Origin of the sequence: Pseudomonas sp. DCB_BI (genome assembly GCF_026240995.1) — a bacterium.
GTDB lineage: Bacteria > Pseudomonadota > Gammaproteobacteria > Pseudomonadales > Pseudomonadaceae > Aquipseudomonas.
In genome coordinates this window covers 1-57,671 of the sequence record NZ_JAPFCG010000022.1, presented here as the reverse complement: position 1 = coordinate 57,671, position 57,671 = coordinate 1, and the positions used below count along the sequence as shown (strand labels likewise).

At 62.2% G+C, this 57,671-nt stretch carries 51 protein-coding genes and 1 other RNA gene (1 of these 52 running past the window's edge); 29 read left to right on the top strand and 23 right to left on the bottom strand.

The features are described from left to right. Both fnrA and OO258_RS22010 read left to right on the top strand, forming a co-directional pair. Window positions 1-398 carry the 3' portion of a Crp/Fnr family transcriptional regulator FnrA gene (gene fnrA / locus OO258_RS22015; RefSeq protein ID WP_110746481.1) on the top strand. The gene continues 337 nt to the left of window position 1, outside the view, so only the last 398 of its 735 coding nucleotides appear in the window; the start codon falls outside the window, past its left edge; it ends in the stop codon at window positions 396-398. Window positions 399-453: 55 nt separating this feature from the next. Then, window positions 454-1,002, top strand: a complete 549-nt coding sequence (locus OO258_RS22010; protein WP_009683910.1) for an adenine phosphoribosyltransferase — start codon at window positions 454-456, stop codon at window positions 1,000-1,002. 184 nt (window positions 1,003-1,186) lie between these two features. Here OO258_RS22010 and recR read toward each other — a convergent pair whose 3' ends face one another. The 3 genes from recR to dnaX form a co-directional block, all read right to left on the bottom strand. After that, window positions 1,187-1,789, bottom strand: coding sequence for a recombination mediator RecR (gene recR, locus OO258_RS22005; protein ID WP_003254304.1), 603 nt, complete (start codon window positions 1,787-1,789; stop codon window positions 1,187-1,189). Window positions 1,790-2,085: 296 nt separating this feature from the next. Then, window positions 2,086-2,421: a YbaB/EbfC family nucleoid-associated protein gene (locus OO258_RS22000; RefSeq protein ID WP_016488349.1), complete on the bottom strand. Its 336-nt coding sequence runs from the start codon at window positions 2,419-2,421 to the stop codon at window positions 2,086-2,088. Between the two features lie 64 nt (window positions 2,422-2,485). Further along, complete coding sequence (gene dnaX, locus OO258_RS21995; protein ID WP_266032565.1) at window positions 2,486-4,555, bottom strand: DNA polymerase III subunit gamma/tau; 2,070 nt, start codon at window positions 4,553-4,555, stop codon at window positions 2,486-2,488. Window positions 4,556-4,676: 121 nt separating this feature from the next. Here dnaX and OO258_RS21990 point away from each other — a divergent pair, with 121 nt between their 5' ends. Further along, window positions 4,677-5,444, top strand: a complete 768-nt coding sequence (locus OO258_RS21990) for a substrate-binding periplasmic protein (protein ID WP_266032561.1) — start codon at window positions 4,677-4,679, stop codon at window positions 5,442-5,444. Window positions 5,445-5,626: 182 nt separating this feature from the next. Here the strand turns inward: OO258_RS21990 and OO258_RS21985 are convergent, their stop codons facing one another. Both OO258_RS21985 and OO258_RS21980 read right to left on the bottom strand, forming a co-directional pair. After that, a complete protein-coding gene (locus tag OO258_RS21985; protein ID WP_266032558.1) occupies window positions 5,627-5,902 on the bottom strand; it encodes a hypothetical protein in 276 nt (91 codons plus the stop codon). Window positions 5,903-6,259: 357 nt separating this feature from the next. Next, window positions 6,260-6,748 (bottom strand): DUF2938 domain-containing protein, encoded by a 489-nt coding sequence (locus OO258_RS21980; RefSeq protein ID WP_266032672.1) that lies wholly within the window; start codon window positions 6,746-6,748, stop codon window positions 6,260-6,262. 83 nt (window positions 6,749-6,831) lie between these two features. Here OO258_RS21980 and OO258_RS21975 point away from each other — a divergent pair, with 83 nt between their 5' ends. Continuing rightward, entirely contained in the window at window positions 6,832-7,251 is a 420-nt protein-coding gene (locus tag OO258_RS21975) for a helix-turn-helix domain-containing protein (protein ID WP_266032555.1), read from the top strand. Window positions 7,252-7,279: 28 nt separating this feature from the next. Here the strand turns inward: OO258_RS21975 and ffs are convergent. The 5 genes from ffs to OO258_RS21950 all read right to left on the bottom strand — a co-directional run bounded on the left by ffs (window position 7,280) and on the right by OO258_RS21950 (window position 15,283). Then, window positions 7,280-7,376, bottom strand: an RNA gene (gene ffs, locus OO258_RS21970) — signal recognition particle sRNA small type. A 226-nt stretch (window positions 7,377-7,602) separates the two neighbouring features. Beyond that, the gene (ligA, locus tag OO258_RS21965; RefSeq protein WP_266032550.1) at window positions 7,603-9,933 is read right to left on the bottom strand and encodes an NAD-dependent DNA ligase LigA; all 2,331 of its coding nucleotides are present in this window, start codon (window positions 9,931-9,933) and stop codon (window positions 7,603-7,605) included. Window positions 9,934-10,032: 99 nt separating this feature from the next. Continuing rightward, window positions 10,033-10,926, bottom strand: a complete 894-nt coding sequence (gene zipA / locus OO258_RS21960) for a cell division protein ZipA (RefSeq protein ID WP_266032547.1) — start codon at window positions 10,924-10,926, stop codon at window positions 10,033-10,035. Window positions 10,927-11,131: 205 nt separating this feature from the next. After that, window positions 11,132-14,620, bottom strand: coding sequence for a chromosome segregation protein SMC (smc, locus tag OO258_RS21955; protein WP_266032544.1), 3,489 nt, complete (start codon window positions 14,618-14,620; stop codon window positions 11,132-11,134). Between the two features lie 3 nt (window positions 14,621-14,623). After that, window positions 14,624-15,283, bottom strand: coding sequence for a GntR family transcriptional regulator (locus tag OO258_RS21950; protein WP_012273425.1), 660 nt, complete (start codon window positions 15,281-15,283; stop codon window positions 14,624-14,626). 268 nt (window positions 15,284-15,551) lie between these two features. Here OO258_RS21950 and xdhA point away from each other — a divergent pair, with 268 nt between their 5' ends. The 4 genes from xdhA (at window position 15,552) to guaD (ending at window position 21,731) form a co-directional block, all read left to right on the top strand. Beyond that, window positions 15,552-17,006 carry a xanthine dehydrogenase small subunit gene (xdhA, locus tag OO258_RS21945; protein ID WP_003254319.1) on the top strand — a complete coding sequence of 485 codons (1,455 nt, stop codon included), beginning with the start codon at window positions 15,552-15,554 and terminating at the stop codon, window positions 17,004-17,006. Beyond that, entirely contained in the window at window positions 16,999-19,398 is a 2,400-nt protein-coding gene (gene xdhB / locus OO258_RS21940) for a xanthine dehydrogenase molybdopterin binding subunit (RefSeq protein ID WP_266032540.1), read from the top strand. Before xdhA ends, xdhB begins: the two co-directional genes overlap by 8 nt. Before the next feature lie 172 nt (window positions 19,399-19,570). Continuing rightward, entirely contained in the window at window positions 19,571-20,416 is an 846-nt protein-coding gene (xdhC, locus tag OO258_RS21935; RefSeq protein WP_110746439.1) for a xanthine dehydrogenase accessory protein XdhC, read from the top strand. A gap of 10 nt (window positions 20,417-20,426) precedes the next feature. Next, a complete protein-coding gene (guaD, locus tag OO258_RS21930; RefSeq protein WP_110746436.1) occupies window positions 20,427-21,731 on the top strand; it encodes a guanine deaminase in 1,305 nt (434 codons plus the stop codon). On the opposite strand, the gene aqpZ is transcribed toward guaD, so the two are convergent. Continuing rightward, the gene (gene aqpZ, locus OO258_RS21925) at window positions 21,728-22,426 is read right to left on the bottom strand and encodes an aquaporin Z (RefSeq protein ID WP_056801451.1); all 699 of its coding nucleotides are present in this window, start codon (window positions 22,424-22,426) and stop codon (window positions 21,728-21,730) included. The genes guaD and aqpZ overlap by 4 nt on opposite strands. Window positions 22,427-22,578: 152 nt before the next feature. Then, window positions 22,579-23,334: a GntR family transcriptional regulator gene (locus OO258_RS21920; RefSeq protein ID WP_110746434.1), complete on the bottom strand. Its 756-nt coding sequence runs from the start codon at window positions 23,332-23,334 to the stop codon at window positions 22,579-22,581. A 283-nt stretch (window positions 23,335-23,617) separates the two neighbouring features. Between OO258_RS21920 and OO258_RS21915 the strand changes: the two genes are divergently transcribed. Next, window positions 23,618-24,967 (top strand): NCS2 family permease, encoded by a 1,350-nt coding sequence (locus tag OO258_RS21915; RefSeq protein ID WP_110746432.1) that lies wholly within the window; start codon window positions 23,618-23,620, stop codon window positions 24,965-24,967. Between the two features lie 194 nt (window positions 24,968-25,161). Here the strand turns inward: OO258_RS21915 and uraH are convergent, their stop codons facing one another. Continuing rightward, complete coding sequence (uraH, locus tag OO258_RS21910) at window positions 25,162-25,515, bottom strand: hydroxyisourate hydrolase (RefSeq protein WP_003254328.1); 354 nt, start codon at window positions 25,513-25,515, stop codon at window positions 25,162-25,164. 399 nt (window positions 25,516-25,914) lie between these two features. Here uraH and puuE point away from each other — a divergent pair, with 399 nt between their 5' ends. From puuE to OO258_RS21875, 7 genes are all read left to right on the top strand, one after another. Continuing rightward, on the top strand, window positions 25,915-26,841 hold the full coding sequence (puuE, locus tag OO258_RS21905) for an allantoinase PuuE (protein ID WP_021783015.1): 927 nt from the start codon (window positions 25,915-25,917) through the stop codon (window positions 26,839-26,841). After that, window positions 26,841-27,356 (top strand): 2-oxo-4-hydroxy-4-carboxy-5-ureidoimidazoline decarboxylase, encoded by a 516-nt coding sequence (gene uraD, locus OO258_RS21900; protein WP_110746430.1) that lies wholly within the window; start codon window positions 26,841-26,843, stop codon window positions 27,354-27,356. The genes puuE and uraD overlap by 1 nt, the downstream gene beginning before the upstream one ends. Before the next feature lie 49 nt (window positions 27,357-27,405). Further along, window positions 27,406-27,909, top strand: a complete 504-nt coding sequence (locus OO258_RS21895; RefSeq protein WP_110746428.1) for an ureidoglycolate lyase — start codon at window positions 27,406-27,408, stop codon at window positions 27,907-27,909. Between the two features lie 45 nt (window positions 27,910-27,954). Beyond that, entirely contained in the window at window positions 27,955-29,283 is a 1,329-nt protein-coding gene (locus tag OO258_RS21890) for a urate hydroxylase PuuD (protein ID WP_266032524.1), read from the top strand. Between the two features lie 183 nt (window positions 29,284-29,466). Next, the gene (locus OO258_RS21885) at window positions 29,467-30,822 is read left to right on the top strand and encodes a nucleobase:cation symporter-2 family protein (RefSeq protein WP_266032521.1); all 1,356 of its coding nucleotides are present in this window, start codon (window positions 29,467-29,469) and stop codon (window positions 30,820-30,822) included. A 138-nt stretch (window positions 30,823-30,960) separates the two neighbouring features. Then, window positions 30,961-31,746 carry an outer membrane protein OmpK gene (locus OO258_RS21880; RefSeq protein WP_110746421.1) on the top strand — a complete coding sequence of 262 codons (786 nt, stop codon included), beginning with the start codon at window positions 30,961-30,963 and terminating at the stop codon, window positions 31,744-31,746. A gap of 353 nt (window positions 31,747-32,099) precedes the next feature. Next, window positions 32,100-32,882, top strand: coding sequence for an outer membrane protein OmpK (locus OO258_RS21875; protein WP_004576922.1), 783 nt, complete (start codon window positions 32,100-32,102; stop codon window positions 32,880-32,882). Between the two features lie 139 nt (window positions 32,883-33,021). On the opposite strand, the gene OO258_RS21870 is transcribed toward OO258_RS21875, so the two are convergent. Beyond that, window positions 33,022-33,936, bottom strand: coding sequence for a DUF808 domain-containing protein (locus OO258_RS21870; protein ID WP_266032517.1), 915 nt, complete (start codon window positions 33,934-33,936; stop codon window positions 33,022-33,024). A 132-nt stretch (window positions 33,937-34,068) separates the two neighbouring features. Here OO258_RS21870 and OO258_RS21865 point away from each other — a divergent pair, with 132 nt between their 5' ends. Further along, the gene (locus OO258_RS21865; RefSeq protein WP_266032515.1) at window positions 34,069-34,680 is read left to right on the top strand and encodes a TetR/AcrR family transcriptional regulator; all 612 of its coding nucleotides are present in this window, start codon (window positions 34,069-34,071) and stop codon (window positions 34,678-34,680) included. Between the two features lie 122 nt (window positions 34,681-34,802). Here the strand turns inward: OO258_RS21865 and OO258_RS21860 are convergent, their stop codons facing one another. Continuing rightward, a complete protein-coding gene (locus tag OO258_RS21860; protein ID WP_043197231.1) occupies window positions 34,803-35,243 on the bottom strand; it encodes a GlcG/HbpS family heme-binding protein in 441 nt (146 codons plus the stop codon). A gap of 257 nt (window positions 35,244-35,500) precedes the next feature. On the opposite strand from OO258_RS21860, the gene gcl reads away from it, so the two are divergent. The 6 genes from gcl (at window position 35,501) to OO258_RS21830 (ending at window position 43,076) form a co-directional block, all read left to right on the top strand. Further along, on the top strand, window positions 35,501-37,276 hold the full coding sequence (gene gcl, locus OO258_RS21855; protein ID WP_110746412.1) for a glyoxylate carboligase: 1,776 nt from the start codon (window positions 35,501-35,503) through the stop codon (window positions 37,274-37,276). Between the two features lie 54 nt (window positions 37,277-37,330). Continuing rightward, the gene (gene hyi / locus OO258_RS21850; protein WP_266032502.1) at window positions 37,331-38,155 is read left to right on the top strand and encodes a hydroxypyruvate isomerase; all 825 of its coding nucleotides are present in this window, start codon (window positions 37,331-37,333) and stop codon (window positions 38,153-38,155) included. A gap of 87 nt (window positions 38,156-38,242) precedes the next feature. Next, window positions 38,243-39,136, top strand: a complete 894-nt coding sequence (locus OO258_RS21845) for a 2-hydroxy-3-oxopropionate reductase (RefSeq protein ID WP_266032500.1) — start codon at window positions 38,243-38,245, stop codon at window positions 39,134-39,136. A gap of 178 nt (window positions 39,137-39,314) precedes the next feature. Beyond that, window positions 39,315-40,589, top strand: coding sequence for a glycerate kinase type-2 family protein (locus tag OO258_RS21840; protein ID WP_266032497.1), 1,275 nt, complete (start codon window positions 39,315-39,317; stop codon window positions 40,587-40,589). After that, entirely contained in the window at window positions 40,586-42,001 is a 1,416-nt protein-coding gene (pyk, locus tag OO258_RS21835) for a pyruvate kinase (protein WP_266032494.1), read from the top strand. The genes OO258_RS21840 and pyk overlap by 4 nt, the downstream gene beginning before the upstream one ends. Window positions 42,002-42,188: 187 nt before the next feature. Beyond that, window positions 42,189-43,076, top strand: coding sequence for an urea transporter (locus OO258_RS21830; RefSeq protein WP_266032491.1), 888 nt, complete (start codon window positions 42,189-42,191; stop codon window positions 43,074-43,076). 71 nt (window positions 43,077-43,147) lie between these two features. Here the strand turns inward: OO258_RS21830 and OO258_RS21825 are convergent, their stop codons facing one another. Next, complete coding sequence (locus tag OO258_RS21825) at window positions 43,148-44,080, bottom strand: RHS repeat-associated core domain-containing protein (RefSeq protein ID WP_266032488.1); 933 nt, start codon at window positions 44,078-44,080, stop codon at window positions 43,148-43,150. A 154-nt stretch (window positions 44,081-44,234) separates the two neighbouring features. On the opposite strand from OO258_RS21825, the gene OO258_RS21820 reads away from it, so the two are divergent. The 3 genes from OO258_RS21820 to OO258_RS21810 all read left to right on the top strand — a co-directional run bounded on the left by OO258_RS21820 (window position 44,235) and on the right by OO258_RS21810 (window position 48,430). Further along, window positions 44,235-45,053 (top strand): ion transporter, encoded by an 819-nt coding sequence (locus OO258_RS21820; protein WP_266032485.1) that lies wholly within the window; start codon window positions 44,235-44,237, stop codon window positions 45,051-45,053. Window positions 45,054-45,270: 217 nt separating this feature from the next. Then, complete coding sequence (locus OO258_RS21815; protein ID WP_266032481.1) at window positions 45,271-46,272, top strand: sulfate ABC transporter substrate-binding protein; 1,002 nt, start codon at window positions 45,271-45,273, stop codon at window positions 46,270-46,272. Window positions 46,273-46,405: 133 nt separating this feature from the next. Then, window positions 46,406-48,430, top strand: coding sequence for a mechanosensitive ion channel family protein (locus tag OO258_RS21810; protein ID WP_266032478.1), 2,025 nt, complete (start codon window positions 46,406-46,408; stop codon window positions 48,428-48,430). Window positions 48,431-48,548: 118 nt separating this feature from the next. On the opposite strand, the gene OO258_RS21805 is transcribed toward OO258_RS21810, so the two are convergent. After that, window positions 48,549-49,475 carry a class I SAM-dependent methyltransferase gene (locus OO258_RS21805; protein WP_110746392.1) on the bottom strand — a complete coding sequence of 309 codons (927 nt, stop codon included), beginning with the start codon at window positions 49,473-49,475 and terminating at the stop codon, window positions 48,549-48,551. Between the two features lie 46 nt (window positions 49,476-49,521). Next, the gene (locus OO258_RS21800; protein ID WP_266032472.1) at window positions 49,522-50,412 is read right to left on the bottom strand and encodes a DMT family transporter; all 891 of its coding nucleotides are present in this window, start codon (window positions 50,410-50,412) and stop codon (window positions 49,522-49,524) included. Window positions 50,413-50,545: 133 nt separating this feature from the next. Here OO258_RS21800 and OO258_RS21795 point away from each other — a divergent pair, with 133 nt between their 5' ends. The 3 genes from OO258_RS21795 to OO258_RS21785 all read left to right on the top strand — a co-directional run bounded on the left by OO258_RS21795 (window position 50,546) and on the right by OO258_RS21785 (window position 53,735). Next, on the top strand, window positions 50,546-50,983 hold the full coding sequence (locus tag OO258_RS21795; RefSeq protein ID WP_110748522.1) for an Lrp/AsnC family transcriptional regulator: 438 nt from the start codon (window positions 50,546-50,548) through the stop codon (window positions 50,981-50,983). 474 nt (window positions 50,984-51,457) lie between these two features. Next, a complete protein-coding gene (locus tag OO258_RS21790; RefSeq protein ID WP_266032470.1) occupies window positions 51,458-52,990 on the top strand; it encodes an NCS1 family nucleobase:cation symporter-1 in 1,533 nt (510 codons plus the stop codon). Window positions 52,991-53,006: 16 nt separating this feature from the next. Continuing rightward, a complete protein-coding gene (locus OO258_RS21785; protein WP_266032468.1) occupies window positions 53,007-53,735 on the top strand; it encodes an aspartate/glutamate racemase family protein in 729 nt (242 codons plus the stop codon). 37 nt (window positions 53,736-53,772) lie between these two features. On the opposite strand, the gene OO258_RS21780 is transcribed toward OO258_RS21785, so the two are convergent. From OO258_RS21780 to OO258_RS21760, 5 genes are all read right to left on the bottom strand, one after another. After that, the gene (locus OO258_RS21780) at window positions 53,773-54,435 is read right to left on the bottom strand and encodes a histidine phosphatase family protein (protein ID WP_110748531.1); all 663 of its coding nucleotides are present in this window, start codon (window positions 54,433-54,435) and stop codon (window positions 53,773-53,775) included. 182 nt (window positions 54,436-54,617) lie between these two features. Continuing rightward, on the bottom strand, window positions 54,618-54,956 hold the full coding sequence (locus OO258_RS21775) for an FKBP-type peptidyl-prolyl cis-trans isomerase (RefSeq protein ID WP_266032465.1): 339 nt from the start codon (window positions 54,954-54,956) through the stop codon (window positions 54,618-54,620). A gap of 101 nt (window positions 54,957-55,057) precedes the next feature. After that, window positions 55,058-55,465: a GFA family protein gene (locus tag OO258_RS21770; RefSeq protein WP_266032463.1), complete on the bottom strand. Its 408-nt coding sequence runs from the start codon at window positions 55,463-55,465 to the stop codon at window positions 55,058-55,060. A gap of 186 nt (window positions 55,466-55,651) precedes the next feature. Beyond that, a complete protein-coding gene (locus OO258_RS21765; protein WP_266032461.1) occupies window positions 55,652-56,440 on the bottom strand; it encodes a PhzF family phenazine biosynthesis protein in 789 nt (262 codons plus the stop codon). A gap of 49 nt (window positions 56,441-56,489) precedes the next feature. Further along, the gene (locus OO258_RS21760) at window positions 56,490-57,428 is read right to left on the bottom strand and encodes a 2-hydroxyacid dehydrogenase (protein ID WP_266032459.1); all 939 of its coding nucleotides are present in this window, start codon (window positions 57,426-57,428) and stop codon (window positions 56,490-56,492) included. Between the last annotated feature and the right edge of the window lie 243 nt (window positions 57,429-57,671).

Genomic DNA, 57,671 nt, shown 5'->3' with positions numbered 1-57,671 from the left:
CCACCTCGGTCTGCGAAATCCCCTTCGACCGCCTTGATGAGCTTTCGGTGCAACTGCCCCAGCTACGCCGCCAGCTGATGCGGGTGATGAGCAGGGAAATCCGCGACGACCAGCAAATGATGCTGTTGCTGTCGAAAAAGACCGCCGACGAGCGCATTGCCACCTTCCTGGTCAACCTGTCGGCGCGCTTCCGCGCCCGTGGCTATTCGGCCAACCAGTTCCGCCTGAGCATGTCGCGCAACGAAATCGGCAACTACCTTGGCCTGGCGGTAGAAACCGTGTCGCGGGTGTTTACCCGCTTCCAGCAGAACGGCCTGCTGCGCGCCGAGGGCAAGGAAGTGCACATCCTGGACCCGATCCAGCTGTGCGCGCTGGCCGGTGGTGCAATCGAGGCCTGAGGCCGGTCTTTAGCGGGTATACTTGGGCATTCGTTTTCCCAGGATACCCGCAACAATGCACAGCGACGCCTTCGACCTCAAAGCCCTGATCCGCCCGGTGGTGGACTTTCCCAAACCGGGCGTGATCTTCCGCGATATCACCCCGCTGTTCCAGTCGCCGCGTGGGCTGCGCTATGTGGCCGACCAGTTCATCGAGCGCTACGTCGAGGCTGAATTCAGCCACATTGGTGCCATGGACGCGCGGGGTTTCCTGATCGGCTCGATCATCGCCCACCAGTTGAACAAGCCGCTGATCCTGTTCCGCAAGCAAGGCAAGCTGCCGGCCGACGTGCTGAGCGAGGGTTACCAGACCGAGTACGGCGAGGCCTTCCTGGAAGTGCATGCCGACAGCCTGTGTGAAGGCGATTCGGTGCTGATCTTCGATGACCTGATTGCTACTGGCGGGACCCTGCTGGCGGCAGCCAACCTGGTGCGTCGCACCGGGGCGCAGGTGTTCGAGGCGGCGGCGATCATCGACCTGCCGGAATTGGACGGGTCGCGTCGGTTGCAGGCGGCCGGGGTGCCTACCTTCTGCCTGACCGAGTTTTCCCTCAGCGAGTACTGAGTTGGCTTTTGGGGCTGCTTTGCAGCCCATTCGCGGGACAAGCCCGCTCCCACAAAGGACTGCCCCCAAGGGTTGGATCAGTGTCCAACTTCATGGGGGCAGTCCAAAGTGAAGCATCGCTATATTTGTGTGGGAGCGGGCTTGCCCCGCGAATGGGCCGCAAAGCGGCCCCAGCATTTCTGAATCAGAGCGAAATTGGCCGGCGCCCTGCAAAGGCATGGGCCAAGGTACCGCCATCCACCATCTCCAGCTCGCCGCCCAGCGGTACACCATGGGCAATGCGAGACGCCACCAAGCCCTTCTCGCTCAGCAATTGCGCAATGTAATGCGCCGTCGCCTCCCCCTCCACCGTCGGGTTGGTCGCCAGGATCACTTCGGTAAAGGTGCCCTGCTCCTCGATCCGCGCCATCAGCTGCGGAATGCCGATCGCCTCAGGCCCAAGGCCGTCCAGCGGCGACAGGTGGCCCTTGAGCACGAAGTAACGGCCACGGTAGCCGGTCTGCTCCACCGCATACACATCGGTCGGCCCCTCGACCACGCACAGCTGGGTGTCGTCACGGCGCGGGTCGGCGCACTGCGGGCACAGTTCCTGCTCGGTGAGGGTGCGACACTGGCGGCAATGCCCTACCCCTTCCATGGCCTGGGTCAAGGCCTGCGCCAGGCGCAGCCCGCCGCTGCGGTCGCGCTCCAGCAATTGCAGGGCCATGCGCTGGGCGGTTTTCTGGCCAACGCCTGGCAAGATGCGCAGGCCGTCGATCAGTTGGCGGATAAGGGGGCTGAAGCTCATGGGAATGGCCTGACAAATCAATAAGAGGCGGTTTATACCCAGCGGGGGCGATGGCGTCAAATCACCTCGCCCAAAGCCTGCAAGGTCTGCTTTTTTGTGGGAGCGGCCTTGTGTCGCGAATGGGCTGCGAAGCAGCCCCGGCACTCAATGCTGCAAAGCTGGAATCCGGGGGCCGCTTCGCGCCCCTTTCGCGACACAAGGCCGCTCCCACTTAAAGAGCAGACCGCAGCCGGGTTGAAATCTACGCAAAAAAAACGCCGCTGATAGCAGCGGCGCTTTTTGGTATCGCAATGCCCTTAGAACGGCATCTTGAAGCCCGGCGGCAGTTGCATGCCGGCGGTCATGCCGCCCATTTTTTCCTGGCTGCTTTGCTCGATCTTGCGCACGGCATCGTTCAACGCGGCGGCGATCAGGTCTTCCAGCACTTCCTTGTCGTCTTCGTCAGTCGACATCAGGCTCTGGTCGATGCTAACGCGCTTGACGTCGTGACGACCGGTCATCACCACGCTCACCAGGCCACCACCGGACTGACCGGTGACTTCAGCGTTGGCCAGCTCTTCCTGCATCTTCTGCATCTTTTCCTGCATCTGCTGGGCCTGCTTCATCAGGCCGGCCATGCCACCTTTCATCATGGGGGTATACCTCGATTGGGTCATGTGATGCGGCCCGGCCCAGGGCCAGCCGCATGGTTATCCGTTACTGGCCCTGATTGGCCAGGGCTTCTACAGGCTCAATAGTATCCTGCCGCACCTTGGCACCGAACAACTTGATCATCTGCTGGATCAACGGATCCTGCTCGATCGAGGTGATGGCGTCCTGCTGACGCTCGGCACGCTTGCGCGATGCAGCCTGGGCCGGGGTTTCCTGCTCGGGCAGGATCAGCTCGATACGCAGGTTCAGCGTACGCCCCAGGTGCTGGTTGAGCGCTTCGTTCAGGCGGCGCTGCTGGGTAGTATTGAACAGCGCACCTTGGCCAGGGTCCAGGTGCAGCAGCCAATCATCGCCATCGGCAGCAATCAGCGTACAGTTTGCCGCGATGTTGCCTGTCATACCGGACACAGGCAACTGTGGGAATAATTCCAGCCATTGCAGGGCCAGACCGGTGGCCGGTTTGGCTGCTGGCAGCGGTTCGGCAGCCGGCTTGGACACCTCTTCCTGAACATGCTCGGCCAACTCGTCCAGGTAGCTGAAACCAACCGGGTCGGTTTCACCGCCGTAATAGTCTTCGTCCAGCGGCGGCTCATCGTCGCGGTCCATGCCTACGGCAGCATAGGCGGACGGGTCGAAAGGTGGCGCGTCGTCTGCCGGGGCGGGCTGTGGCGCCGCGGCAGGGGCAACCGCCTCGGGCTTTTGCGCAGGTTCAGACGCTACCGGTGCGGGTGCAGCCGCTGGCTCTTCCCACGGCAGGTCGATCACCTCTGCGACAGGCTCGGGTACCGAAATGGCCTGGATCTCGGCCTGTAACTCAACGTCTGGCTCGGCCTCCGGCTCATGGTCGGCTGTCGCAGGTGCAGGCACTTCCAGCCGTGGTGCTGCCGCCACAGGCTCTGCCGGCAGGGTCGCGACAGGCGATGAGGGCTCGACCGAGGTCGAGGCCGAGTCTGCCACCGGAGCTGCAGGATCAGCTGTGGCCTGGCTGATCCCCACTGGCTTTAGCACCGGTTTCGGCGCGTCGTCGGTATCGGCCGGGCGGAACGCCAGCATGCGTAGCAGGACCATCTCGAAACCACCACGTGGGTTCGGCGCCAACGGCAGGTCTCGGCGGCCAATCAGGCCCATCTGGTAGTAGAACTGCACGTCCTCGGCCGGCAATGCCGAGGCCAGCGCCAGCACTCGCTCGCGGTCGCCCTGGCCATTGTCCACTGCTTCCGGCAACGCCTGGGCAATGGCCACACGGTGCAGCACGTTAAGCATTTCGGCCAACACGCCCGCCCAGTCCGGCCCCTGCTCCGCCAGGTTGCGCACAGCCTCCAGCAATGCCCGGGCATCGCCTTCGAGCAACGCTTGCAACACGCCATAGACCTGGCCGTGATCCAGGCTGCCAAGCATGGCCCGCACATCAGCAGCCAGCACCTTGCCTTCGCCAAAGGCGATGGCCTGGTCGGTCAGGCTCATGGCGTCACGCATCGAGCCATCGGCCGCGCGGCCCAGCAGCCACAGGGCATCCGGTTCGAACGGCACGTTCTCGGCAGCCAGTACGTGACTCAGGTGCTCGACCACCCGCTCCGGGCTCATGTTCTTCAGCGAGAACTGCAGGCAGCGCGACAGGATGGTGGCCGGCAGCTTCTGCGGGTCGGTGGTAGCGAGGATGAACTTGACGTAGGGCGGCGGCTCTTCCAGCGTCTTGAGCAAGGCGTTGAACGAGTGGGTCGAGAGCATGTGCACTTCGTCGATCAGGTAGACCTTGAAGCGCCCACGGCTCGGGGCATACTGCACGTTGTCCAGCAGTTCGCGGGTGTCCTCGACCTTGGTGCGGCTGGCGGCGTCGATCTCGATCAGGTCGACGAAACGGCCTTCGTCGATTTCACGGCACACCGAACAGGTGCCACAGGGCGTAGAGGTGATGCCGGTTTCACAGTTCAGGCACTTGGCGATAATACGGGCGATGGTGGTCTTGCCCACGCCGCGCGTACCGGTGAACAGGTAGGCGTGGTGCAGGCGCTGGTTGTCCAAGGCATTGATCAAGGCCTTGAGCACATGGGTCTGGCCGACCATTTCGCGGAACGAGCGCGGACGCCATTTTCGTGCAAGAACCTGATAACTCATCGAAAAACCATCGTAGCCTGATCGAGCGGAAGATCGCTAATGCTAGCGGAGCGGGGGCAAAATTGCACCCTGCGCAACTCGTCTAAGCTTGGAATGGCGCATTGTCCAGGGAGGATTGCTTTTGCGAAGACTGCTGGCCCTGTTACTGCTGTGGTCTACCCACAGCCTGGCTGACCAGCCGGTGCTGCGCTTTTCCGTAGCCGAGAGCTGGAGCATGCCGCTGGTACGCATCGAAGGCGATCAGCCAGTCGAGGGGTTGCTTTACGACCTGATGCAAGCCGTTGCCAGGCAAGTGGGTGCTCGCCCCGAGTTCCACGTCATGGCCCGCCTGCGCCTGGAAGAGGCCATGAGCAGCGGCGATATTGATGTCCGTTGCTACGTCAGTACCCAATGGCTCAACGACCGTCCAAGGGATTTTGTGTGGAGTATCCCGCTGATTCATCAGCGCGACGTGCTGGTTGGCCGCGCCGGCGACAGCACCCCGACACCCCCGGAGCAACTGCCACCTCAGGCGATCGGCACGGTGCTGGGCTACACCTATTCAACCCTGCAACCGCTGCTGGACCACGGCCAGCTGCACCGTGAGGACAGCCGCAGCCAGTTGCTGGTGCTGCAAAAGCTGCAGGCCGGCCGGTATCGCCATGCGGTGAGCAACCAGTTGTCGTTGCAGTGGTTCAACCAAGGGTTGCCAGCGGAGCAGCAATTGCAAGCGCTGGCAGTGCTGGACGAACAGGATTTGGGGTGCATGGTGCGCAACGATCCGGCGATACCGACACAAGGGCTGTTGCGGGCGTTGGTAAGAATGAAGCAGTCAGGGGAGATCGAGCGGATTGTGCAGCGGTATGGGGGAGCGGGCGACCCGGGCAACATGTCTGTGGCCCGGCCCTGATCCGGCCTATCTGATGGAAGGCAAAACCCTCGCGAAGCTTGCGCGCCCTCCTGTGGGAGCGGGTTCACCCGCGAACACCGGCAAAGCCGGTGCCATCCACCGCGGCGCCTGCTTCGCGGGTGAACCCGCTCCCACAGGGTTACTCGATATTCCTGCTATCCAGACTTACTTCAAGACCAAAATCACTGGCCTTTACGCTCAAACGCCAAGCTGACAGCATCCGCCTGCCCCCAGGCAATCTGCATGGCCCGTAACCCATGCTCCAATAACTGCCTGGTTTCTTCGTCCTGAATGCGCTCAAGCGCCCGCCGGCTATCGCTGTAGGCGAACATCAGGTAGTGGGAAACATTCATCAACGCGAACTCCATCGGGACGATGCCTTCGCTCATGGCGCGGGCAAGGGATTTGCCTTGGGGAAGATCGAAGACGTGGGGTGGATCGGGGACCAGTTTTTTCATGAGATCACCATACCGGGCTGAGAGCACCCTTTCGCTTCCACACTTAGGGTGACAGTTGTACGCGGGGTGGAAGACCAGGGGTATGGGAAACCCGGCAGGCCCGAAGGCCTCCCACGCACAACCGTCATATCGACAGCCGCCAAACCACCCAGGCTTCCACACCCGATCGCTGAACTGACAGCGACCGCGAAAGCCTAGTGGGCGAGGTTGACCGGGACAATCAGACGGGAGTCGACGGAACACGTAGGATAATTCGCTATGCCTGCCTGACGTGTAGGGGCTTTCCTAGACTGTTATCAGACCTATCTTAAAGTGGGCACTCTGATCATGTGCTTACTGTTATCGGGCTCCCTGTCTTCACACCAAAGCCCGTAAATACGCACTCAAGAACAACCCCACACCAAACACAAAATGCGTGGCCAGGCTCTTCAGACAGTTCCGCGCAGGTGTCGGCGTTCTGGACGCAAAGAACCCTGCCCCCATCGCCGGCTGCATGAGGCAAAACGGCGCCACGACTGTACCCACACCCACAACTACTGCAGGTAAAAGAGTAGGCGACCGCAACCAGCCCTCCCCTACGATCACAAGCAGCAGCATCGCGAAAAGCACGCCGGTGGCGTAGTGAATTACCCATCCCCACGCCAACTCATTTCGCACCGGTTCCGCTTTGGCAATCGCTTGGTGCGAAACACGCCCACCTAGCAAGTGCCCCGCCCAACGCCCGACCATGGCAAAGTTCAGCGTTGCCACACCCAACCGCCTCAGCAGCAGCCCCCACAGGTCCATCACTACAGTGGCAGCTATGCCAATCGGCAATGCAGCTAAAAACATCGCAGTAAACGTCATTGAACAAGCCCTCGAAAGTTGACGGTCATTACCCATGCCGCGCAGCATAGAAGTTGAAGTCAACTTCAAGTCAAGGGCTCGAAATGGACATTGCCGACGTCGCCAAACGCACAGGCGTACCTGCATCGACACTGCGTTACTACGAGAAGAAAGGCTTGCTCAAGTCCCTGGCCGGGCGCGGCCAGCGACGACAGTTTGCAGCCGATGTGGCGGACAGGCTGGCGCTGATCGCCCTGGGGCAGGCCGCGGGGTTTTCGCTGGATGAAGTGGGGGCGATGCTGGTGGACCTGCAGGTCGACCGGCAGATGCTGATAGCAAAGGCGGACGAGCTGGATGCGCGGATCAAGCGCTTGCAGGCGATGAGCAATGGCTTGCGGCATGCCGCGCAGTGTCCTGAGAAAGATCATCTGGCCTGCCCGAAATTCCAGCGGCTGATGAAGCTGTCGGCGGCGGGAGCATTGGGCGAAAAGCAGGAAAGAACGAAGGCGTTCGTTGCAGATTGAGGTTTTCCGACCCCAGAAATGGAGGCGGCCCCACCAGCCACACCCCGGCACTCGATGTTCCCGCTATGGCTGCTCCCTTCCGGGCCTGACCAGGTTAACGGGTAATCAATGCGGGGGGACCGATGGGGCCACCACAACATGCCTCGCTGAGCAGCGAGTGGCGCCATTGTACCGGTCTTTGGGGCAGATACAACCACTGCGACAGAAAAAGTCATCATTTCTCAATGACTTGTCAGGGTCGAGACGGCCTGGACGGGCCTCTTCGCGGGTAAACCCGCCCCTACGGGCGACCGCGCGGGCTTTTCATATTTTGAGCAAGACAGTTGCCCCCCACAGAGAGGGGCGGGATGCCTAGACTGCTATGCCCTGCTCGGCCAGGAAGGTAACGAAGGTATCTTCGTCCAGTACCTTCACACCCAGCTCAGCAGCCTTGGCCAGCTTGGAACCTGCACCCGGCCCTGCCACCACGCAGTGGGTCTTGCCAGAAACGGAACCGGCAACCTTGGCCCCCAGGCTTTCCAGCTTGTCCTTGGCAATGTCCCGGCTCATGCGCTCCAGCGTACCGGTCAGCACCCAGGTCTGGCCGGCCAGCGGCAAGCCTTCGGCCACCTTCTTCTCGCTGCTCCAGTGCATGCCGAATGCCAGCAGCTGCGCTTCGATGTCCCGGGCCAGTTTCTGGTTCGCTTCATCCTTGAAGAACTCACGCACTGCGTCGGCCTGCTTGGCCGCCAGGGCCTGGCGCAGGTCAATGCCGTCGGCGGCGATGATCTTGTCCAGGCTGTCGAGCCTGGCCACCAACTTCTCGGCACCGGTCGGGCCGACGGAGGCAATGTCGAGCTTGGCGATCATCCCGGCCAAGGTGGTGCTGGCGGCAAATTCGGCAGCCAGCTCGCCTTCGTCCTGCAACTGCATACCACTGTCGAGCAGCTGCTGGATAACCTTCTGGTTGTGCTCGTCTTCAAAGAAATTGTGGATCTCGTAGGCCACTTCGAGACCGATGTCCGGCAAATAGGTCAACACCTGCGGCAATGCCTGCTGCACGCGCGCCAGGCTGCCCAGCGAGCGGGCCAGCACCTTGGCAGTCTCCTCGCCGACATCCGGGATGCCCAGCGCGTAGATGAAGCGCGCCAGGCTCGGGCGTTTGCTGGCTTCGATGGCATCCAGCAGCTTCTGGGTCGACACCTCGGCAAAGCCTTCAAGGCCGACGACCTGCTCGAACTGCAGCTTGTACAGGTCAGCCGGCGAGCCAATCAGCCCCTCGTCCACCAATTGCTCGACGCTTTTCTCACCCAGGCCGTCGATATCCATGGCCCGACGCGATACGTAGTGAATGATCGCCTGCTTGAGCTGGGCGCCACAGGCCAGGCGACCGACGCAGCGGTACACCGCACCTTCGCTGGTGGTTTCCTTGCCTTTGCTGCGTTTGACCAGCTGGGTGCGCTCGACCTGCGAACCACACACCGGGCACTCGCTTGGCACTTCTACCGGGCGGGCGTCTTGCGGACGACGCTCCAGCACCACCTGCATCACCTGCGGGATCACGTCGCCGGCCCTGCGAATGATCACCGTGTCGCCGATGCGCAGGCCCAGGCGGGCGATTTCGTCCATGTTGTGCAAGGTGGCGTTGGACACGGTCACACCGGCCACCTTGACCGGCTTCAGCCGCGCTACAGGCGTTACTGCACCCGTACGGCCAACCTGGAACTCGACGTCCAGCACCTCGGTCAGCTCTTCCATCGCCGGGAACTTGTGGGCAATCGCCCAGCGCGGCTCTCGGGCGCGGAAGCCCAGTTCGCGCTGGGCGGCCAGGCTGTTGACCTTGAACACTACACCGTCGATCTCATACGGCAGGCTGTTACGCCGCTCGCCAATGTCGCGGTAGTAGGCAAGGCATTCTTCGATGCCCGCCGCATGCTTGAGCTCGCGACTGATCGGCAGGCCCCAGGCCTTGAGTTGCTCGAGGATGCCAATATGGCTGTCGCCGATGCTTGCGGACAGCTGGCCGACGCCATAGCAGCAGAACTCCAGCGGGCGGCTGGCGGTGATTTTCGAGTCCAGCTGGCGCAAGCTGCCAGCGGCGGCATTGCGCGGGTTGGCGAAGGTCTTGCCACCGGCCTCGGCCTGGGCGGCATTGAGCCGGTCGAAACCGGCCTTGCTCATGTACACCTCGCCGCGCACCTCCAGCACTGCCGGCCAACCCTTACCCTGCAACTTGAGCGGGATGTTGCGCACGGTGCGTACGTTGGCGCTGATGTCTTCGCCAGTGGTGCCGTCGCCCCGGGTGGCGCCCTGCACCAGCTGTCCGTCGCGGTACAGCAGGCTCACGGCCAGGCCATCGAGCTTGGGTTCGCAGCTGTAGTCGACCGCGCCCGGCTGATCCAGGCCTTCTACCACACGGCGGCCGAACTCACGCAAGTCGGCTTCTTCGAAGGCGTTGCCCAGGCTGAGCATGGGCACTTCGTGGCGCACCTGGCTGAACGCAGCCAAGGCAGTTCCACCCACACGCTGGGTGGGCGAGTCGGGGGTTACCAGGTGCGGGTGTTCGGCTTCCAGCGCCTTGAGCTCGTTGAACAGACGGTCGTATTCGGCATCAGGCACGCTGGGCTCGTCGAGCACGTAGTAGCGATAGTTGTGCTGGTCGAGCTCGGCACGCAGTTCGAGGATACGGGTTTCGGCGGTCATTTTTCAGGATCTCTTGCAAAGCAAAAGAGCAGCACTGGGCTGCTCTTGCACTTGAAACAGGGTGGGCAAAACCAGGCCAGGCCTGCCCACTTGGGCAGATCAGCGCTTCTGGGTCAGCGCACGGCGCTCGAACTCGACGATGCGCTGGCGGTAGTGCTCGATGGTCTGGGCGGTCAGCACACTGCGCTGGTCGTCCTTGAGCTCGCCGTTCAATTCGTGGGCCAGCTTGCGTGCTGCTGCCACCATCACGTCGAAGGCCTGCTTCGGATGACGCGGGCCCGGCAGTCCGAGGAAGAAGCTCACCGCACGGGTGCTGAAGTGGTCGATATCATCCAGGTCGAATACACCCGGCTTGACCGCGTTGGCCATGGAGAACAGCACTTCGCCGTGACCGGCCATGCTCTCGTGGCGGTGGAAGATGTCCATTTCACCGAAGCGCAGGCCGCTTTCGAGAATATTCTGCAGCAACGCAGGGCCCTTGAAGCCACCTTCATCGCGCGAGATCACGCTGATGACCAGCACTTCCTCGGCCGGCGGCAGCTCCTTGACGCTACTGCTGGCAGCAGGCGCTGCATTACCGCGGGTATTGTCAGCGGCAAAGTCCTCGTCGCTGTCGGCGAACAGGTCGGGCTCGCGTGGCTCGGCGCTGAGGTTCAGGTCGCCCTGCTGTGCGTCGGCAGCTGCGGTGGCGCGCTTGGCACGCTTGCTGGCCTTGGCCGGCTTGGGCTCGCGCTCGCGGTCACGCGCAGAAGCGCTGAGCGAAGGCAGGTCGCTTTCGTCCAGCTCAGGCTCCTTGTGGGTGTCCAGCACCCGCGACGGGCCGAGCACTTCGGCACTGGCGCCTTCTTCGTCCGGCAGGTTGGAATAACTGCGGTCCAGACGGAATTTCAACTTGCCCTTGCCGCCGCGCATGCGGCGCCAGCCGTCGAAAAGAATACCGGCAATGACAATGATGCCGATGACGATCAGCCACTCGCGCAGACCGATTTCCATGTAATCCCGTGCCTCTATAAAAATATGCTTGAAAACAAAGGGTTCAAAGCCCTTTAACACGTGGCGCCAACTCTATGTTCTGACAGGCGTTTTACCCACGCAAAAAACGAGTGACATTAAGCTAGCACGACCAAAGACAACTTTACACCGTCTGTCGCACATGGCGGGGGCATTTCGCTACAGAATGTGCCCCCATCGTCGCGCATCAAGCATCGACCATGGCCATGGCCGCCTCCACATCAACAGCGACAAGCCGTGAACAACCGGGTTCATGCATGGTCACCCCCATCAATTGGTCCGCCATCTCCATGGCGATCTTGTTGTGGGTGATGTAGATGAACTGCACGCTTTCACTCATTTCCTTTACCAGGCGCGCATAGCGCCCGACGTTGGCATCGTCCAGCGGCGCATCGACCTCGTCGAGCATGCAGAACGGTGCGGGGTTCAACTTGAAGATGGCAAACACCAGCGCCAATGCGGTCAGTGCCTTTTCGCCGCCGGACAGCAGATGGATGGTGCTGTTCTTCTTGCCCGGTGGTCGCGCCATGATCGTCACCCCTGTATCGAGTAGATCTTCGCCCGTCAGTTCCAGATAAGCGCTGCCACCACCGAAAACTTTTGGGAAAAGTGCCTGTAATCCGGCATTTATCTGATCAAAGGTATCCTTGAAGCGGTTGCGGGTTTCCTTGTCGATCTTGCGAATGACGTTTTCCAAGGTCTCCAGCGCTTCGACCAGATCAGCGTCCTGGGCATCCAGGTAGCGCTTGCGCTCGGACTGCTGCTCGTATTCCTCGATGGCCGCCAGGTTGATTGCCCCCAGCCGCTGGATACGCGCCTCAAGCTGCTCCAGCTCCTGCTCGGTGCCCTGCTCGCTGGCCTCGGCCTCCAGGGTGGCGAGCACGCCTTGCAGGTCGTAACCGTCGGCCAACAACTGCTCCTGCAGGGTCTTGCGCCGCACATCCAGGCCCTGGCACTCCAGCCGCAGCTGTTCCAGTTGGCCACGTAGCAATTGAGCCTGCTGCTCGGCCTGGGTACGGCGCTTTTCTGCATCGCGCAGTTCGCGGTCAGCCTCATCCATGTGCAGGCGGGCCTGGCGCATTTCCTCGTCGACGCTCATGCGCAGTTCCAGCAGCGCTTCCAGCTTCAGGCGCAGCTCTTCCTGCGGGGCTTCGCCCTCTTCCAGGTTCAGGCTCAGTTGCTCCTGGCGCTCGGTCAGCCGCGCGGCTTGCTGCTCCAGGCGCTCCAGGGCCTGCCGGGTGGAATCGTGCTGGGCCCGCAGCGAGCCCAGGCGCACGGCCAACTGGTGGGCGTGGTCCTTGTGCTGGCGGGCCTCCTGGCGCACCCGGTCAAGGCTTTCGCGCAGGGTGTCGCGGCGGGCCATCAACTGCTCGCGCTGTTCGGTGTCCTGGGCCATCAACTCCAGGGCTTCTTGCAGCAGCAGGCGGGCCTCGCCCAGTTGCTCGTGCTCCAGGGCGCGCTGTTCTTCTAGCTCGGTCAGTTCTTCCTGCAGGCGCCGTCGGCGCAGTTCAACCTGCTCGGCACGGGCGCGGCTGGCAGACAGGTTGGCCTTTAGCTCACCGTGCAGGCGGTTTTCTTCCTGGGTACGGCGGCGCAGTTGTTCGCGCTGTTCTTCAACGTCCAACTGCTGTTCACGCAGCGCGTGCAACTGTTGATCAAGCTGCTCCAGCGCCGCTTCCTGAGCCAGTTGCTCCTCGCCCAGGCGTTCGATTTCCTGGCCGCGCGCCAGCACACCGCCTTCGGCCTCACCCCCACGCCGTACCCGCAGGAACTGCCGGCCAACCCAGTAGCCGTCGCGGCTGACCAGGCTTTGCCCCTCACCGAGCGAGGCACGCTGTGCCAGCGCCTGGGCCAGGTCATCCACAGGCTTGATCTGGCCCAGCCAAGGTGCCAGGTCGACACGGCCTTCGACCTTTTCCAGCAGGCTGCCGGGCAACGAGGAACCGGCGCCGCTTGCCACCAGCAGGCGCAATTCGCCCTGTTCCAGGCCGGTGAAATCAAGGCCGTCGAAGTCGTCCACCAGCACGGCCTGCAAGTCAGCGCCCAGCACGGTTTCCACCGCAAGCTCCCAGCCCGGCTCGACCCGCAACCCTTCGGCCAGGCGCGGTTGTTGCTCCAGGCCTTGGCCATGCAGCCAGTCAGCGGCCCCTGCCCCCGGTTCCAGGGCGGCCTGCTGCAAGGCCTCCAGCGAGGCCAGGCGGCCGCCCAGGCGCTGCAGGTCGCCCTGTGCCTGCTGTTGGGCGTGAGTGGCCTGCTGCAGTTGCTCGCGCAGGCCTTCCAGGCGCTCGACCACCTGTTCTTCGGATAACTGCAATTCCTCCAGCAGCATTTCGCTGCTGGCCAACTGCTCGGCCAGTTCGAGCATGGCGGCGTCCTGGGGATCACTGCCCAACTGCTCGCGCTCATCGCCCAGCTTGCGCTGGCGCTCGGCCTGGCGCTCCAGGCTGGTTTCCAGCTGCTGCAGGCGCGCCTGCTGGACTTCGGCTTGTCGGCGCGGCTCGGCGGAACGGTTGTTGAAACTGTCCCACTGTTCCTGCCAGCCGTGCATGCCCAGCTCCGCCTCTTCCAGCGCGGCAGCGGCTTCTTCGGCGGCGGCCAAGGTCATTTCCTGCTCAGGTTCGAGCATGGCCAGCTCTTCGCCCAACGTTGCCAGCAAGGTGCGGTCGTGGCCCAGGTGCGATTCGGTTTCCAGCCGTGTCCGCTCGGCTTCCTTGAAGTCGTCCTGCAACTGGCGCAGGCGCTGCTGGCCATGCTGGATACTCTGCTCGACCCGGGCGATGTCGCCAGCCACCGAATAGAACCGGCCCTGCACCTGGTTGAAGCGTTCGGACAGTTCATGATGGCCGTCACGCAGGCGCTCGATGCTGGCATCGGCATTGCGCTGCTCGGCCACCAGCGCCTCGTGGGACACGTCCTGATCGCCGATCACCGCCTCACGCTGGCGCACCCGTGCGTCCAGGTCGCGCCAGCGCAAGGCCGACAGACGCGCTTTCATCTGCCGTTCCTGAGCCTTGTACTCACGGTACTTCTCGGCTGCCTGGGCCTGCCGGTGCAAGCGCTCCAGCTGGCGTTCCAGCTCTTCGCGCAGGTCGGTCAGACGCGCCAGGTTTTCCTGGGTGCGGCGGATGCGGCTCTCGGTTTCGCGGCGGCGCTCCTTGTACTTGGAGATACCGGCGGCTTCCTCGATGAAGTTGCGCAGCTCCTCGGGTTTGGCCTCGATCAGCTTGGAGATCATGCCCTGTTCGATGATCGAATAACTGCGCGGCCCCAAACCGGTACCCAGGAAAATATCGGTAATGTCGCGCCGGCGGCACTTGGTGCCATTCAGGTAATAGCTGTTCTGCCCGTCGCGGGTGACCTTGCGGCGGATGGAAATCTCGGCGTAGGCGGCGTACTCGCCAACCAAGGTGGTTTCACTGTTGTCGAACACCAGCTCGATGCTGGCCTGGCTGACCGGCTTGCGACCACTGGAGCCATTGAAGATGACGTCGGTCATCGACTCGCCGCGCAGGTTCTTCGCCGAACTTTCGCCCATCACCCAGCGCACCGCGTCGATGATGTTGGACTTGCCGCAGCCGTTGGGGCCAACCACGGCCGCCATGTTGCTGGGGAAATTGACCGTGGTCGGGTCGACGAACGACTTGAAACCGGCCAGCCGAATGCACTTCAGGCGCATCGGTCAGCCTCGGGCCAGTGCCGCCAGCACCAGTTCGCAGCTGCGCTGGCCATAGGCAGTCAGCACTTCGCGAATGCGCGGCAGGTCGCGGGCAACCACGGCTTCGAGCAGGCGGGCGAACAGGTCGAGGTAGTCGATCATGTTGGCTTGGCGCTGGTCGAGCGACAGGTAGTAGGCGCGGCTCATGGCCGGCTGCAGGTTCTCTACGGTTTCCTGCAGGAACGGGTTGTCGGCGAACGGGTAGGCTGCACGCATCACGGCAAAGCTGTCAGCGACAAAGGTCTTGATGTCCAGCTGGTCGTGGGCACGCTGCAGGCGCTGCTGAATCTCCAGAAACGGGCGCAGGTCGGCTTCGGTGCGCCATTTTTGCGCAACCGCGTTGCCCAGCAGGATGTAGAACTCGCCCATCAAGGAACACAGGCTGCGCACGCTGCGCTCGTCCAGTTCGGTGACATGGGCACCACGGCGCGGCAGGATCGCTACCAGATGGCGACGTTCGAGGATGAGGAGTGCTTCGCGCACCGAGCCGCGGCTGACGTTGAGCGCCTGGGTAACCTTCTGCTCCTGGATACGCTCGCCTGGCGCCAGTTCGCCGCGGATGATGCGTTCGGCCAGGTAATCGGCAATCTGCTCGGAGAGGCTGTCCGGGGCCTTGAACGTCATGGTTTTCCTTCAAAATCATTGAACTGGGCACAAGTGGCGGATTGTAGCGTACTTGGGCGGTAATCGCGCAGAGGGGCCAGGCGGTTTATTTGACCTTTCAGACAGCCACGCGCCCGGCGCGATCTATGCTTGGAATAGAGGCAGTGTGTGCGGCTGGGCATGGACATGAGCATTTTCTTGACCTTTGAGTCAGAAAAATATTGACCTGCTAGACAGGTGTTGCTTAGAGTCCGCCCAACAACAATAAAACCATTGCGAGGCCATCCCCGTGATCCAGTTTCTCGTCAACCAGGAGCTGCGTAGTGAGCACGCCCTGGACCCTAACATGACAGTGCTGCAGTACCTGCGCGAGCACCTGGGCAAACCCGGCACTAAGGAGGGCTGCGCCAGTGGTGACTGCGGTGCGTGCACCGTGGTGGTCGGCGAACTGAGCCAGGACGACCAAGGCAACGACAGCCTGCGCTACCGCAGCCTCAATTCGTGCCTCACCTTTGTTTCGTCGTTGCACGGCAAGCAACTGATCAGCGTCGAGGGGCTCAAGCACCAAGGCCAACTGCACAGCGTGCAACAAGCCATGGCCGATTGCCATGGCTCGCAGTGCGGCTTCTGCACCCCGGGCTTTGTCATGTCGCTGTTCGCCCTGCAAAAGAACAGCAGCGGCCCCGACCTGCACCAGGCTCAGGAAGCCCTGGCCGGCAACCTGTGCCGCTGCACCGGCTACCGGCCGATCCTCGACGCCGCCGAGCAAAGCTGCCGCCAGCCCTGCCGTGACCAGTTCGATGCCCAGCAGGCGCAGACCATCAGCCGCCTCAAGGCCATTGCCCCGACGCAGACCGGCGAGCTGAACAGCGGCGACAAGCGCTGCCTGGTGCCGCTGACCGTGGCGGATCTGGCCGACCTGTACAGCTCGCACCCTGAAGCGCGACTGCTGGCCGGTGGTACCGACCTGGCGCTGGAAGTCACCCAGTTCCACAAGACCTTGCCCGTGATGATCTACGTCGGCCACGTGGCTGAGCTCAAGCGCATCGAGAAAACCGCCAGCCACCTGGAAATCGGCGCCGCCACCCCGCTCACCGACTGCTATGGCGCGCTTAACGAGGAATATCCTGACTTCGGCGCCCTGCTGCATCGTTTTGCCTCGCTGCAAATCCGCAACCAGGGCACCCTCGGCGGCAACATCGGCAACGCCTCGCCAATCGGCGACTCCCCCCCCCTGCTGATCGCCCTGGACGCGCAGGTGGTGCTGCGCCAGGGTGAACGCCAACGGGTGATGCCGCTGGAAGACTACTTCATCGACTACCGCATCACGGCTCGCCAGGACAGCGAGTTCATCGAGAAGATCATCGTGCCGCGCGCCTCCAGTGACTGGGCGTTCCGCGCCTACAAAGTGTCCAAGCGCCTGGACGACGACATCTCCGCCGTGTGTGCAGCCTTCAACTTGAGCATCGAAGACGGTGTGGTCAGCGGTGTGCGGATCGCCTTCGGCGGCATGGCAGCGATTCCCAAGCGCGCCCGTGCCTGCGAGGCAGCGCTGCGCGGCAAGCCGTGGAACCAGGCCGCCATCGAACGCGCCTGCCAGGCCCTGGCCGAGGACTTCACCCCGCTCAGCGACTTCCGCGCCAGCAAGGAATACCGCCTGCTGACCGCGCAGAACCTGCTGCGCAAGTACTTCATCGAACAGCAAACGCCGCATATCGAAACCCGGGTGACCGCTTATGTCTAACCATCACGTAGCCAAGAGCCAGGCCGAGATGGCCGAACTGTTCAGCCAGGACCTGACCACCGGGGTCGGCCGCAGCGTCAAGCACGACAGCGCCGACAAGCATGTATCCGGCGAGGCTGTGTACATCGACGATCGCCTGGAATTCCCCAACCAGTTGCACGTCTATGCCCGCACCGCCGACCGCGCCCATGCGCGCATCCTGCGCATCGACACCACGCCGTGCTATGCCTTCGAGGGTGTGCGCATTGCGATCACCCACGAAGACATCCCCGGCCTGAAAGACATCGGCCCGGTAGTGGCCGGCGACCCGCTGCTAGCCATCGACAAGGTCGAGTTCTTCGGCCAGCCGGTGCTTGCCGTTGCAGCCCGGGATCTTGAAACCGCACGCAAAGCGGCCATGGCCGCCATCGTCGAGTACGAAGACCTGGAGCCGGTGCTGGATGTGGTCGATGCGCTGCGCAAGAAGCACTTCGTGCTCGACAGCCACACCCACCAGCGTGGCGATTCCGCTGCCGCCCTGGCCAGTGCCCCGCATCGCATTCAGGGCACCCTGCATATCGGCGGCCAGGAGCACTTCTACCTGGAAACGCAGATTTCCTCGGTGATGCCCACCGAAGACGGCGGCATGATCGTCTACTGCTCCACGCAGAACCCCACCGAAGTGCAGAAGCTGGTTGCCGAAGTACTCGATGTGCCGATGAACAAGGTGGTGCTGGACATGCGCCGCATGGGTGGCGGCTTTGGCGGCAAGGAAACCCAGGCCGCCAGCCCGGCGTGCCTGTGCGCGGTGGTGGCGCGCCTGACCGGCCAGCCGACCAAGATGCGCCTGCCCCGGGTCGAGGACATGACCATGACCGGCAAGCGCCACCCGTTCTACGTCGAGTACGACGTAGGCTTCGACGACAACGGTCGCCTGCATGGCATCAATTTCGACCTGGCCGGCAACTGCGGCTACTCGCCTGACCTTTCCGGCTCGATCGTCGACCGCGCCATGTTCCACTCCGACAACGCCTACTACCTGGGCGATGCCACTGTGCATGGCCACCGCTGCAAGACCAACACCGCCTCCAACACCGCCTACCGCGGCTTCGGCGGCCCGCAGGGCATGGTCGCCATCGAACAGGTGATGGACCATATCGCCCGCCACCTGGGCCGCGACCCGCTGGCGGTGCGCAAAGCCAACTACTACGGCAAGACCGAACGCAACATCACTCACTACTACCAGACCGTCGAGCACAACATGCTCGAGGAGATGACCGCCGAACTGGAAGCCAGCAGCGACTATGCCGAACGACGCGAGTCGATCCGCCGCTTCAACGCCAACAGCCCGGTGCTGAAGAAGGGCCTGGCGCTGACGCCGGTCAAGTTCGGTATCTCGTTCACCGCCACCTTCCTCAACCAGGCCGGTGCGCTGATCCACATCTATACAGATGGCAGCATCCACCTGAACCACGGCGGCACCGAGATGGGCCAGGGCCTTAACACCAAGGTGGCCCAGGTGGTGGCGCAGATCTTCCAGGTTGATTTCAGCCGCATCCAGATCACCGCCACCAACACCGACAAGGTACCCAACACCTCGCCAACCGCAGCGTCGAGTGGTGCCGACCTGAACGGCAAGGCGGCGCAGAACGCGGCCGAAATCCTCAAGCGGCGCCTGACCGAGTTTGCCGCACGGCACTATCAGGTGACCGAGGAAGATGTCGAATTCCGCAACGGCCATGTGCGCGTGCGCGACCAGATCGTCAGCTTTGAGCAACTGGTGCAGCAGGCCTACTTCGCTCAGGTGTCGCTGTCCAGCACCGGGTTCTACCGCACGCCGAAAATCTTCTACGACCGCAGCCAGGCACGCGGCCGGCCGTTCTACTACTTCGCCTTTGGCGCCGCCTGCGTGGAAGTGATCGTCGACACCCTGACCGGCGAATACAAGATGCTGCGCGCCGACATCCTGCACGACGTGGGCGATTCGCTTAATCCGGCCATCGACATCGGCCAGGTGGAAGGCGGTTTCATCCAGGGCATGGGCTGGCTGACCACCGAAGAACTGGTGTGGAACGCCAAGGGCAAGCTGATGACCAACGGCCCGGCCAGCTACAAGATCCCGGCAGTGGCCGACATGCCGCTGGACCTGCGCGTAAAGCTGGTGGAAAACCGCAAGAACCCGGAAGACACCGTGTTCCACTCCAAGGCCGTGGGCGAGCCGCCGTTCATGCTCGGCATTGCGGCCTGGTGTGCGATCAAGGATGCCGTGGCCAGCCTGGCCGACTACCGTGTGCAGCCACAGGTGGACGCGCCAGCAACGCCGGAGAGAGTGCTGTGGGGGTGTGAGCAGATGCGCAAGGCGGTGGCTGCCACTCAGTCCGCAGAACCGGAGCTGGAAACCGTCACCCAGTAACGCCGCGCTCCGCTTTTTCTGTGGGAGCGGCCTTGTGTCGCGAAAGGGCTGCGCAGCAGCCCCAAATATGTATGTTGCTTTAAGTATTCTGGGGCCGCTTCGCACCCCTATCGCGACACAAAGCCGCTCCCACAAAGAAGCGGACCGCGTTGCACTGAAGAGGATCTGCATCATGCACCAATGGATCAACGCCCTCGCCGACCACCAGTCCCGTGGCGAAGCGTGCGTGCTGGTGACCATTATCGAGGAGCGCGGCTCGACCCCGCGCAATGCCGGCTCGAAGATGGTGGTCAGCGCCAGCGGTCTGTTCGACACTATCGGCGGCGGCCACCTGGAATACAAGGCGCTGCACATCGCCCGGCAAATGCTCGAAGAGCAGCGCACCACGCCGCACCTTGAGCGCTTCAGCCTCGGCGCCAGCCTGGGCCAGTGCTGCGGCGGTGTGACCGTGCTGCTGTTCGAACCCATGGCCGCCGTGCAGGCGCAGATCGCCGTGTTCGGCGCGGGCCATGTCGGCCGGGCTCTGGTACCCTTGCTCGCCGCGCTGCCATGCCGCGTACGCTGGATCGACTCGCGTGAACAGGAATTCCCCGAGCTCATCCCCAACGGGGTGACCAAGGTGGTCAGTGAGGAGCCGGTCGACGAAGTCGCAGCCCTGCCACCCGGCAGCTACTGCATCGTCATGACCCACAACCACCAGCTCGACCTGGAACTGACTGCTGCCATTCTCAAACGCAACGACTTCACCTGGTTCGGCCTGATCGGCTCGAAGACCAAACGGGTCAAGTTCGAGCACCGCCTGCGCGAGCGCGGCTACGACGAGGCCGTCATGGCCCGCATGCGCTGCCCGATGGGCCTGGCCGAGGTCAAGGGCAAGCTGCCCATCGAGATTGCCGTGTCCATCGCCGGTGAAATCATCGCCACCTACAACGCCTGCTTCGGCCAGCACGACGCTGCCGCCAATGCCGGCCCCATTGCCCAGTTGCTGCCGCCCTCACGCCGCAGCCAAGCCATATGACGAGTGTGTTATGACCGTTACCCGCAAAGCCTACCGTGCCGCCATCCTGCACAGCATCGCCGACCCGGCCGAGGTGGGCCTGGAGGCTTCCCATGAATACTTCGAGGACGGCCTGCTGGTGGTCGACGATGGCCGTATCAGTGCCATTGGCCATGCCAGCGAACTGTTGCCGACCCTGGATGCCGATATCCCGGTCGAGCACTATCAGGATGCGCTGATTACCCCAGGTTTCATCGACACCCATATCCACTTCCCGCAGACCGGCATGATCGGGTCGTACGGCGAGCAGTTGCTGGACTGGCTGAACACCTACACCTTCCCTTGCGAAAAGCAGTTCGCCGATAAAAGCCACGCCGACCAGGTGGCGAAGATCTTCCTCAAGGAGCTGCTGCGCAACGGCACCACCACTGCACTGGTGTTCGGCAGCGTGCACCCGGAGTCGGTGAATGCCCTGTTCGAAGAGGCTGAACGCCTGGACCTGCGCCTGATCGCCGGCAAGGTGATGATGGACCGCAACGCGCCAGACTACCTGACCGACACCGCCGAATCGGGCTATGCCGAAAGCAAGGCACTGATCGAGCGCTGGCATGGCAAGGGCCGCCTGCATTATGCCGTTACCCCGCGGTTCGCCCCGACCAGCACGCCGGAACAATTGACCCTGGCCGGCCAATTGCTCAAGGAGCACCCGGGCGTGTACATGCACACGCACCTGTCGGAAAACCTCAAGGAAATCGACTGGGTAAAGTCACTGTTCCCCGAGCAGAAGGGCTACCTGGACGTCTACGACCACTTCGAGCTGCTCGGCGAGCGCTCGGTGTTCGCCCACGGCGTACACCTGTGCGACGAGGAGTGCCAGCGCCTGGCCGAAACCGGCTCGGCCGTGGCCTTCTGCCCCACCTCCAACCTGTTCCTCGGCAGCGGGCTGTTCAACCTGCCGCAGGCCGAGCGCTTCAAGGTCAATGTGGGCCTGGGCACCGACGTTGGCGCTGGTACCAGTTTCTCGCTGCTCAACACCCTGAACGAGGCCTACAAGGTCATGCAGCTGCAAGGCGCGCGCCTGCACCCGTACAAATCGCTGTACCTGGCGACCCTCGGCGGCGCTCGCGCCCTGCGCCTGGACGACCGCATCGGCAGCCTGCGCCCGGGCAACGATGCCGACTTCGTGGTACTGGACTACAAGGCCACGCCACTGCTGGACTACCGCATTCAGCAGTCCAACAGCATTGAAGAAACCTTGTTCGTGCTCACCACCCTGGGTGACGACCGCACTGTGCGGGAAACCTACGCTGCAGGGCGTTGCGTGCACCAACGCTAAGGTTCTTTGGCAAGCCCCCGGTACAGCGCGCCGCCGATTGCAGCACCTATCAGCGGCGCCACCCAGAACAGCCACAGCTGTTGCAGGGCCCAGCCGCCGACGAACAAGGCCGGCCCTGTGCTACGCGCGGGGTTGACCGAGGTATTGGTCACCGGGATGGAGATCAGGTGGATCAAGGTCAGGGCCAGGCCGATGGCGATCGGCGCGAAGCCTGCCGGTGCGCGTGCGTCGGTCGCGCCCATGATCACCACCAGGAACATCGCCGTCATCACCACTTCACTGACGAAACCCGCACCCAGCGTATAACCACCCGGCGAGTGGTCGGCGTAGCCATTTGAAGCCAATCCCGAAGACAGCTCGAAACCCGCCTTGCCGCTGGCAATCAGGTAGATGACCCCCGCTGCCAGGATGGCCCCGATCACCTGGGCGATCACGTAGGGCAGCAGCTCTTTGGCCGGGAAACGGCCACCCACCACTAACCCGAAGGACACGGCCGGGTTGAGATGGCAGCCGGAGATATGGCCAATGGCAAAGGCCATGGTCAGTACGGTGAGGCCGAAGGCGAAAGCGACACCGAGGACACCGATGCCGACCGGGGAACTGGCTGCGAGTACCGCACTGCCACAGCCGCCAAGCACTAACCAAAAGGTGCCGATCAGCTCGGCACCCATTCGTTTACCCAGAGACATGGTCATGGACCTTTCCTCAAGTAGTGGAACGCAATGGATGCGCAAGCCCAACTGCTTGATGAAGGTTTGCCCACAAGAATTTAGCAGACGTTTGGTTAATGGCCAGAAATGTGTGGGGGAACCGCTGTGCAGTCCCCTTCAATCACTCAGGCAAACGATCAACCCTTGGCTGAAACCTTGGGCTTTTTCAGCAAATGCGAGAACACCGCATGCAGGTCGTCCGAGGCGCTTTCCTCGTCCAGGTTCAGCTTGCTGTCGATGTGGTCCATGTGGTGCATCATCAGGCTCACAGCCTGCTCGGCATCACGCGCTTCGATGGCATCGATCAGCTGCATGTGTTCGTCATATGAGCAGTGCGAACGGGTGCCGCTTTCGTACTGGGCAATGATTAGCGAGGTCTGCGACACAAGGCTGCGCTGGAAGCTCACCAGCGGCGCATTGCCCGCGGCTTCGGCCAGTTTGAGATGGAACTCGCCGGAAAGGCGAATACCCGCACCGCGGTCACCGCGCGAGAAGCTGTCCCGCTCTTCACGCACCATCTGCCGCAGCTCGTTCAGCTGGTCCAGGGTGGCGTGCTGCACGGCCAGTTCGGTGATGGCACGCTCGACCATGCGCCGCGAGAAGAACACCTGGCGCGCTTCTTCAACCGTCGGGCTGGCCACCACCGCGCCGCGGTTTGGCCGCAGCAGCACCACACTCTCGTGGGCCAGGCGCGAGAGTGCGCGACGAATGATGGTGCGGCTGACGCCGAAGATCTCGCCCAGCGCTTCCTCGCTCAACTTGGTGCCCGGGGCCAGACGCTGCTCGAGGATTGCCTCGAAAATATGCGCGTAGACGATATCGTCCTGGGTACCGCTGCGGCCGGCCTTGCCGACACGTGCAGGTTTCTTCAGAGGTTGCAGCTGTTCGTTCATGGGCTCTCGAGGCACGAAGAGAAAGTATGGCGCCATTGTACACAGGCTGAGGCGATTCCGCAGGGGGCGTTTTACCTATATAGCCTTTGTACGACACATTGCGCACACAAAACATAAAACATTATTTGCATTCTTTGTACACAAAAGCATAATCCACCCAGCAACTTCCTGACCCATAAGTCAACAAACTGGTCAGTCGTCTGCCTTCCCTCGTGGGGCCTCCAAGTGCATTGCTCAGGAAAAGGTCCCTACAACAACAAGAAAGACTTGAGGAGTACTCGCTGTGGAAAGCCGCAAATCCGAAGCCCCTACGCTGGATCTTGCCCCACCGCTCGAAACGAGCTGGCTGGAGCGGATTTTCAAACTCAAGCAACACGGCAGTACTGTCAGGACCGAGCTGATCGCCGGGGTGACGACCTTCATCACCATGGCCTACATCATCTTCGTCAACCCCAACATCATGGCCGACGCCGGTATCGACCATGGTGCCGCTTTCGTCGCCACTTGCATCGCCGCTGCGCTGGGCTGCCTGCTGATGGGCCTTTACGCCAACTGGCCGGTCGGCCTGGCACCGGGCATGGGGCTCAACGCCTTCTTCACCTACACCGTGGTCGGCACCATGGGCTACAACTGGGAAACAGCGCTGGGGGCGGTATTCGTCTCGGGCGTGCTGTTCATGTTCCTGACCTTGTCGAAAGTGCGCGAATGGTTGCTGAACAGCATTCCGGTCAGCCTGCGCCATGCCATGGGGGCTGGCGTCGGATTGTTTCTCGGGCTGATCGGCCTGAAGACGGCTGGCATCATCGTCGATAGCCCCGCCACCCTGATCAAGCTGGGCTCGCTGCACGAGCCGGGGCCACTGCTGGCGGCCGTGTGCTTCCTGCTGATTGCCATCCTCAGCTACAAGCGGGTGTTCGGCGCGATCCTGATCAGCATCATTGGTGTCACCCTGGCGGGCTGGGGCCTGGGCCTGGTCAAGTTTGGCGGGGTGATGTCGATGCCCCCAAGCCTGGCACCGACCTGGATGGCCATGGACGTGGCTGGCGTGTTCAATGTCAGCATGATCAGCGTGGTGCTGGCGTTCCTGTTCGTCCACATGTTCGACACCGCCGGCACGCTGATGGGTGTTGCCCAGCGAGCGAACCTGGTAGCGCCGGACGGGCGCATCGAAGGCCTGTCGCGCGCCTTGAAGGCCGACAGTGCTTCCAGCGTATTCGGTGCTGTGGTCGGCGTGCCGCCAGTGACCAGTTATGTGGAAAGTGCCGCAGGTGTCGCCGCAGGTGGCCGTACCGGTCTCACGGCGGTGGTGGTCGGCTTGCTGTTCGTCGCAGCGATGTTCTTCGCCCCGCTGGCGGGGATGATCCCGGCTTACGCGACAGCAGGCGCGCTGATCTACGTGGCGATGCTGATGATGGGCAGCATGGCGCACATCCATTGGGACGAAGCCACCGACAGCATTCCGGCGATTGTCACGGTCATCATGATGCCGCTGACCTTCTCCGTTGCCGATGGTATCGCGCTGGGTTTCATCACCTACGTCGCGTTGAAGGCAGGCACCGGCAAGTACAAGGAAATCTCGGCCAGCCTGTGGGTGCTGTGCGCCATCTTCATTGCCAAGTTCGTGTTCCTCTGAGCACCGGTCGCCTGGCTGTAGAGGTTTAGTGTTTTCACGATCGAGCACCGCCCGCGCGGGCGGCGCTCGATTTCATGCCCGCTACAAAAATCACGCCGAACACCCCACATCACCCCCACTTTCCTGCAGACGAAAAAAAGCCCGCCAGTGTGAGAGCGGGCCAAAGGACCTACGAAGATTCTTCTAGCGACCAACTAGCTTCCACGATAGGTCGAATAGCTGTACGGCGAAATCAACAGCGGCACGTGGTAGTGCTCCTGCGACTCGTCGATGCCAAAGCGCAGCACGACAACATCCAGAAACGCCTGGGCCGGCAGCTGTACGCCACGGGCGCGGTAGTAGTCGCCTGCGCTGAACTGCAGTTGATAAACGCCGGTGCGGTAGTCGTCACCCTGCAGCAGCGGCGCATCGACGCGGCCATCGCTGTTGGTCAGGGCGGTGTTCACCAGCTCCAGCTGCTGGCCTTCGACGCGGTACAGCTCGACCTTGATCGAGCTGCCCGGGCAGCCATGCGCGGCATCCAGTACGTGTGTGGTCAAACGTCCCATTGCGTGTCGCCTCTTGTTCAATCTGTGGGCAAAAAATACTCAGCCATCGCACCAGCTTAGCGCCTGCGGTAGGCGGGAATGACGTTATTAAGACATTCCATCCAAGGATTGTACACAATTTTTTGATCCCCTCTGTCACACCCTTCATTTACTGCCCATTAACGTCCCATCGGTCGCAAATACACGCACCATAACGATGCCAACCTCATTAGCTGACCAATCAGGCAGGTTTCTTGCACTGTATTTCCAGGTCGCTGTCAGGCGACAAAAGGGAAGAAATGCGGAAAAACAGGCTTACAAAAGATTTCAGAAGTTGTATACAATCAGCCCATCCGGTGGTGCGACATACCGACGCGGCCCGCCCACCCCCCGCACTAACGCACAAGAAGGAAGACTGCAGTGAGCGCTGATTACCCTCGCGACCTGATCGGTTACGGCAACAACCCTCCTCACCCGCAATGGCCGGGTAACGCCCGCATCGCGCTGTCTTTCGTCCTCAATTACGAGGAAGGTGGCGAACGCAACATCCTGCACGGTGACAAGGAATCCGAAGCCTTCCTGTCCGAGATGGTCGCTGCCCAGCCCCTGCAGGGCCAGCGCAACATGAGCATGGAATCGTTGTACGAATACGGCAGCCGTGCCGGCGTATGGCGCCTGCTGAAGCTATTCAAGGACAGCGGCGTACCACTGACCATCTTCGCCGTGGCCATGGCCGCCCAGCGCCACCCGGACGTGATCCGCGCCATGGTCGAAGCCGGCCATGAAATCTGCAGCCACGGCTACCGCTGGATCGACTACCAGAACATGGACGAGGCCCAGGAACGCGAGCACATGCTCGAAGCCATCCGCATCCTCACCGAACTCACCGGCGAGCGCCCGTTGGGCTGGTACACCGGGCGTACCGGCCCGAACACCCGTCGCCTGGTCATGGAAGAAGGCGGTTTTCTCTACGACAGCGACACCTATGACGACGACCTACCCTACTGGGAGCCGAACAACCCTACCGGCAAGCCGCACCTGGTGATCCCGTACACCCTCGACACCAACGATATGCGCTTCACCCAGGTACAGGGCTTCAACTGCGGCGAGCAGTTCTTCCAGTACCTGAAGGACGCTTTCGACGTGCTGTACGCCGAAGGCGCCGAAGCGCCGAAAATGCTTTCCATCGGCCTGCACTGCCGGCTGGTTGGCCGCCCGGCGCGCCTGGCCGCGCTGAAGCGCTTCGTCGACTACGCCAAGAGCCATGACCAGGTCTGGTTCGCCCGTCGCGTGGACATCGCCCGCCACTGGCACACCACCCACCCGTACAAGAAAGAGAACGCCTGATGACCGCCTTCAACACCCTCAAGCCATCCGCCCTGGGCCGTGACGCCTTCGTCAAGGCCTTCGCCGATATCTACGAGCACTCGCCGTGGGTTGCCGAAAAGGCCTACGACTTGGGCCAGTTGGATGAGCTGGACGAGATCGAGGCGCTGCACCAGCGCATGAGCGACATCCTGCTCAGTGCCAACCACGCTGACCAGCTCGCGCTGATCAATGCTCACCCGGACCTGGCAGGCAAGGCCGCCATCCAGGGCGAACTGACCGAATCGAGCACCAACGAGCAGGCCGGTGCCGGTATTCACCAGTGCACCGCCGAAGAGTTCGCCCGGTTCACCGAACTGAACGATGCGTACAAGGCCAAGTTCCAGTTCCCGTTCATCATGGCGGTAAAAGGCAGCAACCGGCACCAGATCCTGGCCGCCTTCGAAAAACGCATCCACAACGACAGCGATGCCGAATTCAAGGAAGCCCTGGCGCAGATCAACCTGATCGCCCTGTTCCGCCTGCTGCAGCTGTAAGCATCAGCCGAACCTTATTCAGAAAACGAACAATAGAAGAGATAACCGCATGCGCACCCTGATGATCGAGCCCCTGACCAAAGAAGCCTTCGCCCAGTTCGGAGACGTGATCGAAACCGACGGCAGCGACCACTTCATGATCAACAACGGCTCGACCATGCGCTTCCACAAGCTCGCCACGGTGGAGACCGCCGAGCCTGAAGACAAGGCGATCATCAGCATCTTCCGCGCCGACGCGCTGGACATGCCGCTGACCGTGCGCATGCTGGAACGCCATCCGCTGGGCAGCCAGGCTTTTATCCCGCTGCTCGGCAACCCCTTTCTGATCGTGGTCGCGCCCGTTGGCGATGCACCTGTATCAGGCTTGGTCCGCGCCTTCCGCAGTAACGGCAGGCAGGGCGTTAATTACCATCGCGGCGTCTGGCACCACCCGGTGCTGACGATCGAAAAGCGGGATGATTTCCTGGTGGTTGATCGCAGCGGTTCTGGCAACAACTGCGATGAGCATTACTTCACCGAGGAACAGATGCTGATCCTCAATCCCCACCAATAAGAAAAGGTCGATCATCGTTCACGGTGATTGGCAGAGGTACATACTGTGGAAGCACACCTTCACGAATGGCTGAACCTGAGCATTCGCTGGGTTCACATGATCACCGGTGTCGCCTGGATCGGTGCATCGTTCTACTTCGTCTGGCTGGAGAACCACCTGAACCGAAGCAACCCGCGCGATGGGTTGTCGGGTGATCTCTGGGCGATTCACGGCGGTGGTATCTACCACCTGGAGAAATACAAGCTCGCACCCCCGAAAATGCCCGAGAACCTGCACTGGTTCAAATGGGAAGCCTACTTCACCTGGATGTCCGGTATCGCCCTGCTGTGCGTGGTGTTCTACTGGAACCCGGCGCTGTACCTGCTGGCCCCTGGCAGCACCCTTAGCGGTGCCGAAGGCGTGGCCATCGGTATCGGCTCGCTGATCGCTGGCTGGTTCGTCTACGACTTCCTGTGCGACTCGCCCCTGGGCAAGAAGCCTGCGCTGCTCGGTGGTGTACTGTTCGTGCTGATCATTGCCGCCTGCTGGGGCTTCAGCCTGGTGTTCAGCGGCCGTGGTGCCTACCTGCACACCGGCGCGATCATCGGCACCATCATGGTCGGTAACGTGTTCCGTATCATCATGCCGGCACAGCGCCAGCTGGTGGCGGCGATCGAGAACAACCAGACGCCCGACCCAGTGCTGCCGGCCAAAGGCCTGCTGCGCTCGCGTCACAACAACTACTTCACCCTGCCGGTGCTGTTCATCATGATCAGCAACCATTTCCCGAGCACCTACGGTAGCCAGTACAACTGGCTGATCCTGGCCGGTATCGCTGTAGCTGCGGTGCTGATCCGCCACTACTTCAACACCCGCCACGACAGCAACAAGTACGCCTGGACCTTGCCTGTCGGCGCCCTGGCAATGATCTGCCTGGCCTATGTCACCGGCCCGAAACCGATGGCAGTCAGCCCTGAGCAGGCCGCAGCGAAGATCGAGTACCAGCCGCTGCCAGCGACCGCTGTAGGGGGCAAGACCGCTGCCGAGCAGCGCGCCGAGGACGCCGCCAAGGCTGCCGAAGCACCCGCAGCTGCCGCTGAAGCACCCGCTCAGGCCGTTGCCCAGGCCGGAGGTGGCGACTTCGACAAGATCCACAATGTCATCCAGGAACGCTGCACTGTGTGCCACTCGTCCAAGCCGACCAGCCCACTGTTCAGCGCTGCTCCTGCCGGCGTGATGTTCGACACTCCGCAGCAGATCCAGGCCCAGGCCGCGCGCATTCAGGCGCAAGCGGTTGCCAGCCAGATCATGCCGCTGGGCAACATCACCCAGATGACCACCGAAGAGCGCAAGCTCGTCGGCGACTGGATCGCCAAAGGCGCCCAGGTCAACTGACAGCACCTCGCCAGGCAACCCGCCCTCACGGAATCACCATTCCCTGTAGGAGCGGGCTTGCCCGCGAAGAGGCCGGTAACCCAGCCTCAGGCTTCATGTGTAACGCAACAAGCAAGCATCGAGCGCGCAGGCATGAGGCCTGCCGCTTGGATCCGAGAATAAAAACAAAACTCGAGGTGCTGCATGTCCGAGTCACGCAAGGCGTACATCCCCATTGCGCCGCCGCGCGAACCCTTGCCCCTGTTCCAACTGTTCCTGGTTGGCCTGCAACACGTTCTGCTGATGTACGGTGGCGCCATCGCCGTGCCGCTCATCATCGGCCAGGCTGCCGGGTTGTCCCGTGAAGAAGTCGCTTTCCTGATCAACGCCGACCTGCTGGTCGCGGGCGTCGCCACCATCATCCAATCGTTCGGTATCGGCCCGGTGGGCATCCGCATGCCGGTGATGATGGGTGCCAGTTTCGCTGCCGTCGGCAGCATGGTGGCCATGGCCGGCATGCCCGGCGTAGGCCTGCAGGGGATCTTCGGCGCCACCATCGCTGCCGGGTTCTTCGGCATGCTGATTGCGCCGTTCATGTCCAAGGTGGTGCGTTTCTTCCCGCCGTTGGTCACCGGCACGGTGATCACCTCGATTGGCCTGTCGCTGTTCCCAGTGGCGGTCAACTGGGCCGGCGGCGGCCAGGATGCCAGCACGTTCGGCTCGCCGATCTACCTGCTGGTGGCCGGCCTGGTGCTGGCCGTGATCCTGTTGATCAACCGCTTCATGCGCGGCTTCTGGGTCAACGTGTCGGTACTGGTGGGCATGGGCCTTGGCTACATCCTGGCCGGCTCCATCGGCATGGTCGACCTGTCGGGCCTGAACGAAGCACCGTGGCTGCAGGTGGTCACCCCCCTGCACTTCGGCATGCCAACCTTCAGCCTGGCGCCGATCCTGTCCATGTGCCTGGTCGTGGTGATCATCTTCGTCGAGTCCACCGGCATGTTCCTGGCGCTGGGCAAGGTGACCGATCGCGAAGTCACCCCAGGGATGCTGCGTCGCGGGCTGCTGTGCGATGCCGGTGCATCGTTCGTCGCCGGCTTCTTCAACACCTTCACCCACTCCTCGTTCGCCCAGAACATCGGCCTGGTGCAGATGACCGGGGTGCGCTGCCGCTATGTCACCATCGTCGCCGGTGCACTGTTGATTCTGCTCAGCCTGTTGCCCAAGGCGGCCTTCCTGATTGCCTCGATCCCGCCTGCGGTACTGGGGGGCGCGTCCATCGCCATGTTCGGCATGGTCACCGCTACCGGGATCAAGATTCTGCAGGAAGCGGACATCGGCGACCGCCGCAACCAGTTGCTGGTTGCCGTGAGCGTCGGCTTCGGGCTGATCCCCGTGGTGCGTCCGGAGTTCTTCGCGCAGATGCCACAGTGGATGGAACCCATCACCCACAGCGGTATCGCCATGGCCACGGTCTGTGCCCTGGTGTTGAACGTGCTGTTCAACATCCTCGGCGGTGCCGACCGCGCGGTGCACAACGACGCTTGTCACCAACATTGAGCAAGAGGGGGCGGCGCACTGCCGCCCCTGCCTCGACCTCGCCGTAAACGCTACACCGTCGGCCCGCCGGAATGGGCCGCCCGGGGCGCCTGCGCGCCGAAAAAACCCAAAAAAAACAATAAGTCCGGGAACCACAACATGAAACGCATCACCACGTCCCTCTTGCTGGGCAGCAGCCTGCTGGCTACCGTCCCCGCCCACGCTGGCGAATGGCTGCAGTGGCACGGCGAAAGCCTGACCTACCTGTACGGCAAGGACTTCAAGGTCAACCCCAGCATCCAGCAGACGGTGACCTTCGAGCACGCCAACAAATGGAAGTACGGCGACACCTTCATGTTCGTCGACAAGATCTTCTACAACGGTAAACCCGACGCCAGCAAAGGCGGGACCACCTACTACGGTGAGTTCAGCCCGCGGCTTTCGTTCGGCAAGATCTTCGACAAGAAGCTGGCCTTCGGCCCGATCAAGGACGTGTTGCTGGCCATGACCTACGAGCGTGGCGAAGGCGACAACGAGGCCTACCTGATCGGCCCCGGCTTCGACCTGGATATCCCCGGCTTCAACTACTTCACCCTCAACTTCTACGTGCGCAACACCGAGGGCAGCCGCCCCGGCGACAATGTCTGGCAGATCACCCCCGGCTGGTCGTACACCATTCCAGTGGGCCGCTCCGACATTCTGATCGACGGTTACATGGACTGGGTCACCGACAATGACCAGACCCGACGTGGCACCTATCACGCCAACCTGCACTTCAACCCGCAGGTCAAATACGACCTGGGCAAGGCGCTGAACCTGGGTGCCAAGCAGCTCTATGTCGGCTTCGAGTACAGCTACTGGAAAGACAAGTACGGCATCGACAGCCGCGGCAACCTGGACAGTAACCAGAGCGTCGCCAGTGCGCTGATCAAGGTACACTTCTAAGAAGTTGACCAAACGCACAAGATTGAATCACCCCGCTCCAGGACGGAGCACTTGAGGCGCGGCGCGCAAGCCAGTAATCTGCGCGCCCCCTCGATCAGGGCAGAACGGATTCTGCCTGCGTTTACTGACCGCTCAGTCAATGAATACGGGCGGTTGGCCAACGTGTTGCCAGCCTGAAAGACCCTTTTCATCCGTTCAGAACGAAGTCGAGCAGGAAGGTTTTGCCAACCCGGAAAAGTTGGCTCGACCCTTGCCAAACAGCTGTGGCCTATCGAAAAAAGCTGACTTAAAAGACAAAAAAAGCGCCGGTAACGAGCGCTGACAACAGATCAATCAAGGGAGCGACACTCGCAATGCGTACCATCAACAGCCTGATCCTCGCCGGCGGCCTGCTGGCCTGCGGCACCACCTTCGGCGGCGACCTGCTGCAATGGCAGAACAACAGCCTGACCTACCTGTGGGGCAAGAACTTCAAGGTAAACCCCGAGACCCAGCAAACATTCACCTTCGAACACGCCGACGCGTGGAAGTACGGCGATAACTTCTTCTTCGTCGACAAGATCTTCTACCAAGGCAAGAAGGACGCCAGCAACGGCCCCAACACCTACTATGGCGAGTTCAGCCCACGCCTGTCGTTCGGCAAGATCTTCGACCAGAAGCTGGAGTTGGGCCCGGTCAAGGACGTGCTGCTGGCGATGACCTACGAGTTTGGCGAGGGTGACACCGAGTCTTACCTGATCGGTCCGGGCTTCGACCTGGCCATCCCGGGCTTCGACTACTTCCAGCTGAACTTCTACAACCGCACCACCGACGGCAGCCGCGCAGGCGACAACGTGTGGCAGATCACCCCGGTGTGGTCGTACACCATTCCAGTCGGTGATTCCGATGTGCTGATCGATGGTTTCATGGACTGGGTGGTGGACAACGACGAGAACCGCCGTGGCACCTACCAGGCCAACCTGCACTTCAACCCGCAGATCAAGTATGACCTGGGCAAGGCACTGCACCTGGGTGAGAAACAGCTGTACGTGGGTGTGGAGTATGACTACTGGAAGAACAAGTACGGCATCAAGGACAGCGATGCTTTCACTACCGACCAGAACACCATGAGCTTCTTGGTCAAGGTTCACTTCTGAACGGATCGCTCGGGGCCGCGCTGCGGCCCATTCGCGGGTAAACCCGCTCCTACAGGGACCGCGCCGGGTTCAAGGCAAACGCGGTACCTGGTAGGAGCGGGTTCACCCGCGAACCGGGGCAAAGCCCCGGCCACACGCCTCAATTGGCTGGCCGAACTGCCCGCCACAATTTCCCCGCAACGCTTACCACCGCCAGCACCACAGCACCTGCGATGACTCCGACGCCGCCGTTGAGCAACGCCCCGGTCAGCGCCCCGCCACGCCCTTCGCTGAACGCCTCGATGGCATGATGCAGCGGCTCGATGCCATGCACCAGGATCCCACCCCCTACCAGGAACATCGCTGCAGTACCGATCACCGACAGGCTTTTCATCATGTACGGTGCCGCCCGCAAGATGCCGTTACCCACTGCCTGAGTCAGCCTGGAGGTTTTGCGGGCCATCCACAGCCCAAGGTCGTCAAGCTTGACGATCCCGCCTACCAACCCATACACCCCAATGGTCATCACCACCGCAATGCCCGACAGCACGATGATCTGCTGAGTCAGCGGCGAGTCGGCCACGATACCCAAGGTAATGGCGATGATTTCCGCCGACAGGATGAAGTCGGTACGCACCGCCCCTTTGATCTTGGCTTTTTCAAAAGCCACCAGGTCAACACTGGCATCGGCCACGGCCTCCTTGCGCGCCGCGTGCTGCGCCTCATCCTCTTCCTTGCTGTGCAAGAACTTGTGCGCCAGCTTCTCGAAACCCTCGAAGCACAGGTACGCACCGCCCAGCATCAGCAGGGGCGTCACTGCCCAGGGGATGAAGGCGCTGATCAGCAAGGCCGCCGGCACCAGAATGGCCTTGTTCAGCAACGACCCTTTGGCCACCGCCCACACCACCGGCAACTCACGATCGGCACGCACGCCAGTGACCTGCTGGGCATTCAGCGCCAGGTCATCACCCAGCACGCCTGCGGTTTTTTTTGCCGCTACCTTGGTCATCAGAGAGACGTCGTCCAGCAGCGTGGCGATATCGTCGATCAGTACCAGTAGACTGCTTCCTGCCATGTTTGCTTGTATCCAAATAAGTCAATGTGCCGGATTCTAGCCCAAAGCCGCTGCCTTGAGCGCCCGTCGAGGCCGGTGCTACCATGCCCGATCCCTCTTAGAGGTGGCCAGACACGAGGAAGATCCCTGACCATGAGCACCATTCGCGAGCGCAACAAGGAATTGATCCTGCGCGCGGCAAGCGAGGAATTCGCCGACAAGGGCTTCGCCGCCACCAAGACCAGCGATATCGCGGCCAAGGCCGGCCTGCCCAAGCCGAACGTGTATTACTACTTCAAGTCCAAGGACAATCTCTACCGCGAGGTCCTGGAAAGCATCATTGCGCCAATCATGCAGGCATCTACGCCGTTCAATGCCGACGGCGACCCGAAAGAAGTGCTGAGTGCCTACATTCGTTCAAAGATCCGCATTTCGCGCGACCTGCCGCATGCCTCCAAGGTGTTCGCCAGCGAAATCATGCATGGCGCCCCGCACCTGTCGGCAAACCAGGTAGAGCAACTGAACGAACAGGCCCGCCACAACATCGAGTGCATCCAGCGCTGGATCGACCGAGGGCAGATCGCCCATGTGGACGCGCATCACCTGATGTTCAGCATCTGGGCAGCGACCCAGACCTATGCCGACTTTGACTGGCAGATTTCTGCGGTGACCGGTAAGGCCAAGCTGGCCGACAGCGATTATGACGCGGCGGCCGAGACCATCATTCGTATGGTCTTGAAAGGTTGTGAGCCTGAGGCAGCCTGAACCATCCTCAAGGGCCATTCGCGGGCAAGCCCGCTCCCACGGGATCACCACATGCCTTAAGGTAGTGGAGTCCCGGTGGGAGCGGGCTTGCCCGCGAATGGGCCAGAACAGGCAATAGAGATTTAGGCCGCTACCCCGGCATCTGCCCGCAACCCCACCTCCTCGATCGCACTGATCGCACACTGCTCGTCGATATCCGACGTATCGCCGCTGATCCCTACCGCACCCAACACCTTGCCGTCCTGATCACGAATCAGCACCCCACCCGGTGCTGGCACCACCGGCCGCTCCCCCATCCCGTTCAGCGCAGCAAAAAACGCCGGCCGCTGCTGCGCATCCAGCGCCAGCAAGCGCGACCCCTTGCCCAGGGCAATCGCACCCCAGGCTTTGCCAGTGGCCACCTCAGGCCGGATCAGGCTGGCGCCATCCTCACGCTGCAACGCCAGCAGGTGCCCACCGGCATCCAGCACCGCCACGGTCAGTGGCGCGGCATTGATCTTGCGGCCCGCCGCCAGTGCGGCGTTTACCAGGCTGACAGCGACTTTCAGGTTCAAGACGTTCATGGAAAGGTCCTCTTCTTGTTGTGAGAAGCCCTGAGGGCAGTTGAAAACCGATAGAACAAATAGAACACAACGAAATGTATTTTTGTATACAATATTTTGAAACGATCGTATGCGATGGCGCAAATAGCCGTTTTCACGGCCGCTTTGACGAAAGCGAGCCCACCCGATGAAAACCCATTGACCTGAGCCGCCAGGCGTGAATACACTCTGTCGCAAAGCAAGTTGTATACAATTACAAAATCGATGAGGCACAAACCATGAGCAAAATGAGAGCAATCGATGCAGCCGTTCTGGTCATGCGCCGTGAAGGTGTAGATACCGCGTTCGGCATCCCGGGGGCTGCCATCAACCCGTTGTACTCGGCCCTGAAAAAAGTCGGTGGCATCGATCACGTCCTCGCTCGTCACGTCGAAGGTGCCTCGCACATGGCCGAGGGCTACACCCGTGCCAACCCGGGCAACATCGGTGTGTGCATCGGCACTTCCGGCCCTGCCGGCACCGACATGGTCACCGGCCTGTACAGTGCCTCGGCCGACTCCATCCCGATTCTGTGCATCACTGGCCAGGCGCCACGTGCCCGCCTGCACAAGGAAGACTTCCAGGCTGTCGACATCACCAACATCGTCAAGCCAGTGACCAAGTGGGCAACCACCGTTCTGGAGCCAGGCCAGGTGCCTTATGCCTTCCAGAAGGCCTTTTATGAAATGCGCACTGGCCGCCCTGGCCCGGTACTGATCGACCTGCCGTTCGACGTGCAGATGGCCGAAATCGAATTCGACATCGACGCCTACGAACCCCTGGCAGTCAACAAGCCATCCGCCACCCGCGTACAGGCCGAGAAAGCCCTGGCCCTGCTCAATGACGCCGAGCGCCCACTGCTGGTAGCCGGTGGCGGCATCATCAACGCCGATGCCAGCGACAAGCTGGTCGAGTTCGCCGAACTGACCGGTGTACCGGTCATCCCGACCCTGATGGGCTGGGGCACCATTCCGGACGACCACGCACAGATGGTCGGCATGGTAGGCCTGCAGACTTCGCACCGTTATGGCAACGCCACCCTGCTCAAGTCCGACCTGGTGTTCGGCATCGGCAACCGCTGGGCCAACCGCCACACCGGCTCCGTCGACGTCTACACCGAAGGCCGCAAGTTCGTCCACGTAGATATCGAACCGACCCAGATCGGCCGCGTGTTCACCCCTGACCTGGGGATCGTTTCCGACGCAGGCAAGGCACTGGACGTGTTCCTCGAAGTGGCTCGCGAGTGGAAAGCCGCGGGCAAGCTGAAGTGCCGCAAGGCCTGGCTGGAAGACTGCCAACAGCGCAAGGCAAGCCTGCAGCGCAAGACCCACTTCGACAACGTGCCGGTCAAGCCGCAGCGCGTCTACGAAGAAATGAACCAGGTATTCGGCAAGGACACCTGCTACGTCAGCACCATCGGCCTGTCGCAGATCGCCGGCGCGCAGTTCCTGCACGTGTACAAACCACGCCACTGGATCAACTGCGGCCAGGCCGGCCCGTTGGGCTGGACCATCCCTGCTGCGCTGGGCGTGGTCAAAGCCGATCCGAAGCGCAAGGTTGTGGCGCTGTCGGGTGACTACGACTTCCAGTTCATGATCGAAGAACTGGCGGTGGGTGCGCAGTTCAACCTGCCGTACGTTCACGTACTGGTGAACAACGCCTACCTGGGCCTGATCCGCCAGGCGCAGCGTGGCTTCGACATGGATTACTGTGTACAACTGGCGTTCGAGAACATCAACTCGACCGACGCTGCCACCTATGGCGTCGACCACGTTGCAGTGGTCGAAGGCCTGGGCTGCAAGGCCATTCGCGTGTTCGAACCGGCCGAGATCGCCCCTGCCCTGCTCAAGGCACAGAAGATGGCCGAAGAGTTCCGCGTGCCGGTCGTGGTCGAGGTGATTCTCGAGCGTGTGACCAACATTTCCATGGGCACCGAGATCAACGCGGTCAACGAGTTCGAAGACCTGGCGCTGGTCGGCAACGACGCGCCAACCGCCATCTCGATGCTGGACTGATCGCCTGACGCCCCCAGGCACGCCCTGGGGGCCTTCATCGCAAGGAGACAACTCATGCCTCGCTTCGCTGCCAACCTGTCCATGCTGTTCACCGAACAGGACTTCCTGGCCCGCTTCAAGGCTGCCGCCGATGCTGGTTTCAGCGGCGTCGAATACCTGTTCCCGTACGACTTCAGCGCTGCCGACATCAAGCAGCAGCTGGAAGCCAACGGCCTGACCCAGGTGCTGTTCAACCTGCCTGCCGGCGACTGGGCCAAAGGTGAGCGCGGTATCACCTGCCACCCCGACCGCATCGAAGAATTCCGTGCCGGTGTCGACAAGGCCATCGAATACGCCAAGGTGCTGGGCAACACCCAGGTCAACGCCCTGGCCGGCATTCGCCCACAAGGCCCGGACTGCGCCACCGTACGCAAGACCTTCGTCGAGAACCTGCGCTACGCCGCTGACAAGCTCAAGGGCGCCGGTATTCGCCTGGTCATGGAAATGATCAACACCCGCGACATCCCAGGCTTCTACCTGAACACCACCCAGCAGGCCCTGGAAATCCAGGCCGAGGTGGGCAGTGACAACCTGTTCCTGCAGTACGACATCTACCACATGCAGATCATGGAAGGTGACCTGGCTCGCACCATGGAAACCAACCTGCAGCTGATCAATCACATTCAGCTGGCCGACAACCCGGGCCGTCACGAGCCTGGTACTGGCGAAATCAACTACCGCTTCCTGTTCGAGCACCTGGACCGCATTGGTTACCAGGGCTGGGTGGGCGCGGAGTACAAGCCCAAGACCACCACCGAAGCGGGCCTGGGCTGGCTGAAAACCCATGTGGGAGCGGGCTTGCCCCGCGAAAGCGCCCGCAAAGACACCTCCATTGCCTGATCTACCGCCTTCGCGGGGCAAGCCCGCTCCCACAGGACAGGGGCAGGCCCGCGTTCAGCTTAAACAATTACAAAGAGGTAATTTCTCATGGCTAAAATCGGTTTCATCGGCACGGGCATCATGGGCAAGCCCATGGCCCAGAACCTGCAAAAAGCAGGTCACAGCATCTTCGTTTCCACCCACCACGACGCTGCGCCAGCCGACCTGATCGCCGCCGGTGCAGTGGCCCTGGCCAACCCGAAAGAAGTTGCCCAGGAAGCCGAATTCATCATCGTCATGGTCCCCGACACCCCGCAGGTCGAAAGCGTCCTGTTCGGTGAAAACGGTGTGGCCGAAGGCGTGGGCCCGAACAAGGTGGTGATCGACATGAGCTCGATCTCCCCTACCGCTACCAAAGCCTTCGCCGAGAAGATCAAGGCTACCGGCGCTGCCTACCTGGACGCCCCGGTGTCCGGTGGTGAAGTCGGTGCCAAGGCCGCGACCCTGAGCATCATGGTCGGTGGCTGCCCGAAAGCCTTCGAGCGCGCCCTGCCGCTGTTCGAAGCCATGGGCAAGAACATCACCCGCGTCGGCGGTAACGGTGACGGCCAGACCGCCAAGGTTGCCAACCAGATCATCGTCGCCCTGAACATCCAGGCTGTGGCCGAAGCCCTGCTGTTCGCCGCCAAGAACGGCGCCGACCCTGCGAAGGTGCGTGAAGCACTGATGGGCGGGTTTGCTTCGTCGAAAATCCTCGAAGTACACGCCGAGCGCATGATCAAGGGCACCTTCGACCCGGGCTTCCGCATCAACCTGCACCAGAAAGACCTGAACCTGGCCCTGCAAGGTGCCAAGGAACTGGGCATCAACCTGCCCAACACCTCCAATGCCCAGCAAGTGTTCAACACCTGCCAGGCCCTGGGTGGCGGCAACTGGGACCACTCGGCGCTGATCAAAGGCCTGGAACACATGGCCAACTTCTCGATCCGCGACGAAAAATAACGTGTAAGCCTTACCGGCTTCAGCGCGCGCTACGGTCGCGATGAAGCACACGCCGCTTGACCTGCGACCACAGATCAGCCAGCGACACCGAGCAACACCCGCCCCTGGTTCAGCCTGCACGGAGGCAGTTCCAGGGGCGTTTTTGGTTTTGCAGAACAACAATAATTGGGAGCCTGCCATGTCGGTCGATCCGCAAAAACTTCTCCGCGAGCTGTTCGACACAGCCATCGCCGCCGCCCACCCCCGCCAAGTCCTCGAACCCTACCTGCCCGCCGACCGCAGTGGCCGGGTCATTGTCATCGGCGCCGGCAAAGCCGCAGCTGCCATGGCCGAAGTGGTCGAGAAAAGCTGGCAGGGCGAAGTCTCCGGCCTGGTCGTGACCCGTTACGGCCACGGCGCCAACTGCCAGAAGATCGAGGTGGTCGAAGCCGCCCACCCGGTCCCCGACGCTGCCGGCCTGGCTGTGGCCAAGCGCGTGCTGGAACTGGTCAGCAACCTCAACGAAGAAGACCGCGTCATCTTCCTGCTGTCTGGCGGTGGCTCGGCCCTGCTCGCCCTGCCTGCCGAAGGCCTGACCCTGGCCGACAAGCAGCAGATCAACAAGGCACTGCTGAAATCCGGCGCCACCATCGGCGAGATGAACTGCGTGCGCAAGCACCTCTCGGCGATCAAGGGCGGGCGACTGGCCAAGGCCTGCTGGCCGGCCACGGTCTACACCTATGCCATTTCCGATGTACCGGGCGACCTCGCCACGGTCATCGCTTCCGGCCCCACCGTAGCCGACCCGAGCACCTCGGCCGATGCCCTGGCCATCCTCAAGCGCTACAACATCGAAGCGCCCAAAGCGGTCATCGACTGGCTGAACAACCCCGCCTCGGAAACCGTCAAGGCCGATGACCCGGCCTTGGCCCGCAGCCACTTCCAGCTGATCGCCAAGCCCCAGCAGTCGCTTGAAGCCGCCGCCGTCAAAGCCCGTCAAGCCGGTTTCAGCCCGCTGATCCTCGGTGACCTGGAAGGCGAATCGCGCGAAGTGGCCAAGGTCCACGCCGGCATCGCCCGGCAGATCGTGCTGCACGGCCAGCCGCTGAAGGCGCCCTGCGTGATCCTCTCCGGCGGCGAAACCACCGTGACCGTGCGCGGCAACGGCCGCGGCGGGCGCAACGCCGAATTCCTGCTCAGCCTCACCGAAAGCCTCAAAGGCCTGCCAGGCGTATACGCCCTGGCCGGTGACACCGACGGCATCGACGGCTCGGAAGAAAACGCCGGTGCCTTCATGACCCCGGCCAGCTACGCCCGCGCCGAAGCCCTGGGCCTGTCGGCCAGCGACGAGCTGGACAACAACAACGGTTATGGCTACTTCGCCGCGCTGGATGCACTGATCGTCACCGAGCCAACCCGCACCAACGTCAACGACTTCCGCGCCATCCTGATCCTCGAGACTGCCCAATCATGACGCCTGACAAAAAAGTAAAGATCCTCGCCACCCTCGGCCCTGCGATCAAAGGCATCGACGACATCCGCCAGCTGGTCGAAGCGGGGGTGAACATCTTCCGCCTCAACTTCAGCCACGGCGAGCACGCCGACCACGCCCTGCGCTACCAGTGGATCCGCGAAGTCGAGCAGCAGTTGAACTACCCCCTGGGCATCCTCATGGACCTGCAGGGGCCGAAGCTGCGCGTCGGCCGCTTTGCCGAGGGCAAGGTGCAGCTGCAACGCGGCCAGGCCCTGCGCCTGGATCTGGACAACACCCCCGGCGACAGTCGCCGGGTCAACCTGCCGCACCCGGAAATCATCGCCGCCCTCGAACCCGGCATGGACCTGCTGCTGGACGACGGCAAGCTGCGTCTGCGGGTGACCGCCAAGCACAACGACGCGATCGATACCGAAGTGCTGAACGGTGGCGAGCTGTCCGACCGCAAGGGTGTCAACGTGCCGCAAGCGGTGCTCGACCTCTCCCCGCTCACCGAAAAAGACCGCCGTGACCTGGCCTTTGGCCTGGAGCTGGGCGTGGACTGGGTCGCCCTGTCGTTCGTCCAGCGCCCTGAAGACATCGTTGAAGCGCGCCAGCTGATTGGCGACCGCGCCTACCTGATGGCCAAGATCGAGAAGCCATCGGCCGTCGAGCAACTGCAAGCCATCGCCGAGCTGGCAGACGCGATCATGGTGGCCCGTGGTGACCTGGGTGTGGAAGTGCCGGCCGAGAGCGTGCCGCAGATCCAGAAGCACATCATCGGCACCTGCCGCCAACTGGGCAAACCGGTGGTGGTGGCCACGCAGATGCTCGAGTCGATGCGTTTCTCGCCAGCGCCAACCCGTGCCGAAGTCACCGACGTGGCCAACGCGGTGGCCGAAGGTGCCGATGCAGTGATGCTGTCGGCCGAAACCGCCTCGGGTGACTACCCGCTCGAAGCCGTGCAGATGATGAGCAAGATCATCCGCCAGGTTGAGAACGGCCCGGACTACCAGGCCCAGCTCGACGTCGGTCGGCCAAAGGCCGAGGCCACCGTGTCAGACGCCATCAGCTGCGCGATCCGCCGCATCAGCGGCATCCTGCCGGTGGCGGTGCTGGTCAACTACAGCGAGTCGGGTGCCTCGACCCTGCGCGCGGCACGTGAACGGCCACGGGCACCGATCCTCAACCTGACGCCGAACCTGAACACCGCGCGCCGCCTGAGCGTGGCCTGGGGTGTGCATTCGGTGGTCAACGACCGCCTGCGTCAGGTGGATGAAGTTGTGTCTACGGCGCTGGAAATTGCCCAGGCGCAAGGCATGGCCAGCCGTGGTGACACGCTGCTGATCACCGCTGGCGTGCCTTTCGGCAAGCCAGGGTCGACCAACACGCTGCGGATCGAGACTTTGATCTGATCCAAAGGCCCTTTCGCGGGGCAAGCCCGCTCCCACAAGTACACCGCTGTCTCAAGGTAAGTGGTCTATCTGTGGGAGCGGGCTTGCCCCGCGAATGGAGGGCAAAGCCCTCCCACAACAACAAACATGCGGAAAACCCGAGGCCCGAAGAGGCCCACCGCTCCCCATCAACCTCACTGACTGCCCCATGTACACCAAAAATTTCGTCAATCCGTGCCCCGACTGGGCCACGGCGTTACTCAACGGCTTCAGCCAGGTGCTGCTGCTGCGCAACCCCCTGTGCGGCCTGTGCTGCCTGCTGGCCATCCTGCTGACCGCGCCCACCCTGGTCGGCGGCGCCCTGCTTGGCGCCCTGGCCGGCCTGCTCACCGCCCAGGCACGCGGCTATGACCGTGCCGACCGCCAGGCCGGGCTGTACTGCTACAACGGCGTGCTGATCGGCATTCTGATCTGCGCCGTGCTGCCCTGGTCGGCGATCCTGCCGCCGCTGGTCATCGCCGCCGGCGGCCTGTCCAGCATCATCACCCACCAGTGGCGCAAGCGCGGTGGCAAGTTGCTGGTCGCCTATACCGCGCCATTCGTGCTGCTGGGCTGGGCCACACTGCTGATCGCCAGCCCGGCACCCAGCGGCTTCATAGAAGCCGACCCGCTGGATGCCCTGGCGCGCGGCGTGGGCCAGATCTTCCTGCTTGATCAACCCTTGGCCGGGCTGCTGATCATCGTCGGGATGTTCATTGCCAATCCCTATGCGGCGCTGTGGGCTGTAATCGGTTCAGCCATTGGTGGTGGCGTGGCATTGCTCGCCGATCAGGCACAGGCGGCGTGGCTGGGGCTGTACGGGTTCAATGCGGCATTGGCGGCGTTAGCCTTCAGCCGCCAGCATGAAAGAGCCTGGGTAACACTGGCTGCGATAGTTTTGGCACTGCTGCTGCATTCGATGTTCACACACCTGCCCATACCAGGACTTACCGCGCCCTTTGTCGTCACTTGCTGGCTGATGCTCCTGGGTAGCCGTGCTTCACACTCACTGTTCGACAGCAGTCAAAGCCAAGCCATAAAGCGACGATTGAGATAGCCATAACCTTATAAGGAGGCTCATTGAGCCTCTCGCCACCTGAAAGGGAATGGATACATAGAACTTATGTGTCACCCGACACGTGAAGAGCGCGGTTGGATATAGTAATAAAAATTCCACCTCCCATTAGCCTCCTGCTTGTATCCGCCTAAAGTAAAACCTGCCTGCCTCATGCTCGCCGGCTTTGCACCCGTAGGCTGCACCACCACACCATCCTTAACCCAACCTTCGACCAGTCCCCTTGGTTCAAGCCTCATCGAAACGCTCTGTCGGAGCCCCGTCTCCCCGTAATTCACAACCATGGTTCTACCACCTGCTACCGGTTTATAGATCCATACATCTTGATGCCGACTAAACCCATCCCGGACAACCGGCGCCAAAGAGCGGGGCAATAAATGCTCTGAGAGGCTTGCGCTAACGTTTATGCCTTGGACCGAAGTCTCGACGGCCGCCACGTGTCTTACATGACCGGGCAAAACACTCGCAGCCCTATTTACCATTCGTCCGGGCAGAAAACTCAAAAACTTAGTTACCATCCGTCCTAGCAGCGCCCAATACTGTCCTGTTGGATCAACACGATTCACAGGGTCACCGCTGCAATAACAATAGGCATTGATCCCTCCATCACCAAAGGGGCTCAAGCTATCAGCACGGCTGAAACGCCGAAGCGATGGCATGTAAAGTCGATGGCCATTGCCCAAGGGGTAAGCGGTAGTGACCGGGTCACGCCATTGACCGTTGAAACCGACCATTGGCCTGCCCTTGCTTATCGCTGAGTATCCGTAGGCAGAAAAAGCTTCATTTAAAAAATGATCCCCCCACCCAGCCGCACTCACGGTATTTGCACCATCGACCAGCAATAAAGCTGGAGACGGGCTTATCTGAAACAATGCCTGCCCTCCAGCCTGCAGCAGGCGTTCGTTGTCTTGACCGGAGACACAAACCAACTCATCAGACTGATAGAACAAGCCAACCCGTGCACGATGCTGCCTTGCATTTGACATAGCCACGCTCCGATGAACCCTGCGGTTCTCATGATTAGCGTTTTTTCACTCACCGCCTACTGGCATTTCTACCAGTTCGCCAGCTCTGCGTCGGCTTGTGCATCTCACCCGCGCACTCTAGTGTTGATCATCAACGTCAAGCATCAGGTATCCCATGTCTTCGCAATCTTTACGCGAACGCCTCTACATCATGGTCTTCCAGACCGACACCGTAGCCGGCCGCCGTTTCGACAAGATCCTGTTGCTGATCATCCTGGCCAGCCTGGTCACGGTGATCCTCGACAGCATCGATGAGGTGCACCAGGGTTACGCCGGCCTGCTGGCCGCCATCGAGTGGGGCTTTACCGCGATATTCCTGGCCGAGTACCTCACGCGCCTGTACTGCTCGCCCAAGCCGCTACGCTATGCCTTCAGTTTCTACGGCCTGGTCGATTTATTGGCGATCGTGCCGGGGGTCATCGCGCTGTACTACAGCGACGCCCAGTACCTGCTCATCATCCGGGTCATCCGGATGCTGCGCATCTTCCGCGTGCTCAAGCTCAGCCCGTACCTCAAGCAGGCCAACTACCTGATGGAGGCACTGCGCGGCAGCAAGCAGAAAATCATCGTGTTCCTGGTCAGCGTATCGACCCTGGTAACGGTGTTCGGCACGCTGATGTATGTAATCGAAGGCCCGGAACATGGGTTTACCAGCATCCCCAAAGGCATCTATTGGGCCATCGTTACCCTGACCACGGTGGGCTTTGGCGACATCGTGCCGAAGACCCCGCTGGGGCAGGTGCTGTCGTCGCTGGTGATGATTACCGGTTACTCGATCATTGCCGTGCCAACCGGCATCTTCACGGCAGAGCTGGCCAATGCCATGCGCGGGGAGCAGTTGCAGCATAGTTGCCCGACCTGCCACAAGAAGACCCATGAGCATGGGGCGGCGTTCTGTTCCCGCTGTGGGAATGGGTTGTTTCCCAAGCAATGACGTTGCCTGTACAGGCCCTTTCGCGGGCGCGCCCGCTCCCACAGGATCACCACAGGCGTGAACATTACACGGTACCTGTGGGAGCGGGTTTACCCGCGAAGAGGCCGGTACGCGCAGAAGCATAACCAAAGCATTTTTTGTTCTTTAACCCGTCTGAACCCACCCGCTATAGTCGCTGGCAATCTGCCCCAACCCTCTTCAAGAACAAGGAAGCAACGTGAAAAAACTCTTCACCGCCTCGCTGCTCGCCGCAGGCCTGGCCTTGGGCAACCTTGCCCAGGCCGCCCCGACCCTGCTCAACGTTTCCTACGATGTGATGCGCGACTTCTACAAGGACTACAACCCGGCCTTCCAGAAGCACTGGGAAGCCGAGCACAAAGAGAAAGTCAACGTGCAGATGTCCTTCGGCGGCTCGAGCAAGCAGGCGCGTGCGGTGATCGATGGCCTGCCGGCCGATGTCATCACCATGAACATGGCCACCGACATCAACGCCCTGGCCGACAACGGCAAGCTGGTGCCCGACAACTGGGTAACCCGCCTGCCGAACAACAGCGCGCCGTTCACCTCGGCCACTGTGTTCATCGTGCGCAAGGGCAACCCGAAAGCCCTGAAAGACTGGCCCGACCTGCTCAAGGACGGCGTACAAGTGATCGTGCCCAACCCGAAGACCTCGGGCAACGGCCGCTACACCTACCTGTCGGCCTGGGGTTATGTGCTCAAGCAAGGCGGTGACGAAACCAAAGCCAAGGACTTCGTCGGCAAGCTGTTCAAGCAGGCGCCCGTACTGGACACCGGTGGCCGTGCCGCCACCACCACCTTCATGACCAACCAGATCGGCGACGTGCTGGTCACCTTCGAGAACGAAGCCGAAATGATCGCCCGCGAATTCGGCCGCGACCAGTTCGAAGTGGTCTACCCGAGCGTGTCGGCCGAAGCCGAGCCGCCGGTAAGCGTGGTTGACAAAGTGGTGGCCAAGAAAGGCACCCAGGCCGTGGCCGAGGAATACCTGAAGTACCTGTGGTCGCCAGAGGCCCAGGAGATCGCCGCCAACAACTACCTGCGCCCGCGTGACGCCACGGTGCTGGCCAAGTACACGGACCGTTTCCCGAAAGTGGACTTCCTGTCGGTGGAGAAAACCTTTGGTGACTGGCGTACTGTGCAGAAGACCCACTTCAATGATGGTGGCGTGTTTGACCAGATCTATACCAACAATCAGTAATTGACCTGACCAGGGCCGGCTTGCCCTCGAAAAAGCCGGCCCCTGGCAACACCCGATCGAACTTTCCCCACCCTTGCGCCCTCAGTTCCTTGAGTAACCCTGCCCCGCTCACCCCGGCCCAAGGAGTACTCCAGTGCTGCGCTTTCTCTCGACCCTGCTGCTCGGCTGCCTGCTGAGCACCCACCTGTTGGCTGCCGACCCCGCCCCCACCGAACAACCACCCGCCGACCCCGAACCGGTACTGCAAGGTGGCCTGCTTGGCGCCTTGGCCGATGGCTTGGACAGCGCGGCGCAGGAACTGGACCTGGACGCCCACCTGGTCGATGCCTGGCGCCTGCGCACCGACCGCGCCGCCAAGGAGGTCGAACGCCTGGTCGATCGCCACTCCGCCAGCGACTCGCTGCAACTGGCCGGCAACTTCCTGATGCTCAGCTTTACCTGGGCTGCCAGCTTCGGCCTGCTCACGTGCCTGGGCCGCTGGGTGGCCAAGCGCTCCTCTGGTACCGCTTGGCTGCGCGAGCGCAAACGCGCCAGCAGCCTGCTCGGGTACCTGCTGCCCTACACCTTGCCAGCCCTGGCCAGCCTCCCGCTGACGCTGTACATCAGCCGCTTCCTTGAGCCGTCGGTGGCCCGTGCACTGGGGCTGAGCCTGGCCTACGCCACCAGCAGCGGCCTGTTCTCCACGTCGATCATTCTCTGCCTGATCACACTGTTCGACGCCGGCCACAAGCGCGCGGCGGTTGGGGTGATCAAGCGCCTGGCGCCGCACCCGCTGTTCCTGATCGGCTTTCTTGCCGCCTGGAGCGACGCCCTGACCAGCCCACAGATCGCCCGCCAGCTGGGCGGCAACATCACGGCCAGCATTGCCGTGCTCACCGGCCTGACCGCCACCTTCATCTTCGCCAGCCTGGTCATCCGCCTGCGCCGGCCGGTGGCCCACCTGATCCGTAACCGCGCATTCAAGGACCGCGTACAACACCGGGCGGTGCAGGAAACCCTGCGGATCTTTTCGGCGCTTTGGTACCTGCCGATCCTGCTGATGATCCTGGTCTCGGCGGTTCACCTGGTGGGGGCCGGCGCAGAAAGCCAGAAGGCCTTGCAAAAAGCCTTGCTCACCACCGTGCTGCTGGTCTCGACCGTGTTCCTCAGCACCTTGCTGCAACACTTGCTGGCACCCCGCGAAAGCGACCCGACGCAGCGTGTGCGGCCCTACAAGGAACTGCTGCGCAGCCTCGCCCACGCCCTGCTGCGCATTGTCATGGCCGTGGCATTCATCGAGCTGCTGGGGCGCATCTGGGGCTTCTCGGTGATCGACTTCGCCCTCAGCAACAGCCTGGGCCAGGCCATCAGTAACTCGCTGTCGAGCATCGGCCTGATCCTGCTGGTAACCTGGCTGCTGTGGGTGGTACTCGACACCGCCATCCAGGAAGCGCTCAAGCCTGCCGTCGGCCGACGCAGCTCGCGCCAGCCAAGCACCCGGGTGCGGACCATCCTGCCGATGCTGCGCAACGCGATCAAGGTGATCCTGATCGTCATCTGCACCATCACCACCATGGCCAACCTGGGCATCAACGTTGCGCCGCTGTTGGCCGGTGCCGGGGTAATCGGCCTGGCCATCGGCTTCGGCTCGCAACAGCTGGTGCAGGATGTGATCACCGGGCTGTTCATCCTCATCGAGGACACCATTTCCATCGGCGACTGGGTGGTGCTGGATTCCGGCCACGCCGGCACCGTCGAAAGCCTGACCATCCGTACCCTGCGCCTACGCGATGGCAAAGGCTTCGTGCACTCGGTGCCGTTCGGCCAGATCAAGGCGGTTACCAACCAGTCGCGGCAATTTGCCTATGCGTTCTTCTCGGTGCAGTTCACCTACGACAGTGATGTGGATGCGTCACTGGCGCTGATTCATGAGGTGGGCAAGTCGATCAGTGACGACCCGCTGCTGCGCATCAACCTTCAGGGGCCGCTACAGGTGTTCGGGGTGGACCGCATGGACTTGAACGGGTTTGTGCTGACTGCACAGTTCCGCACCATTTCTGGCGGGCAATATGCGGTCAGCCGGGCATTCAACGAACGGCTGAAGAAGCGGGTGGACCAGACTGACAATGTCAGCTTTGCCCAGGTGTATCCATTGCCCGTGCAGGCCCTGGGGGCTTGAGGTCACCTGCACTGGCCTGTTCGCGGGTAACCCGCTCGCAAAGGGAGCCCGCGCCATTCTGGATTGTGGGGATCCTGTGGGAGCGGGTTTACCCGCGAAGGGGCCGGAAAAGGCAACCTCAACCCTGGCGGAATACCAAGGCCTTCAGCCCCCCCGCCGGGTCCACATCCGGAAACTCCGGCGGGTTCTCCAGCCGCTCGACAAACGCCAGCGCAGGCGCCTGCTCTGCCATCCCTTCAATCAGAAACTCCGGTCCAATCCCGGGGTCGTTGACACACGCCAGCACTGTCCCATCCGCGCTCAGCAATTCCGGCAGGCGTCGCAGGATCTTCGCGTAGTCCTGGGTCAGCACAAAGCTGCCACGCTGGAAGGTCGGCGGGTCGATGATGATCAGGTCATAAGGCCCGTACTTGCGCACCTTGCCCCATGACTTGAACAGCTCATGCCCAAGGTAGGCCACCCGCGAGGCATCATGGCCATTGAGGCGGTGGTTGTCGCGGCCCCGCGAAAGTGCCGACTTGGCCATATCCAGGTTAACCACCTGCTCGGCGCCGCCTGCAATGGCCGCGACCGAGAAACCACAGGTGTAGGCGAACAGGTTCAGTACGCGCTTGCCGGCCGCCTGCTCGCGCACCCAGCGCCGGCCGTATCGCATGTCGAGGAATAGGCCATTGTTCTGCCGCACGCCAAGGTCCAGCAGGTAGGTCAGGCCGTCCTCGACCACCTCGCGTTGCTGGCATGGTTCGCCCAGCAGCCACTGGCCTGGGCTGTCGGGCAGGTAGCGGTGCTGGATGATGACCGCCTGAGCCGTCCACTGCGGGCGCTCGGCCAGGCGGCGCAGCATGGCCTCGAGTTCGGCCAGTTGGCCCTCGGGCGGCTCGCGGAACAAGGCGACCGAGAGAACGCCTTGCAGCCAGTCGACGGTGACCTGCTCCAGGCCCGGCCAGCAGCGGCCGCGACCGTGGAAAACGCGGCGGGTTTCCTGTGGGGCGGGGTCAAGGGCGGCGAGCAGGTGTTGCTCAAGGGTGTCGATTGGCGAGGTCATGGCGGGTCGCAGACTGGCAAAAGCGGCATTCTACCCCCTGAGGGCGCTAGACCACTAACGCCTTGGGCCGGAACCACCACCCCTGCTGCATCCCCGCCGCCGCCAGCAGGATCAACCCCACCCCCAGCCACTGCAGCGGTGCCAGCCGGTGCCCGAACGCCACCCAGTCCACCAGAATGGCCGCAATCGGGTAGATGAACGACAGCGCCCCGGTCAACGCCGTGGGCAAGCGCTGGATGGCGCTGTACAGCAACACATACATCAAGCCGGTATGTACCATGCCCAGGGTCAGCAGGCTGGCCAGCGCCGGCAGTTCACCCGGCAATCCGCCGAGCTTGACCCACGGTGCCAGCAACAGCACACCGGTGGTTACCTGGATCAACGCAATGAGGTGCGGCGGCGTGCCATTCAGGCGCTTGATGATCAACGCCGCGACGGCATACAGCAACGCCGCCCCCAGTGCCAGGGCGATGCCCAGCAAATAGTCCTCACCACCCGCCTGCCCCGTACCATGAACACTGACGATGGCCAGCATGCCGAGGAACGCCACGCTCAGCCAGGTCACCCTGGCCAGGGTGATCTTCTCACCCAGGAACAGCGCCGCCAGCCCCACCAGCATGAACGGCTGCACGTTGTACACCGCCGTGCCGATGGCAATTGACGCCCGCGAATACGAAGCAAACAACAGCAACCAATTGCCGACGATGGCCACGCCGCTGGCAATCGCCAACAGGAACGCCGTGCGGCTGATCACACCCGGCCGCAGAAAACCGAAAGCGGCGCAAATCACCAGCAAGGTCACCGCCCCGAACACGCAGCGCCAGAACACCACCTCCAGCACCGGCTGGCCGGAGACCAGCACGAACCAGCCAATGGTCCCCGAAATCAGCATGGCGGCGACCATTTCCAGCGAGCCACGGCGCAATGAATTTTCCATCCCACACCTCCTGTTGACGATGGCAACAGTATGCAGAGGTTGCAATCCAGCCTTCCAGCGGATAACCAAGGCCAACTGACGATCTTGCCTTTACTATCAAGGCAAACAACGCAAATTACCTGTTGAGGTGAACATGACCGACGCCATAGACCAACTGCTGATCAATGCGCTGATGGAAGACTCGCGCCGCTCGCTCAAGGCCCTGGCGCAAGTCAGTGGGCTGTCTGCGCCCAGCGTCAGCGAACGCCTGCGCCGACTGGAAGAACGGGGTGTGCTGCGCGGTTACACCGTGAATGTCGACCCGCGGGCCTTCGGTTACCAGTTGCAGGCGATCGTGCGCATTCGCCCGCTGCCGGGGCAATTGCAGGAGGTTGAACGGCAGATCATTGCCATTCCCGAGTTCACCGAGTGTGACAAGGTTACCGGCGAGGACTGCTTCATCGCCCGGCTGCATGTACGTTCGATGGAGCAACTGGACACCCTGCTGGACCGCATCAATGTGCTGGCCGAGACCAATACCGCAATCATCAAGAAAAGCCCGGTGAAGCGGCGGTTGCCGCCGATGGAATGATGCCCGCCCTGTGCTGCGAAAGGCTCACACGGGAAAAGCTGACTATTTTTTGTACACAAGAATGTCACCTTAGGTGCCATTTTTGTGTGCACTTTTAAAGGTAACGCCCCAATACGTTACACACCCCTCGCAACTAATTTTGACCAATCGATCAACTAATACATCGGGATGAAAATTAATTCTGTTTATTTGGTCAGCTTATATTCCCCTGCTTTCATAAACTTACCTCTAATCAAGATACATTTGAAAAATTATCCGTTGAAGTCTCACTTTTGCCTGGCACAAAAATGGCTTTTGTGTGCTCGTGTTTTGTATACAACTAAAACAAAACATAAATACACAAGAACCCGCGACGCCGGTCCAATCTCGGCCGTCGCGCCCATAATCCTGTGATGCCAACACTGCACTGACGAGATGGCGAGCCCGTGCGCATGCCCGCTCATCGCAGTCCAAGTGCATCAGGAGCCCGCCGGAATGAGTAGCAGCCTCGACCTTGCCCCTGAACAATCCGTCGTCAGCACCCACCCTGATTCCAGCCTTGTCGGCCAGCAGCCGGAACTTGCCCTGAGCCCGCGGTTGCATAACCGCGACCTAGCACCAACGCGCATCGAAGGCCGGCGCTGGGGGGGCTATAGCATCTTCGCGTTGTGGACAAACGATGTGCACAATATCGCCAACTATTCGTTCGCCATGGGCTTGTTCGCCCTCGGCCTGGGTGGCTGGCAAATCCTGTTGTCGCTGGCCATTGGCGCGGCACTGGTGTACTTCTTCATGAACCTCTCCGGTTACATGGGGCAGAAGACCGGCGTCCCCTTCCCGGTCATCAGCCGCATCGCCTTCGGTATCCATGGTGCGCAGATCCCGGCGCTGATCCGCGCGGTCATCGCCATTGCCTGGTTCGGCATCCAGACCTACCTGGCCTCGGTGGTGCTGCGTGTGCTGCTCACCGCCGTGTGGCCGCAGCTGGCCGCCTACGACCACGACAGCATTCTTGGGCTTTCGAGCCTGGGCTGGGCGTGCTTCGTGGCTATCTGGCTGGTGCAGTTGGTGATCCTTGCCTATGGCATGGAGATGGTGCGTCGCTACGAAGGCTTCGCCGGCCCGGTCATCCTGCTGACCGTTGCCGCCCTGGCCGGTTTCATGTACGTCCAGGCTGATGCACGCATCGCCTGGTCGGTGGCCGAGCCGCTGACCGGTTACGAGATGTGGCGCAACATCTTTGCCGGCGGCGCCCTGTGGCTGGCGATCTACGGCACCCTGGTGCTCAACTTCTGCGACTTCGCCCGCTCCTCGCCGTGCCGCAGGACCATCCGCGTCGGCAACTTCTGGGGCCTGCCGGTGAACATCCTGGTGTTCGCGGTGATCACCGTGGTGCTGTGCGGCGCGCAGTTCCAGATCAACGGCCAGATCATCGACAGCCCGACGCAGATCGTCGCCGCCATCCCCAGCACAGCGTTCCTGGTGCTGGGTTGCCTGGCCTTCCTGATCGTCACTGTGGCGGTGAACATCATGGCCAACTTCGTCGCCCCGGCCTTCGTGCTCAGCAACCTCGCACCACGCCACCTCAACTTCCGCCGCGCAGGGCTTATCAGCGCCACCCTGGCAGTGCTGATCCTGCCGTGGAACCTGTACAACAGCCCGCTGGTGATCGTGTACTTCCTGTCGGGCCTGGGTGCCCTGCTCGGCCCGTTGTATGGGGTGATCATGTCCGACTACTGGTTGCTGCGCAAAGGCTGCATCAACGTGCCACAGCTGTACAGCGAAGACCCGGCCGGCGCCTACCACTACAGCAAGGGCATCAACCTGCGTGCCGTGGCCGCCTTCGTGCCCGCCGCAGTGCTGGCCATCATCCTGGCCCTGGTGCCCAACTTCCAGAGTGTGGCGCCGTTCTCGTGGCTGATCGGTGCCGGCATTGCCGCCGCCATCTACCTGCTGATCGCGCCGCGCAACCGCCAATACCACGACGTCAGCGGCGAGTGCATCGCCGTCGACCACAGCAGCCATTGACCAGGGAGGACTGCCCATGCGTATTCTGATCGCCAACGTCAACACCACTGAAGCCATCACCGAAGCCATCGCCGAGCAGGCCCGTGCGGTGGCCGCGCCCGGGACCGAGGTCGTCGGCCTCACCCCATGGTTCGGCGCCGAGTCGGTGGAAGGCAACTTTGAAAGCTACCTGGCCGCGATCGCAGTGATGGACCGGGTGCTGGCCTACGATGGGCCTTACGACGCCGTGATCCAGGCCGGTTATGGCGAACACGGCCGCGAAGGCCTGCAGGAGTTGCTGAGCGTGCCGGTGGTAGACATTACCGATGCCGCCGCCAGCACGGCGATGTACCTGGGACACGCCTACTCGGTGGTAACCACCCTGGACCGCACCGTGCCGCTGATCGAAGACCGCCTGAGGCTATCTGGCCTGTATGACCGCTGCGCTTCGGTACGGGCCAGCGGGCTGGCAGTACTGGAACTGGAAGCCGACCCGCAGCGGGCCGTGGAAGCGATTGTCGAGCAGGCCGAACGTGCCGTGCGCGACGACAAGGCCGAGGTGATTTGCCTCGGCTGCGGCGGCATGGCGGGGCTGGACGAGCAGATTCGCCAGCGCACCGGGGTGCCGGTGGTGGATGGCGTCAGTGCGGCGGTGACGATCGCCGAAGCGCTGGTGCGCATGCGCTTGAGCACGTCAAAAGTGCGCACTTACGCTACGCCGCGAGCGAAGAAAGTGGTCGGTTGGCCAATGCGCTTCGGCCGCTAGGGCACCGTTGGCCTGATCCGGCCGTTGCGCGGCAGGATCAGGTCGGGCAGCTATGCGCACCATCGTTCAGGCCCTGGCGCACATTGCGGCTGAGCAGGCTGGCCTTGCCGTCATGCCAGGTCAGGGTCAGAACATACAGGGTGTCGAAGTCGTCACCGCTCCAGTCCTCGGTGATCACCCGGTCTTCACCCAGGGCCTTGCCCGCGACGGTGTTGATCAACTCTGGCAGATAGCCATGAGACCAGGCGGTATACACGGTCGCATTGCGGTATTTGTCGCTCAGCAACTCATCGGCCAATTCGTCGGTGTCATTGGCACCGTAGTCGATGTTCACCGGCAAGCCGAGGCGGATGGCACTGGGGGTAATGGTCATCAGCGGGCGGATGTAGCTGTAGCTTTCGTCCTTGCTGCCTTCCTCCACGTTTCGCGAGGGGTTGGCGGCAAACACGAAGTCGGCCTTGCCAAAGCGCTCGGGCAGCAGCGTAGCCAGGTCCAGCGCACGGTTGAGGCCCTGGCAGTTCAACTGGCCCAGGCCCTCGCCCGGCTTCTCGGCATGGCGCAGGAACACCAGCGTCTGGGTGCCATCGACGGGTTGCGCGCGACCTTCGACAGCGTCCAGCGCCAGCGGGACGGCGACGGCTGTCAGCACCAGGCTCAGCAGCAAGTGACGGCGGCGGCGGAAGAATGTTGGCAACTTCATCAAGACAGGCTCGTGTGGCAGAGATCGGGTTCACCCGCCACATCTCCCCGGCTGTTGCCGGGCGCCCTGTTAGTGAATGCCATCCTTGGCAACGAGTGAGGGTCAGAGTGCCCAGAACCCGTTTGGTTCCTCCCTGGCGGTGGATGCCGCTCCCTGGGCAACGCCCAGGTTAGGTCCACGAGTCAGTCATCCCGCGTCAGCACCTCAAGCAACTCGATCTCGAACGTCAGGTCCGAACCTGGCGGAATAGCCCCTACGCTGCGCTCGCCGTAGCCCAGGTGCGCCGGTACCAGCAGCTTGCGCTTGCCGCCCACGCGCATGCCCATCAGGCCCTGGTCCCAGCCCTTGATCACCCGGCCGGTGCCAATCACGCACTGGAACGGCTTGCCGCGCGACCAGGACGAGTCGAACTCGCTGCCGTCGGCCAGCCAACCGGTGTACTGGGTGGTGATCAGGGCGCCTTTGACGGCGGCTTTGCCATCCCCCTCGACCAGTTCGATGATCTGCAGTTCTTGGCTCACGGGCATACTCCAACGCTAGAAAACAATGCCGCCTTTTCTCAGGAATACGCCTGTTTGGCAAGTTCGCTGGCGCATCGCCCCCGGTGCGGCAGCGAACCCGGTCAGTTACCCTGCTCGAACACCTCTTGGCCGGTCAGCTCCTGAGTCTGGTTGGCGAAGCAATACCAGGCGGGTTTCTCTTCCACGAAAATCTGCATGTTGAAGTCCCAGTCCTGATCCCCGTCGAGCAGGCCGACGGGGATGGCATGGAAATCGTTGGCCTTGAGCCGGTAGTACAAGTGCGTGCCGCACTGGCCGCAGAATGCACGTTGAGCCCAGTCGGATGAGTCGTAGACGCTGGGCACCAACCCTTCGATCAGCGGGGGCTTGCTGCAATCGACCACCAGCAACGGTCCGCCGACCCACTTGCGGCACATGCTGCAGTGGCAGGCGCTGATGTGGGTGTTGTCGACGATGACGGTGAGCCGGGTGCCGCCGCACAGGCAGGTGCCGTGTTTTTCCAGGGCCATGGCTGGCTCCTTGAACAGGGGTTGGGCCAGCAATTATAGATGCCTGCTGTTTTGTGGGAGCGGGCGTGGCCCGCGAAGGGGGCCGCGCGGTGCATGGCACCGGCTTGGCCGGTGTTCGCGGGGCAAGCCCGCTCCCACAAGGCCCTGCCAAATCAATACGTCATGGTTCTTCTATATGAGCCGCTTTCAGATGTAGACGGTGCCGCGCAGGTACAAGGCCGCACGCCCGCTGATGATCACCCGGCCGTTGCCTGGCACTTCACACTGCAACTGCCCTTTGCGCGCCCCGCCCTGCTCGCACTCCAGCACCTGTTTGCCCAGCCGTTCGGCCCACACCGGCGCCAGCGAGGTGTGCGCCGAACCGGTCACCGGGTCTTCATTCACGCCAACCCGCGGCCCGAACCAGCGGGTGACGAAATCGAAGCCACGCCCTGCCGCTGTTACGGCAATGCCGCGCACATCGAAAGCCGACAGCGCCACGAAGTCTGGCTTCAGCGTATCGAGCAGCAATGCATCATCGATCACCACCACATAGTCGTCGCTACGGTACAGCGCCTGCGCCTGGCTCAGGCCCAGCGCCTGCAACAGGCTGGGCGGGATATCCTCGGCAACCGGCTGCTTGGCCGGGAAGTCCATGGCCAGCGCCCCATCAGCATTGCGGCTGACGCGCAGCTCGCCGCTGCGGGTGTTGAAGCGCAGCACCTGGGCCTGCTCGCCCAGTTGTTCGAACAGCACATAGGCCGAGGCCAGTGTGGCGTGGCCGCACAAGTCGACTTCCACGGTCGGGGTGAACCAGCGCAGGTCGAAGGTTTCGCCATTGCGCACGAAGTAGGCGGTTTCCGACAGGTTGTTTTCTTCAGCGATGCGCTGCAGCACATCATCCGGCAGCCAGCTTTGCAACGGGATGACTGCGGCCGGGTTGCCACCGAACGGTTCAGCGGAAAAGGCATCGACCTGGAAGATTTCGAGTTGCATGCACACACTCCTTGTTGCCCGGGCGCTGCCGGGCAGATGGCTGAATGGGTTAGGGGCGGACCGGGGTCAGTACCGGCTCGCCGGCAAAGAATGCCTGCAGGTTGCGAAGCACCAGGGCCACCGTGTCGCGCGCTGCCGCTGGCGACTGGCCGGCCACGTGGGGCGTGAGCACGGTGTTGGCCAAGGCTTTGAGGGCATCGGGCACGGCTGGCTCGTCGTCAAAAACGTCCAGCGCGGCGCCTGCCAATTGGCCACGCTGGAGTGCGGCAACCAGTGCCTGGGTGTCGACCACGCTGGCCCGGGCGATATTCACCAGATAGCCCTCCCTGCCCAGGGCCTCCAGTACCTGGGCATTGACCAGGTGCTGGGTGTTGGCGCCGCCGGGGGTGGCCACCACGAGGATGTCGACCGCTTCGGCCAGGTGCTTTGGGCTGTCATACCAGGTGTAGGGCACATCCTGGCGTGGTGTGCGGCTGTGGTAGCTGATGGGCATGTCGAAGCCGAGGTGGGCGCGTTTGGCGATGGCCATTCCGACAGCGCCGAGGCCAAGAATGCCGAGTTTCTTGCCGCTGACCGAGGGGCTAATCACTCGGTTCCATTCGCCGCGTCGGGTGCTGGCGTCGGCGCGTGGCACATCGCGCAGCAGTGCCAGCAGCAAGGCCAGGGTGTGGTCGGCGACGCTGTCGGCATTGGCCCCGGCGCCATTGGTGACGGTGATGCCGCGGGCGGCGGCAGCGTGCAGGTCGACTTGCTCGTATCCAGCACCGATGACGCAGATGATCTGCAATTTGGGCAAGGCGTCGATTTCGGCGGCGGTCAGGCCCAGTGGCCCACGGGTGAGCACGGCATCGATTGCATTGGCGTGACGCAGGATGGCATCAGCCCGTTGTTGCGGTGAGGGGGCACGGATCAGGTGGTAACCGGCCTGCTCGAGCATTGGCAGGTAATCATCGACGGTTTCCACCAGTACCAAGACTGTCTTGTGCATGCCACCTCCGGGTCAATTCGAAGCGGCATTATGCGGAGTCAGTAGCCAGTACAGTCAATAAAAATAAAGAGCAATAACTGTACTGTACCGCTACGCATTCAATCAGCCCGAGATGTTCTTGATCTTGATCTTGATCTTGATCTTGATCTTGATCTTCGCGACTTCAGGAGGCCGAACGCAGGCATTGCGGAGGCAGGTGACGGGCATGGATGCCCGTCAAGCGCTGAGGCCCCAGGATGGGGC

Coding starts and splice junctions, on each gene's coding strand:
- OO258_RS22010 (WP_009683910.1), top strand. CDS start 454: ATGCACAGCGACGCCTTCGACCTCAAAGCCCTGATCCGCCCGGTGGTG.
- recR (WP_003254304.1), bottom strand. CDS start 1,789: ATGAGCTTCAGCCCCCTTATCCGCCAACTGATCGACGGCCTGCGCATC.
- OO258_RS22000 (WP_016488349.1), bottom strand. CDS start 2,421: ATGATGAAAGGTGGCATGGCCGGCCTGATGAAGCAGGCCCAGCAGATG.
- dnaX (WP_266032565.1), bottom strand. CDS start 4,555: ATGAGTTATCAGGTTCTTGCACGAAAATGGCGTCCGCGCTCGTTCCGC.
- OO258_RS21985 (WP_266032558.1), bottom strand. CDS start 5,902: ATGAAAAAACTGGTCCCCGATCCACCCCACGTCTTCGATCTTCCCCAA.
- OO258_RS21980 (WP_266032672.1), bottom strand. CDS start 6,748: ATGACGTTTACTGCGATGTTTTTAGCTGCATTGCCGATTGGCATAGCT.
- OO258_RS21975 (WP_266032555.1), top strand. CDS start 6,832: ATGGACATTGCCGACGTCGCCAAACGCACAGGCGTACCTGCATCGACA.
- ligA (WP_266032550.1), bottom strand. CDS start 9,933: ATGACCGCCGAAACCCGTATCCTCGAACTGCGTGCCGAGCTCGACCAG.
- zipA (WP_266032547.1), bottom strand. CDS start 10,926: ATGGAAATCGGTCTGCGCGAGTGGCTGATCGTCATCGGCATCATTGTC.
- smc (WP_266032544.1), bottom strand. CDS start 14,620: ATGCGCCTGAAGTGCATTCGGCTGGCCGGTTTCAAGTCGTTCGTCGAC.
- OO258_RS21950 (WP_012273425.1), bottom strand. CDS start 15,283: ATGACGTTCAAGGCCCCGGACAGCCTCTCCGAGCAGATTGCCGATTAC.
- xdhB (WP_266032540.1), top strand. CDS start 16,999: ATGTCTAACCATCACGTAGCCAAGAGCCAGGCCGAGATGGCCGAACTG.
- xdhC (WP_110746439.1), top strand. CDS start 19,571: ATGCACCAATGGATCAACGCCCTCGCCGACCACCAGTCCCGTGGCGAA.
- guaD (WP_110746436.1), top strand. CDS start 20,427: ATGACCGTTACCCGCAAAGCCTACCGTGCCGCCATCCTGCACAGCATC.
- aqpZ (WP_056801451.1), bottom strand. CDS start 22,426: ATGACCATGTCTCTGGGTAAACGAATGGGTGCCGAGCTGATCGGCACC.
- OO258_RS21920 (WP_110746434.1), bottom strand. CDS start 23,334: ATGAACGAACAGCTGCAACCTCTGAAGAAACCTGCACGTGTCGGCAAG.
- uraH (WP_003254328.1), bottom strand. CDS start 25,515: ATGGGACGTTTGACCACACACGTACTGGATGCCGCGCATGGCTGCCCG.
- uraD (WP_110746430.1), top strand. CDS start 26,841: ATGACCGCCTTCAACACCCTCAAGCCATCCGCCCTGGGCCGTGACGCC.
- OO258_RS21895 (WP_110746428.1), top strand. CDS start 27,406: ATGCGCACCCTGATGATCGAGCCCCTGACCAAAGAAGCCTTCGCCCAG.
- OO258_RS21885 (WP_266032521.1), top strand. CDS start 29,467: ATGTCCGAGTCACGCAAGGCGTACATCCCCATTGCGCCGCCGCGCGAA.
- OO258_RS21880 (WP_110746421.1), top strand. CDS start 30,961: ATGAAACGCATCACCACGTCCCTCTTGCTGGGCAGCAGCCTGCTGGCT.
- OO258_RS21875 (WP_004576922.1), top strand. CDS start 32,100: ATGCGTACCATCAACAGCCTGATCCTCGCCGGCGGCCTGCTGGCCTGC.
- OO258_RS21870 (WP_266032517.1), bottom strand. CDS start 33,936: ATGGCAGGAAGCAGTCTACTGGTACTGATCGACGATATCGCCACGCTG.
- OO258_RS21865 (WP_266032515.1), top strand. CDS start 34,069: ATGAGCACCATTCGCGAGCGCAACAAGGAATTGATCCTGCGCGCGGCA.
- OO258_RS21860 (WP_043197231.1), bottom strand. CDS start 35,243: ATGAACGTCTTGAACCTGAAAGTCGCTGTCAGCCTGGTAAACGCCGCA.
- gcl (WP_110746412.1), top strand. CDS start 35,501: ATGAGCAAAATGAGAGCAATCGATGCAGCCGTTCTGGTCATGCGCCGT.
- hyi (WP_266032502.1), top strand. CDS start 37,331: ATGCCTCGCTTCGCTGCCAACCTGTCCATGCTGTTCACCGAACAGGAC.
- OO258_RS21845 (WP_266032500.1), top strand. CDS start 38,243: ATGGCTAAAATCGGTTTCATCGGCACGGGCATCATGGGCAAGCCCATG.
- OO258_RS21840 (WP_266032497.1), top strand. CDS start 39,315: ATGTCGGTCGATCCGCAAAAACTTCTCCGCGAGCTGTTCGACACAGCC.
- pyk (WP_266032494.1), top strand. CDS start 40,586: ATGACGCCTGACAAAAAAGTAAAGATCCTCGCCACCCTCGGCCCTGCG.
- OO258_RS21830 (WP_266032491.1), top strand. CDS start 42,189: ATGTACACCAAAAATTTCGTCAATCCGTGCCCCGACTGGGCCACGGCG.
- OO258_RS21825 (WP_266032488.1), bottom strand. CDS start 44,080: ATGTCAAATGCAAGGCAGCATCGTGCACGGGTTGGCTTGTTCTATCAG.
- OO258_RS21820 (WP_266032485.1), top strand. CDS start 44,235: ATGTCTTCGCAATCTTTACGCGAACGCCTCTACATCATGGTCTTCCAG.
- OO258_RS21805 (WP_110746392.1), bottom strand. CDS start 49,475: ATGACCTCGCCAATCGACACCCTTGAGCAACACCTGCTCGCCGCCCTT.
- OO258_RS21800 (WP_266032472.1), bottom strand. CDS start 50,412: ATGGAAAATTCATTGCGCCGTGGCTCGCTGGAAATGGTCGCCGCCATG.
- OO258_RS21795 (WP_110748522.1), top strand. CDS start 50,546: ATGACCGACGCCATAGACCAACTGCTGATCAATGCGCTGATGGAAGAC.
- OO258_RS21790 (WP_266032470.1), top strand. CDS start 51,458: ATGAGTAGCAGCCTCGACCTTGCCCCTGAACAATCCGTCGTCAGCACC.
- OO258_RS21785 (WP_266032468.1), top strand. CDS start 53,007: ATGCGTATTCTGATCGCCAACGTCAACACCACTGAAGCCATCACCGAA.
- OO258_RS21780 (WP_110748531.1), bottom strand. CDS start 54,435: ATGAAGTTGCCAACATTCTTCCGCCGCCGCCGTCACTTGCTGCTGAGC.
- OO258_RS21770 (WP_266032463.1), bottom strand. CDS start 55,465: ATGGCCCTGGAAAAACACGGCACCTGCCTGTGCGGCGGCACCCGGCTC.
- OO258_RS21765 (WP_266032461.1), bottom strand. CDS start 56,440: ATGCAACTCGAAATCTTCCAGGTCGATGCCTTTTCCGCTGAACCGTTC.
- OO258_RS21760 (WP_266032459.1), bottom strand. CDS start 57,428: ATGCACAAGACAGTCTTGGTACTGGTGGAAACCGTCGATGATTACCTG.